General features: G+C 72.6%; 43 protein-coding genes (2 of these 43 cut by a window edge). 14 read left to right on the top strand and 29 right to left on the bottom strand.

Annotated features, from left to right (window positions below; all coding sequences use genetic code 11):
- A protein-coding gene (locus ACIBIW_RS11505; RefSeq protein WP_399334562.1) for a TerD family protein crosses the window boundary here: on the bottom strand, positions 1 to 1,162 show its 5' portion. 782 nt of this gene lie to the left of the window's left edge; the window shows 1,162 of its 1,944 coding nt (coding positions 1–1,162); the start codon lies at positions 1,160 to 1,162; its stop codon lies beyond the left edge, outside the window.
- A 574-nt stretch (positions 1,163 to 1,736) separates the two neighbouring features.
- Here ACIBIW_RS11505 and ACIBIW_RS11500 point away from each other — a divergent pair.
- Both ACIBIW_RS11500 and ACIBIW_RS11495 read left to right on the top strand, forming a co-directional pair.
- Entirely contained in the window at positions 1,737 to 4,103 is a 2,367-nt protein-coding gene (locus ACIBIW_RS11500) for a hypothetical protein (RefSeq protein ID WP_399334560.1), read from the top strand.
- A gap of 454 nt (positions 4,104 to 4,557) precedes the next feature.
- Positions 4,558 to 10,368, top strand: a complete 5,811-nt coding sequence (locus ACIBIW_RS11495) for a hypothetical protein (RefSeq protein WP_399334558.1) — start codon at positions 4,558 to 4,560, stop codon at positions 10,366 to 10,368.
- Positions 10,369 to 10,555: 187 nt separating this feature from the next.
- Here ACIBIW_RS11495 and ACIBIW_RS11490 read toward each other — a convergent pair whose 3' ends face one another.
- The gene (locus ACIBIW_RS11490; RefSeq protein WP_399334556.1) at positions 10,556 to 11,254 is read right to left on the bottom strand and encodes an SDR family oxidoreductase; all 699 of its coding nucleotides are present in this window, start codon (positions 11,252 to 11,254) and stop codon (positions 10,556 to 10,558) included.
- Positions 11,255 to 11,295: 41 nt separating this feature from the next.
- On the bottom strand, positions 11,296 to 12,186 hold the full coding sequence (locus ACIBIW_RS11485; protein ID WP_399334554.1) for an NAD(P)H-binding protein: 891 nt from the start codon (positions 12,184 to 12,186) through the stop codon (positions 11,296 to 11,298).
- Positions 12,187 to 12,255: 69 nt separating this feature from the next.
- Between ACIBIW_RS11485 and ACIBIW_RS11480 the strand changes: the two genes are divergently transcribed.
- Positions 12,256 to 13,092, top strand: coding sequence for a LysR family transcriptional regulator (locus ACIBIW_RS11480; protein ID WP_399334552.1), 837 nt, complete (start codon positions 12,256 to 12,258; stop codon positions 13,090 to 13,092).
- A gap of 7 nt (positions 13,093 to 13,099) precedes the next feature.
- Here ACIBIW_RS11480 and ACIBIW_RS11475 read toward each other — a convergent pair whose 3' ends face one another.
- From ACIBIW_RS11475 to ACIBIW_RS11430, 10 genes are all read right to left on the bottom strand, one after another.
- A complete protein-coding gene (locus ACIBIW_RS11475; protein WP_399334550.1) occupies positions 13,100 to 14,149 on the bottom strand; it encodes an N-acetylglucosamine kinase in 1,050 nt (349 codons plus the stop codon).
- The gene (locus ACIBIW_RS11470; RefSeq protein ID WP_399334548.1) at positions 14,140 to 15,414 is read right to left on the bottom strand and encodes a 6-phospho-beta-glucosidase; all 1,275 of its coding nucleotides are present in this window, start codon (positions 15,412 to 15,414) and stop codon (positions 14,140 to 14,142) included. Before ACIBIW_RS11470 ends, ACIBIW_RS11475 begins: the two co-directional genes overlap by 10 nt.
- Before the next feature lie 5 nt (positions 15,415 to 15,419).
- On the bottom strand, positions 15,420 to 16,334 hold the full coding sequence (locus ACIBIW_RS11465; RefSeq protein ID WP_399334546.1) for a carbohydrate ABC transporter permease: 915 nt from the start codon (positions 16,332 to 16,334) through the stop codon (positions 15,420 to 15,422).
- An 18-nt stretch (positions 16,335 to 16,352) separates the two neighbouring features.
- Positions 16,353 to 17,420 (bottom strand): IS110 family transposase, encoded by a 1,068-nt coding sequence (locus ACIBIW_RS11460; protein WP_399334544.1) that lies wholly within the window; start codon positions 17,418 to 17,420, stop codon positions 16,353 to 16,355.
- A 233-nt stretch (positions 17,421 to 17,653) separates the two neighbouring features.
- On the bottom strand, positions 17,654 to 18,649 hold the full coding sequence (locus ACIBIW_RS11455; RefSeq protein WP_399334542.1) for a carbohydrate ABC transporter permease: 996 nt from the start codon (positions 18,647 to 18,649) through the stop codon (positions 17,654 to 17,656).
- 9 nt (positions 18,650 to 18,658) lie between these two features.
- A complete protein-coding gene (locus tag ACIBIW_RS11450; protein WP_399334540.1) occupies positions 18,659 to 19,999 on the bottom strand; it encodes an extracellular solute-binding protein in 1,341 nt (446 codons plus the stop codon).
- Between the two features lie 107 nt (positions 20,000 to 20,106).
- Entirely contained in the window at positions 20,107 to 21,225 is a 1,119-nt protein-coding gene (locus ACIBIW_RS11445) for an ROK family protein (RefSeq protein ID WP_399334538.1), read from the bottom strand.
- A gap of 440 nt (positions 21,226 to 21,665) precedes the next feature.
- Positions 21,666 to 22,634, bottom strand: coding sequence for an N-acetylglucosamine kinase (locus tag ACIBIW_RS11440; protein ID WP_399334536.1), 969 nt, complete (start codon positions 22,632 to 22,634; stop codon positions 21,666 to 21,668).
- Positions 22,635 to 22,707: 73 nt separating this feature from the next.
- Entirely contained in the window at positions 22,708 to 23,751 is a 1,044-nt protein-coding gene (locus ACIBIW_RS11435; protein WP_399334534.1) for a Gfo/Idh/MocA family protein, read from the bottom strand.
- Positions 23,752 to 23,830: 79 nt separating this feature from the next.
- Complete coding sequence (locus ACIBIW_RS11430; protein ID WP_399334532.1) at positions 23,831 to 24,967, bottom strand: Gfo/Idh/MocA family protein; 1,137 nt, start codon at positions 24,965 to 24,967, stop codon at positions 23,831 to 23,833.
- Positions 24,968 to 25,206: 239 nt separating this feature from the next.
- Here ACIBIW_RS11430 and ACIBIW_RS11425 point away from each other — a divergent pair, with 239 nt between their 5' ends.
- From ACIBIW_RS11425 to ACIBIW_RS11400, 6 genes are all read left to right on the top strand, one after another.
- Positions 25,207 to 26,421: an ROK family transcriptional regulator gene (locus ACIBIW_RS11425; RefSeq protein WP_399334530.1), complete on the top strand. Its 1,215-nt coding sequence runs from the start codon at positions 25,207 to 25,209 to the stop codon at positions 26,419 to 26,421.
- Between the two features lie 80 nt (positions 26,422 to 26,501).
- Positions 26,502 to 27,827 (top strand): extracellular solute-binding protein, encoded by a 1,326-nt coding sequence (locus tag ACIBIW_RS11420; RefSeq protein WP_399334528.1) that lies wholly within the window; start codon positions 26,502 to 26,504, stop codon positions 27,825 to 27,827.
- A 139-nt stretch (positions 27,828 to 27,966) separates the two neighbouring features.
- Entirely contained in the window at positions 27,967 to 28,863 is an 897-nt protein-coding gene (locus tag ACIBIW_RS11415; protein ID WP_399334870.1) for a carbohydrate ABC transporter permease, read from the top strand.
- A 7-nt stretch (positions 28,864 to 28,870) separates the two neighbouring features.
- Positions 28,871 to 29,698 carry a carbohydrate ABC transporter permease gene (locus tag ACIBIW_RS11410; RefSeq protein WP_399334526.1) on the top strand — a complete coding sequence of 276 codons (828 nt, stop codon included), beginning with the start codon at positions 28,871 to 28,873 and terminating at the stop codon, positions 29,696 to 29,698.
- Positions 29,699 to 29,730: 32 nt separating this feature from the next.
- Complete coding sequence (locus ACIBIW_RS11405; RefSeq protein ID WP_399334523.1) at positions 29,731 to 30,990, top strand: Gfo/Idh/MocA family protein; 1,260 nt, start codon at positions 29,731 to 29,733, stop codon at positions 30,988 to 30,990.
- A 77-nt stretch (positions 30,991 to 31,067) separates the two neighbouring features.
- The gene (locus ACIBIW_RS11400) at positions 31,068 to 32,114 is read left to right on the top strand and encodes an SIS domain-containing protein (RefSeq protein ID WP_399334521.1); all 1,047 of its coding nucleotides are present in this window, start codon (positions 31,068 to 31,070) and stop codon (positions 32,112 to 32,114) included.
- 3 nt (positions 32,115 to 32,117) lie between these two features.
- On the opposite strand, the gene ACIBIW_RS11395 is transcribed toward ACIBIW_RS11400, so the two are convergent.
- From ACIBIW_RS11395 to ACIBIW_RS11370, 6 genes are all read right to left on the bottom strand, one after another.
- Entirely contained in the window at positions 32,118 to 36,329 is a 4,212-nt protein-coding gene (locus tag ACIBIW_RS11395; protein WP_399334519.1) for a caspase family protein, read from the bottom strand.
- Positions 36,326 to 36,718 (bottom strand): hypothetical protein, encoded by a 393-nt coding sequence (locus ACIBIW_RS11390; protein WP_399334517.1) that lies wholly within the window; start codon positions 36,716 to 36,718, stop codon positions 36,326 to 36,328. The genes ACIBIW_RS11395 and ACIBIW_RS11390 overlap by 4 nt, the downstream gene beginning before the upstream one ends.
- 120 nt (positions 36,719 to 36,838) lie before the next feature.
- Complete coding sequence (locus ACIBIW_RS11385) at positions 36,839 to 39,673, bottom strand: NHLP bacteriocin export ABC transporter permease/ATPase subunit (protein ID WP_399334515.1); 2,835 nt, start codon at positions 39,671 to 39,673, stop codon at positions 36,839 to 36,841.
- Positions 39,673 to 41,868, bottom strand: coding sequence for an NHLP family bacteriocin export ABC transporter peptidase/permease/ATPase subunit (locus tag ACIBIW_RS11380; protein WP_399334513.1), 2,196 nt, complete (start codon positions 41,866 to 41,868; stop codon positions 39,673 to 39,675). The genes ACIBIW_RS11385 and ACIBIW_RS11380 overlap by 1 nt, the downstream gene beginning before the upstream one ends.
- Complete coding sequence (locus ACIBIW_RS11375) at positions 41,865 to 42,674, bottom strand: DUF2118 domain-containing protein (protein WP_399334511.1); 810 nt, start codon at positions 42,672 to 42,674, stop codon at positions 41,865 to 41,867. Before ACIBIW_RS11375 ends, ACIBIW_RS11380 begins: the two co-directional genes overlap by 4 nt.
- An 83-nt stretch (positions 42,675 to 42,757) precedes the next feature.
- Positions 42,758 to 42,982 (bottom strand): type A2 lantipeptide, encoded by a 225-nt coding sequence (locus ACIBIW_RS11370; protein ID WP_399334509.1) that lies wholly within the window; start codon positions 42,980 to 42,982, stop codon positions 42,758 to 42,760.
- Positions 42,983 to 43,882: 900 nt separating this feature from the next.
- Between ACIBIW_RS11370 and ACIBIW_RS11365 the strand changes: the two genes are divergently transcribed.
- The 5 genes from ACIBIW_RS11365 (at position 43,883) to ACIBIW_RS11345 (ending at position 48,057) form a co-directional block, all read left to right on the top strand.
- Complete coding sequence (locus tag ACIBIW_RS11365; RefSeq protein WP_399334507.1) at positions 43,883 to 45,586, top strand: PP2C family protein-serine/threonine phosphatase; 1,704 nt, start codon at positions 43,883 to 43,885, stop codon at positions 45,584 to 45,586.
- Entirely contained in the window at positions 45,583 to 46,722 is a 1,140-nt protein-coding gene (locus ACIBIW_RS11360) for a B12-binding domain-containing protein (RefSeq protein ID WP_399334505.1), read from the top strand. The genes ACIBIW_RS11365 and ACIBIW_RS11360 overlap by 4 nt, the downstream gene beginning before the upstream one ends.
- Positions 46,719 to 47,108, top strand: coding sequence for an STAS domain-containing protein (locus tag ACIBIW_RS11355; RefSeq protein WP_399334503.1), 390 nt, complete (start codon positions 46,719 to 46,721; stop codon positions 47,106 to 47,108). Before ACIBIW_RS11360 ends, ACIBIW_RS11355 begins: the two co-directional genes overlap by 4 nt.
- A gap of 89 nt (positions 47,109 to 47,197) precedes the next feature.
- A complete protein-coding gene (locus tag ACIBIW_RS11350) occupies positions 47,198 to 47,569 on the top strand; it encodes an STAS domain-containing protein (protein ID WP_399334501.1) in 372 nt (123 codons plus the stop codon).
- A gap of 74 nt (positions 47,570 to 47,643) precedes the next feature.
- A complete protein-coding gene (locus ACIBIW_RS11345; RefSeq protein WP_399334498.1) occupies positions 47,644 to 48,057 on the top strand; it encodes an ATP-binding protein in 414 nt (137 codons plus the stop codon).
- Between the two features lie 20 nt (positions 48,058 to 48,077).
- Here the strand turns inward: ACIBIW_RS11345 and ACIBIW_RS11340 are convergent, their stop codons facing one another.
- The 10 genes from ACIBIW_RS11340 to ACIBIW_RS11295 form a co-directional block, all read right to left on the bottom strand.
- Positions 48,078 to 48,413, bottom strand: coding sequence for an STAS domain-containing protein (locus tag ACIBIW_RS11340; RefSeq protein WP_399334496.1), 336 nt, complete (start codon positions 48,411 to 48,413; stop codon positions 48,078 to 48,080).
- Between the two features lie 80 nt (positions 48,414 to 48,493).
- Positions 48,494 to 49,327: an ABC transporter ATP-binding protein gene (locus tag ACIBIW_RS11335; RefSeq protein WP_399334494.1), complete on the bottom strand. Its 834-nt coding sequence runs from the start codon at positions 49,325 to 49,327 to the stop codon at positions 48,494 to 48,496.
- Position 49,328: 1 nt separating this feature from the next.
- Positions 49,329 to 50,387 carry a FecCD family ABC transporter permease gene (locus ACIBIW_RS11330; protein ID WP_399334492.1) on the bottom strand — a complete coding sequence of 353 codons (1,059 nt, stop codon included), beginning with the start codon at positions 50,385 to 50,387 and terminating at the stop codon, positions 49,329 to 49,331.
- Positions 50,388 to 50,390: 3 nt separating this feature from the next.
- Positions 50,391 to 51,380, bottom strand: coding sequence for a FecCD family ABC transporter permease (locus ACIBIW_RS11325; protein ID WP_399334868.1), 990 nt, complete (start codon positions 51,378 to 51,380; stop codon positions 50,391 to 50,393).
- 86 nt (positions 51,381 to 51,466) lie between these two features.
- A complete protein-coding gene (locus tag ACIBIW_RS11320; RefSeq protein WP_399334866.1) occupies positions 51,467 to 52,561 on the bottom strand; it encodes an iron-siderophore ABC transporter substrate-binding protein in 1,095 nt (364 codons plus the stop codon).
- 89 nt (positions 52,562 to 52,650) lie between these two features.
- A complete protein-coding gene (locus tag ACIBIW_RS11315; protein WP_399334490.1) occupies positions 52,651 to 54,510 on the bottom strand; it encodes an ABC transporter ATP-binding protein in 1,860 nt (619 codons plus the stop codon).
- Entirely contained in the window at positions 54,507 to 56,213 is a 1,707-nt protein-coding gene (locus ACIBIW_RS11310; RefSeq protein ID WP_399334488.1) for an ABC transporter transmembrane domain-containing protein, read from the bottom strand. Before ACIBIW_RS11310 ends, ACIBIW_RS11315 begins: the two co-directional genes overlap by 4 nt.
- Positions 56,214 to 56,310: 97 nt before the next feature.
- Positions 56,311 to 56,799, bottom strand: a complete 489-nt coding sequence (locus tag ACIBIW_RS11305) for a pyridoxamine 5'-phosphate oxidase family protein (RefSeq protein WP_399334486.1) — start codon at positions 56,797 to 56,799, stop codon at positions 56,311 to 56,313.
- A 9-nt stretch (positions 56,800 to 56,808) separates the two neighbouring features.
- The gene (locus ACIBIW_RS11300) at positions 56,809 to 57,537 is read right to left on the bottom strand and encodes a hypothetical protein (RefSeq protein ID WP_399334484.1); all 729 of its coding nucleotides are present in this window, start codon (positions 57,535 to 57,537) and stop codon (positions 56,809 to 56,811) included.
- Positions 57,534 to 57,671: the end of a carbohydrate ABC transporter permease gene (locus ACIBIW_RS11295; protein WP_399334482.1), read on the bottom strand. 678 nt of this gene lie beyond the right edge of the window; only the last 138 of its 816 coding nucleotides appear in the window; its start codon lies beyond the right edge, outside the window; its stop codon occupies positions 57,534 to 57,536. Before ACIBIW_RS11295 ends, ACIBIW_RS11300 begins: the two co-directional genes overlap by 4 nt.

Below are 57,671 nucleotides of genomic sequence, written 5' to 3'. Positions count from 1 at the left end.
CGATGCGGGCTCGCGCGGCAGCGGCGTCCTCGTGCGAGCCGCCGAGGACGAGCACCCGCAGTCCGGAGAGCGGACCGGCCGCCGACGGTGCCCCTCCGCCGTCGACCGTGCTGCCGGGACGTGGCGCCGGGACTGCGACCTCACGCGTGGAGACGGTGCCGGTCGTCGTCCGGGGCGACTGTGGGGCGTCGGTCGACTCCCCGGCCGTGCTGGTCCGGTGAGGTGTTCCGGGACGCACGTCGCCGAGCAGCCTCAGGAAGGTCTCCTCGTCGATCACCGGGACACCGTCGGCGGCGGCTCGGCGGGCCTTGGCCGAGTACGAGGACGTCTCGTTGCTGACCAGCGCGCTGGTGTACCGGCTCACCGAACCCATGACGTTCAGTCCGGCCGAGACCGACAGCGCGACCAACTCCGGCCGTGGGGTCTCGGTCTGCCCGGTGATCGCGACCTTCATCCCCTGGACGAGCGGCCCGTCCGGGCGCAGTCGCCCCGGATTGCGGTACGCACAGGCAGTCTTCGGTGCTGTCGGAACGAAGCGTGGGGCCTGCCGTGGCGGGCACGCCACCAGCGGCAGCGGCAGCCCCAGCCGGTCCGCCTCGCGCAGCGTGCCCCGGAGGACCCCGGCGAGGACCCGGGCGTCGTCCAGCGCGTCGTGCGCGCGGGTCCGCGGCACGCCGTAGTGGGCCGCAAGCGTACCGAGCGTCAAATCCGAAGTGGGCGGGCCCACCTGCCGGTTCAGCGCCAGGGTGCACAGTCGCTGCGACACGGGGAGCGGGAGCCGGGCGCGAGCGAACTCGTGGGCCAGGAAGTCGTAGTCGAAGTGCGCGTTGTGGGCCACCATGACCCGGGACTCGAGAAGTGTCCCGATGCGCCGCGCGACCTGCTCGAAAGCCGGTGCGCCGCGGAGTCGTTCGGCGGTCAGGCCGTGGATGTGCACGGGCCCGGGGTCGCAGCCCGGATTCAGCAGGGTCGAGAACTCCCCGACCGCCTGGCCGTCGCTCCCCACCAGGACCACCGCGAGCGACAGCACCCGGTCCCGGCGGGCGACGAGACCGGACGTCTCCACGTCCACGATGGCCCAGTCATGGTCATGGCCTCGCGGTCCGGGGGCGCCGCAGGACCCGGCGGCTGGGCTCGTGGCGGCGTTGGTGCGGAGGACCATGGCCGTAAGGATGATGCGACATTCACGCTTCCTTCAACCTGGATGGCTATTTGTTGAGGAAAGTCGTGTTCGACCAGACCCTCCCGGGTGCTCGTCGGTCCAGGTGACGGCCTCGCTGTGGTCCGAGCAGCCGGCGAGTACGAGCACACCCGCCGCGACAGCCGTGCCCAGGATGATTCTCCGGTACACCCTCATGACATCCCCCGTGATCCAGAGCCCGTTGGCCCGGCATCGTGCCCGTGTCAAAACCGCCACGCCCTTGGTAGCGCCAGGAGTTGCATCGTCGCCAACGGTTCGTCACGGGGGTGAGATAGCGCTCGCCCCGGCCGTCGGTCGGCCCCTGCATTGGACGGCATTGGGGTCGCTCACGAGCGCCCGACCTGAGCGTGGCGAGAGCAGGTATCAGGGAGGGGAGAGGTGGACGTGTCCCGTCGGTCCACACGTGGTCTTCGCCTCATGGTCGCCCAATCTCGGCAAAGGTGAGGAAAGTGTGGTCGAAACGTCAGGGACGGGCATAACCTGAGCCCCACCTTCCGCCGTCGAACGGCGTGAACGGTATAGCGGTGGAGGTGGCATGGGCAACGAGACACAGGAGCCAGTGGCTGGCGAGGGACTTGTGGATTCGTCCGGTGAGCAGGCCGAGGGCGTGATCCGTGCGGCGGGCAGAGGAGATGCCGCCGCGTCGGTGGCGTCACTTGCGCGCTCCCACGCCCGTCAGATTCCGGACCCGTTTGGCGAACAAGCGCTGCTGACTCCGGCCATGGCAACCGCCCCCGAGAGCGTCCCTCCCGAAGAACGCAGGCGGCTCCTGCAGTATCTGGAAGCCGTCGTCGCCACCCGACCGTCGCCCGTGCACGTCACCGTCGCCTTCAACACCGTGTATTTCGGGTATGACCTCAACGGCGACGGCTACGGTCGCAGCACCCTGCGTCTCGACGAGTTTCCCGTGGTCGCGTTCGGAGAACGGATGCCGTCCCTCCCTGTTGGAGCAATGCTGCGCGTTGCGACAGGCTCTGATCCGCTGTATGCGGAGTTGGTCTACAAGGAAGGTGCGCATCCGGCGATAGGCGCCCTGGGAGAGTTACCCGCCTGGGTGTCCGGAGCACCCGCCGGTGCCATCGGCCCGGGCGGACTGGGCACTGACGCGGTCCCGAGGCGCCGTGAACTTCTGGTGCTGGACCCCCACGCGTTCGGCGCCGGGCTCAGCCTCTCACCAGCTCAAATGCATCGCTTGCGGAGCAACCAGCGCTGGATCAACGAGGATGGCCACGTCCTCGTCGACGCCTCTCACGCGTCACGGAAGGCCACCCGACCCGATGACCTGTCCGCTTATGCGGACCATCTGTTGACCACCGCACGTGCACAACTTCTCAGTCCACTGGTGCCGGTATCGCTGGCCTCGCTCATGGGCAGCACCCGCGACGACGCCCTCCGGATCGGCCTGCTCCACCTCCTCGGCATGGTGCGGGACGTCCTTGTCTCCAGCGAACTGCTGCGCATGTGGGGGCCGTACGCTGTCGCGAGGAAGGATCTTGCTGCCCGTTGGCGGGATTCCGGGCCACTCGGTGGGGACGACCTCAGGTCGCTTGCGACCGCGCTGGAGCGTGCGGCCACTCCGTCGTCGGGGCGGCACGGTGTCTCGGGGCCGGTCACGGTTTATACGGCCATCGGGCCGCGCTTACGTGCGTTCCACGGCGCCCGGGATGTCCTCGCAGGGCTTGGTTACGCGTCGGCGGTATGTCATGCGAACATCGCGATTGCCGACGTGATCAGCGGGGACAGCGAGAGAGGACTGTTCCCCAACGGCACCCGGGTGGCCCTTGATGACTCTTTCGAAGGAGGGGCCATCTGGCGCTCTCATGCTCCCGGTGATGAGGAGGCATCGGTCGACCCCCTGTCTCCGGCCGGACGCGGGTGGGCCCGCACGATGCCGGACCGCTCCGAAGAAGACTTGGAGCCGGTCGACTCACCGGCTACCGAGGACAGCGAAACCAGGCTGCACGAGGTCGTTCTGAGCGAGGGCGGGGAGACCGTGTGGCGGACTTCGCTGCGTCTCGCCCACCTCATCGACCGCTGCCTGCCGCTTCCCCCGAGAGTCGCGCAGGGATTGGGGAGGGCACTCGGGGCGCGATGCCGGGTCCGACTTGAATTCGATCACCCCGGAGTCACCCACGGCGAAGGCGAGGTAGTGCAGAACACGCTCGCCGAGTTCGACGACCACGCCGGGCGCCTAATCGAGGTGACCTGGCCCCAGAGCTTCTTTCCCGGACTGCTACTCAACCTACGCTGGTCGCACGGCAGTCAGACTGTCCGGGCGGCCACGACCCCGCTCGGTGAAGCGGTCTGTGTCGACGGGCGCTTCATCGGACACGCTTATGACCCGCGCGTGCTCACCAGGGAGGATGCCCCGGGTTGTGACCGTAACGCTGATACGGCGATGGGTCTGGAGCCACGGCAGTTGGTTCTACGTACCGTGCGCCGCTGCGGTTTGCTCACAGTGGACGGTCACGCCTTGCTTGACCGCCAAGGGCTCCCCGTCGCCGTCTACGGCCAGTGGCCGCCGAGAAGGCAGGTCGCGGCGCTGGAGACCGCCGTCGTGCAGTTGCTGGTCGAGCACCGCCTGGAAACAGATATAGGGAGCCGCGACGGCGCGGGTCGCCCCTACTTTCCCGCACGTCAAGGTGAACAGACCATACCGCTCGTCGCCTACCGTCCAGCCACAATACGTGTGAGGCAACCCTGGGGCGTCGCACAAGCCGGTGAACCGCTGCGGCACGTGCAGTTTGTTCCAGGCCATCTGCGCCGCCTTTTGCCGGGGCGCTCAGCGAGCGCCACCCAGCGGGCAGCATTCCGTGAGCACTGTCGAAGCCTCGGCAAAGCCGATGGCTGGGAGTTGCCGGAGGGCTACACGTTCGTCACCCAGCACACCCGAGGCCACTGAGGTTCTCGTCAGACCCTGCCCGGTCACCCGATTGGAGAACGCGCACATGCAAGACCGCTACCACGTCCTTGCGGGGCCGCCGGCGTCCCCGCAAGGCGTGTCGGTCGAGGGCCTCGGGGCCCTGGCCGCAGCGCTCAACGCCTTGGAAACACCGGCCGCCGCAGCTCTGGACGACCTTGAGGTCGGCATGGTGGAACTTGCCTTCAACTCGCTGCCTCCCCGGGAGCGGCAGACGCTGCTGCGGGGCCTCGGGATTCGTATGGCAGCCCCGCGGCGTGCTGGGAGTGCTCTGTGTCGAGACATCCTTACAAGGCTTCGGCGCGGAATACGGCAGAGCGCTTGCACCTGCGATCTGAGGAGTCTCACCGGGACCGTGAGGGGCGACCTGGTGAGCGTTGTCTCGGGGAAAGGCGACTCGCTCCCCGATCCGCTCGCAAGGTGGGGCGACACACTCGTGAGACTCACCGTCTTCGCGTGGTGTAATGCCTCGGTCGTCGACGCGTTCCTTCTCGACTGGGCGATGGACCAGACTTGGTTCAGCGCGTCGATGAGCGAGCAACAGTTCGAGGCTCTGCGTCTGGTAGTTCGGCCCCTGGTCCAGGCTCATCCCGGCTTTATGTCTGATGCGCCGAAGGCCATCCCGCAGCAGCCCAAGGTCACGGCTTCGCTTGTGGACGACGTCGGCGCCGAACCGGACTCCGCCGCCACGGCCGACGCTGTCGGCAACTCCTCGATCGACGAGCCGCAGACGGATGCAGAAGACGATCCGGATCTGGAGGCGACCTGCCGAAATCTGGAAGCCGCCCTCACTTCAGCCACAGATGCCGCTCGACGGGTGACGGAAACGATTGAGGACGGTAGACCTCCCTCGACAGATGACTTGACCGAACTGAACGGCCTGAGCGCCGCTTTCGAACGGGCCAAGAGCCTCTTTGCCAAGGCGGGCATCGAAACGAAACGCTTTGGCCTTCAGGAGCTGAGCCGGACGGCGCGGGAGTACAGAGCAACGCGTGACCGAGACCGTGCCCTGCGAGAGACGCTCTCACCCCTGGTGGCCATCACCTGCCTGCCGAACAGTGCGGTGGCCCCGACCGTCGACGTGGTGCACACCCTTGTGGGAGGACTGCTTGAGACGTCCAAGTGGAGCGAGGCGGAGCGGCGGGAGGCTGTGGCGCTTGCCGCTCTTGCCAGGCTAATTGATCTCCAGGGCCGAGGAGAGACGCTGGCGGAGATCCTTGACCTGCAGCAGGAGGTGGTGCGGACCCTGCCGACTTGCGCACCGGCCGCCGTCATGGCGAGTGAACTGGTACTGCCAGCACCTTCTTACGGGCACGCCGACTCTGCGCTCACCCGACCGGGGGAAGAGGGGACGGGTAGGGCCGGTCCGACCAGCCGGTCGAAGAAGCCGGAAAACAACAGGGGAGGAGTAGATTCTTCTGTCGGCACCAGCTCAAGCACTACTGGCCATGTCGTCCCGGGGCGGCCCGACCCGGTCGCGGGCGCCGTGGGGGCCGCGGCGCCCGCGGAGACGAAGGAAGCGCGCCCTGCTGGTCCACTGTCCCCACGGTCTGCGGGTATAGCCCCCGAGCAGCGACCGGTAGACCTCCCAACCGAGATACCGGACGACGTCGATGCACCACAGCCTGCAGGCGAACCGGAGACGGCCGATCCGCAGGAGCCCGTCGAAGGTATGCCTGGCGATCGACCTGCGGTCTCCCTATCCATCGTGACACGTGCCGCCAAGACGGCTTCCACGGTCACGCGCCCCGCTGACGAGACCGCCAAGTCGCCCACTGCCGTGAACAGCGGGCTTGTCGAACAGAACGTGGGTCAGCAGGTGGACGCGGACGACACCACGGTCGAGTGCGCTCTGGCCAAGCTGATCGAACAGCGACGGTTCGGGCTTGCCCACCACGTCGCGCGGGCTGCGGGCTGCCCTGCTTCCCAGGTCAACGCACTGCGACTGGCCGGTGCGGCAAGACATCTCACCTCAGCCATCAGCCAGGATGCCCGGGTGGTCGCGAACCTGCTCACACAGCAGAGCAGTTATGCGGGCCCGGATGCGGAAGGCAGCGAACTCCTGCTCTTCCCTGCCCTATTGCGTGCCGCACTGGTCACAGGTGATCATCTCGCCGGTGCTCAGCTCAAGGCCCTGGCACAGCGCCTTCCCGTTGCGCTGGCGGAGGTGGCGACCGCCGTCGGGGACCGTGCGCTCAGCGGGGCCCTCATGCTCTCGTCTCCTCTTGCGGTCTTCGCGGACGCGTCCGAGACTGAGGAACGGCTGCGGGAGCTACGGGAACAGGGCGAGAGCCTGTTGATGCCACCGAGTCTCCGGTTCGTCAGGGCTTTCGAGATGGCCAAGCAGTGGCTGGCGCCCGAAGGCGGCCTCCTCGGTTCCATGCTCAGGGCAGTCGCTGAGGACGACCGCGCGACGCTTGAGACCGTTCGGCAGCAGGCTGAACGGCTGTCGAAGTTGTCTGAGATCAACGGTGAGATCGACCGCCTGGACCGCAGGCATCGCGGGCCCAGCGGAAAGCCGTTGCAGGGAGCCGGACGGCAGGACCTCGTCCATCTCGTCGAGCGATCAGTGAGCCTCGCCCAGGAATGGTGTCTCGCGGTCGGCGACGCCCGGCGAAACGCTCGCTCGCATGTCAACCGTGCGGACAAGGAGATCTCATCGCTACGGCAGTCGATGCTGGCTCGCCAGGGCGATGTCCTGATGGAACTGGAACGGATGGCTACACGACCCGATGCCGTGGTCGCGGCTTCCGCGTCGGCAGCCCACGCTGCTATGGGGGAACTCTTCGGTCTGTTGTCCGGTGGCGTGCGGAATGGAAGCCCGGCCGGCATGTCGGATCCCGACATCGTGCTTGACGTCGAGCTGTTGAAGGTTTGCGACGCCGTGGACGAGCAACAGCCACTCGACCGTCTGCTTTTGGCGATCGATCGCGACTGGCGGGTGGGTCTGGAAGAGCGGCTTGGCCACGATGCCCTCATCGCGGCTCGCACCATCGTCGAACTCGATGCTTGTGACGAGCTTCCGGGCCGGGCGGGGAGCGGCGGGGCCGGACTGCGGACCCTTGCCGACATCGAGGAGTGGGCGGCCGGGAGACGGGATGCGCTGAGGGCGAGGCATGGCGAACTCGTCGCGGATCTGCACGCGGCTCACGTGGATGGTGCCGTGACGGAGGACCAGGACCTGTCACTCCAGGAGTCCCTTGCCGCGGCCCGAGCCCGCCTCGACGACCCGAACCACGTCGATCTGCTGGACGTGCGGAGGGCGCTCGACAGGGTCTCCGGTCACCTGCCTGTGTACCGCAGAGAAGCGGCTGATCGTATCAGGGCCAGATTGGACGCGCTGGAGACGACGAAGGAGCAACGTTCCCAGGTACTTCGACACCTCGGCACCGGAGGTCTGGCGACGGCGGCCGACCTCGTTTACTTCCTGGAGATCGGTGAAGAGGTTCCCGAGATCGAGTCGGTCGAGTTCCATCTGACCGAGTTTTTCCCCGCCGTGCCAGTCGGCCTGCCCAAGGGCATCGATGACGAGATCATCGCGCTGATCCGCTCTGGTGGGCGTCACCCCGACGTACCGATCCTCGACTACGGACAGCTATCCAGCGACGAAGCGGCGCTCGCAGCAGACGCCCTGCATGAGTGGCGTGAGCTGGGTGCCGCCGAACCGAAGGACCGGTCCGGCGTCGACGTCGAGGTGCGGTTGCTTTCCGCGCTGAAGTTGTTGGGCTACGACGCCAAGAGCGCCCGGTCGCTTGCCGATCTGTCGCCGCAGCGGCGTGAGTATCGATTTTTCGAAGCGACCGGCGTCGAGGTCAACGGCCGAGCAATGGTGCCGGAGTTCGGATCGCAGATCGAGGAACAGGGCGGAAACCTGCGGGTGCTGGTGCTGTGGGGTCGTCCGCCGGCCAAGGTCGTTATGAGCCGCGCATCCCGAGATCCCAGTGAGACAAGTCTGCTGGTCGTCTATTTCGGCACTCTGAGCCGCGAGGCGCGGGCGGAACTCGCCGCCGGATCGCACCGGTTGCAACCGCTTCTGGTGGTGGACGACGCAGCGCTGGCATACCTTGCGGCCCGTGGGAACCGCCAAGTCAGCACAGCCACGCAGATTCTCCTGCCCTTCTCCGGGGTGAACCCGTACATCCGCGAGAAGCGGGGCAGGATTGGCGGGGAGATGTTCTACGGACGGGACGCCGAACGCGGGAGCATCATCAAGCCGGGCGGCACACAGGTCATCTTCGGCGGCCGGGGCCTGGGAAAGTCGGCCCTTCTCAGCGACGCCGGAGCACGCTTCACGCGTCAGCGGCTGGGGTACCACCTGTCGATCTACGTGAACCTCGACCAGGAGAACATCGGCAAGGGGAGTTCGCTGGGACCGGAGATCCTCTGGAGCGTCTTGAGCAATGAACTGACGTCCACTCAGGTTCTCGGGAGGCAGCAAGGAAGAAAGGCTCCCCAGGACGACTTCAAGCGTGTGCACGAAGGGGTCTGTGGTTGGCTCGAAAAGGACTCCAGACGCCGGTTGCTGATTCTGCTTGACGAGTGTGACCGGTTCTTCGAGGCGGACGCTCCCCGGTTCGACCAGACGAAGAAGCTGAAGAAACTCGGCGACGACACCATGGACCGGGCCAAGGTGGTCTTCGCGGGTCTGCACTCCGTGCAGCGCTTCTCCAAACTGGCCAGTAACGGTCCGTTCGGGCATCTCGCCCAGACACCGAAGGTGATCGGGCCGCTCGCGCCACAAGTCGCTGCCGACCTCCTCCTCAAGCCGACGGGGGCGCTCGGCTTTAAGATCGACGATGTTGATCTGGTCAACCGGGTGCTTGGCTACTGCTCGTACCAGCCGTTCCTCTTGCAGATGTTCGGTCACCGGCTGGTAGAGGTGATGCACCGCAAACGGGCACGACCTGGCGCCGAGGGCCCTCCTTACACGGTGGAACTTGACGATATTGAGGCCGTGGAGTCCGACACCGAGCTTCGGGCAGGCATCTCGGCCGCGTTCAAGGACACGCTGAGCCTGGACCACCGGTACGACGTGATCGCCAATGCTCTCGCCTATCACGCCCGTCAGCACGGCTTGGAGGTGCGGCTCACGGATGCGGAGCTGCGGGAGGAGTGCGAGAGATGGTGGCGCGAGGGATTCGAGCGTCTCGACAGCGAGGGCTTCCGGTGCTATCTGTCCGAGATGGTGGGGCTCGGCGTTCTGGCACCCAATCACGACGGCCGGGGATGGCATTTGCGTGGGCCGAACGCACTGCGCATGATCGGTACGTCTCATGAGGTCGAGGCTCGCCTGTTGAGAGCGGAGAGAGACTGCAAGCTTGAGGCGAGCATCGTAGTCGAAGGACGGCCGGAGCTCTCCGACGGGCGCCCGGCTCCGCTCACCATCACGCAACTGGACGATCTTCTCGGCAACCGCGCAAACCAGACAAGGGTGGTCCTTGGCACGGCGGCCACGGGGGTCACCGACGTGGAGGCCACCCTGCGGGCGGTCCCTGCGCGCATCTCGGACTGGAAGTTGCCCCCCGTCGGCCGGCCCTCCGTCTATAAGCAGGAACTCAAGGGCGGGCGTCCCGGTGAACGCCGGGTGGTCATCAGCGATCTCGCCCGCTACGCGACCAAGCCGCACGCATGCCGCGACGCCGTCGATCTGGCGGAGGCCTACCTACCTTCCACTCCCGGAGTGACTCGCGCGGTCGTGCTCATCACCGACCCCAGGCAACTCGACCTGTGGCGTTCCCTGCTCATGGGAGAAGAGCAGACCTCCGCGACTCCCGTGGTCCTGCGCCGTCATGACCGCCGCAGTCTGCACGACTGGGCACAACGACAGAAGGCCGAGGTGTTCAGCACAGATGAACGCCTGCGCAGGCTGTACGCGCTCACGGGCGGCTGGCCGATCCTTGTTGACCTTACTCATCAGCTATACGGTGAACTCGGCGACGCCGAGCAGGTGTTGCAACGCCTCGCTGACCTGCCCGCCGACCGTGGGAAGGTTCGTGAGTTTCTTGACGCGACCGGTATCCGAACTGATCCGGTGCTGATGACGGGTTACCAGTCGGTTGCCAGGGTATTCGGAGACGAGCTGCTCGACCCCGAGATCGCCGTGGCGGCAATCGACGAACAGATGGGGGACGAGGAAGAGGCTCGCTGGATCTTCACGTGTCTCGATGCTCTCCAGGTGTTCGACCACGAGGAGGGACAACTGCGCCTGGAGCCGCTGCTTCGCCAGTGCGTCGAACTCGTCGTGTGACGGTCCTCCCGGGTGGTGTGCCTTCCAACGCGTCTGCTGTCCCTCACGGGAGACGGCCGGGCGGAAGGCGCAGGCCCGTCGGTCTGACGGAGTGCTGCGGCCGCCGACCGCAGTACCGCGCCCTGTCCTGGCCCCGCCCTCACACTTCGCCCGGCCTGCGTCGTCGTCCTACGGGATCGACACCCGTCTACCAGGGCACCGTCTCGCCCCGGTAGTTGACATAGTGCAGCCCCGGCCTGCCGGTGTGGGCCTCGATGGTGTCCACGACGCCCGGGATGCTCTGGTCCACGGAGAGCGGCGCCTGGGAGCCGCCCAGTTCGGTGCGGACCCAGCCGGGGTCCATGAGGAGCAGTGTCCTCGGGTCGTCGGGGCGCCGGGCCGCGTAGCAGCGCATGAGCTGGTTGAGGGCGGACTTGCTGGCCCGGTACAGGTCCTGTCCGCCCCTGGTGTTCAGGGACACGCTGCCCTGGCTCGACGACATGACGCCGATGGTGCCCGACGGGGCGACGAGGGGGCCCAGGGTCTCGACCAGCCGCATGGGGCTGAGCGCGTTGGTGGTCATGACCTCCGTGAACATGTCCGTGGGCACCTCGCCGATCGGCAGGTCGCCCCGGGTGACGGCGGCGTTCACGAAGAGCAGGTCGAGGGTGCGGTCCGCGAGCCGGGCGCGCAGCGCCGCCACCTGCTCGGGCACCGTCATGTCGACGGACTCGACGCTGACGTGGTCGGGGTCGGAGTCGGCGAGGTCGTGCAGGCCCGTGCGCTGCTCGCCGCGCACGGTGCCGATGACGTCCCAGCCGCGCCGTGCGTACGCGGTGGCGAGGGCGAGTCCCAGGGTGCGGGACGCGCCGATGACGAGGGCGGTCCTGCGGGTGGCTTCCGGCATGTCGTTCCTGTTCGGGTGGGTCGGGGGGTGGGTGGGCGCCGTCAGGCCGTCGCCGCGGGCTTCAGCACACGCTCGCACCACTCACGGAAGGAGGTGGGGCTCGTGGTGTGCTCCGTGCGCGGTTCTCCGGCGTCGAGGCCGTCGTCCTTGGCATGCTTCATGTCGACGAGGCCGCGGACGAACGCCTCGCCGAGCCCGTAGCCGCGCAGTTGCGCGGCGAGTTCGTCCGGCGCCTGGCGCTCGTAGCGGACGGGGCGGCCCAGCACCTCGGCCATGGTCCCGGCCATGTCGTCGGGGGAGATGTCCTCGGGTCCGAGCACCGGGACACTGCCCGTGCCGGTCCACGACCGGTCGAGCAGCAGCCGCGCGGCCGCCGCGGCGAGGTCGGCGGTGGCCACCGAGGGCGCCCTGCGGTCCGCGGCCACGGTGTCGGTGAACACGCCCTCGTCGCGGATCGAGTCCAGGTCGCCCAGCAGGTTGTCCATGAAGGAGGGCGCCGTGACCGCCCGGTAGGCGACCCCGGTGCCCGCGATGAGGTCGTCCATGGCGAGCGAGGCGGTGACCAGCCCGGCGCGCCCGGCGGCGGCGGTGCCGCGGCCGAGGGCGGAGAGCCCGACGACATGGCCGACGCCGTGCCGCGCGAACGCCTCGGCCGCGGGCCTGGTGAAACCGGAGAACGCGGCTTCGAGGCTGGGCGCGGCGGTGTCCGGGGGCACGAGCCAGAAGACGGCGCCGGCTCCGGCGAAGGCGCGGTCGACGACCTCGGCGTCGCCGTGCGAGCCGGTCACCACGTCGACGCGCTCGCGCACATCGCCGGGGAGCCTCGCCGGGTCGCGGACGATCACCCGGACGTCCTCGCGCGACTCGCTCTCCAGGAGCAGACGCAGGAGCCGGCCGCCGATGTTTCCCGTGGGTGTCGTGATGACGATCATGCTTCAAGTCTCCGGGCGGCCCTGCCGCGGCGTCCAATACCCTTCGCGCCGCATTGATACCCTGAGGGTATGGATCTGGATCTGCGCAAGCTGCGCTACTTCGTGGCGGTCGCCGAGCACCGGCACTTCGGCAGGGCGGCGCGTCAACTCTTCATCGCCCAGCCGGTGCTGAGCCGTCAGATCAGGGCCCTGGAGCAGGAGTTGGGGTGCGCGCTGCTCACCAGGACGACCCGCAGCGTGGAGCTGACGTCCGCCGGGGAGCTGCTGCACGAGGAGGCGAAGGAGATCATCGCGGGGGTCGACGCGGCGCTGCGGCGGGTGCACGACGCGGCGGGCGGGGTGCAGCGGCTCGTGGTCGCGTTCTCGCCCGGTCTGCCCGCCTCGGAGGCGGTGCGCGCGTACTCGGCGAGGTACCCGCGGATCGAGATCGACCTGCTGCCGGTGCGCTGGTGGGAGCAGGACATGCCGCTGCGCGACGGCCGCGCCCATGTCGGCTTCCTCAGGCGGCCGTTCGACGACACGGGTCTTCGCACCGTGCCCATCGGGCACGAGCGCAAGGTGGCGTGCGTGCCGGTGACCCACCCGCTGGCGGGCCGGGCGACGCTCGGCATGGCCGACCTCGAAGGCGAGCAGATCCTCGACGTGCCGACGCGGCGCACCTCGTCGGTGGAGGAGAAGTTCGAGCACATCGCCGCGGGGCACGGCATCGCGCTCGTCCCCACCGGCGTCGCGCGCTCCTACTCCCGCCCCGACCTCGTCTATCTGCCGGTCGGGGACCTGCCGCCCGTCGAGACCTGTCTCGCGGTGGTACGGGGCAGGCGCGAGCGGCGGCTGCTCGACTTCCTGCGCATCGCCACCGAGGCCCTGCGCGAGCCGGCCGGGCGGACCGCCGCGCCCGGCGCCTGACGTCCCCTCAACAGGCGTTCGTACGAACCCGGTTGCCGGTACCGTCCGGCTCCGCGTAGTGCCGCCTGGCCCGTGCGTGCGCGCTCGGCGGCAGCCCGAGGTGGTCGAGCCCGAGCAGGGCGGCGCCGAGCACCGGGCGCGCGGTGACCACCCGCGGCAGCGCCCGCGGCGCCCGCTCGGCCAGCCGCCCGGCCACCCCCTCGTTCAGCCGGGGGTGCCGGGCCGCGAGCACACCCCCGCCGAGCAGTACGGGCACCGGCTCCCCGAGCAGCCCCAGGCGGCGCAGCGCCACCACCGACATGGTCACCACCTCGTCGGCCATCCGGTCCACCAGGCCCCCCGCGACCGTGTCGCCCGCCGCGGCCGCCGCGAACAGCACCGGGGTCAGCTCGTGCCGCCGTGCCCAGTCGAGGTCCCCCAGGTGGAACGCCTCGATCAGCGCGTACATGGAGCCGAGCCCGAAGTGCGCGGGCAGCGCGTGCGCCAGCGCCGTCGCGCCGCCCCTGCCGTCCTCGGCGCGCGCCGCGCACCAGATCGCCTCCTCGGCGAGGCCGCCACCGCCGCCCCAGTCCCCGGAGAGCCGCCCGATGGCGGGGAAGCGCGCGGTGCGCCCGTCGGGCAGCATCCCCACGCAGTTGATCCCGGCGCCGCACACCACCGCCACCCCGCAGGGCTCCGCGTCCTCCACGAGCCCCGCGCGCAGCAGCGCGAAGGTGTCGTTGCGCACGGTGGTCTCCTCGCCCCACCCCCGCTTGTCGATCGCGGCGGCCAGCCGCTCCTCCTCCACCGGAAGGTCCGCGTTGGCCAGGCACGCCGACACGTGCCGCACCCGGGCCCCGGGCGGCAGCCCGGCGTCCGCGAACGCCCGCTCCACCGCCTCCCCGAGCGCGTCGACCGCGGTGTCCACCCCCACCGCGGGCGGCCGGAAGCCGCCGCCGCGCGCCGTGCCCAGCACCTCGCCGCGCCCGTCGACCACCGCCACATCGGTCTTGGTGTTGCCCGCGTCGACCGCGAGGACGGCCGGGTGTGCCGGGCCGGGGTCCGTGCTCACGCCCACGCCAGGTGCTCCCGGTTGTGCGCGATCAGCTCGTCCGTCAGCCGCTGCGCGTACTCGATCTGCCCCACCAGGGGGTGGGCGAGCAGCGCGTCGAACACCGCGCCCCTGCTGCCGTGCAGCGCCGCGCGCAGCGCCAGGTCCTCGTACGCGGTGACATGCGCGATCAGGCCCGCGAAGCGGGGGTCGACGGCGGGCACCGCGAGCGGCGCGGCGCCGTGCCGGCCCACCGCGGCCTGGGTCTCGATGACGGCGTCGTCCGGCAGGAACGGCAGGGTGCCCCGGTTGAGGGTGTTCACCACCTGGTACGGGCTGCCGCCTCCCGCAGGCCCGCCGAGCAGCGCCGCCGCCAGGTCCACCGCCGCCTCCGAGTAGTAGGCGCCGCCGCGCTTCGCCAGCAGTTCGGGCTTCTCGTCGAGCGCCGGGTCCCCGTACATCCGCAGCAGTTCCTTCTCCATCGCGGCGACCTCCGCGGCCCGCGACGGCTTCGTACGCAACTCCCGTACCACCGCGTCGTGTTGGTAGAAGTAGCGCAGATAGTACGAGGGCACCACGCCGAGCCCGGCCAGCACGGGCAGCGGCAGCCGCAGGTCCGCGGCGATCGCCTCGCCGTGGTCCGCGAGCAGCTTCGGCAGGACGTCCTCGCCCTCGGGCCCGCCGAGCCGTACCCCCGTCTCCCAGGTGAGGTGGTTGAGCCCGATGTGGTCGAGGTGCACCTCGCCGGGGGCCACCCCGAGGTGTCCCGCGAACTTCCGCTGGAAGCCGATGGCCACGTTGCACAGGCCGACCGCCCGGTGCCCGGCGGTGAGCAGCGCGCGGGTGACGATGCCGACCGGGTTGGTGAAGTCGATGATCCACGCGTCCGGATTGGCGCGGCGCACCCGCTCGGCGATGTCGAGCACCACGGGCACCGTCCGCAGCGCCTTGGCGAGGCCGCCCGCGCCGGTGGTCTCCTGCCCCACGCAGCCGCACTCCAGCGGCCAGGTCTCGTCCTGCTGTCTCGCGGCCTGCCCGCCCACCCGCAGTTGCAGCAGCACCGCGTCGGCGCCGTCCACCGCCGCGTCCAGGTCCGCGGTGGTGGTGATGGTGCCGGGGTGGCCCTGCTTGCGGAAGATGCGCCGCGCCAGGCCCCCGACCAGGTCGAGGCGGTCGGCCGCGGGGTCCACCAGGACCAGCTCCTCGACCGGCAGGGTGTCCCTGAGCCGGGCGAAGCCGTCGATGAGTTCGGGTGTGTAGGTCGAGCCTCCGCCGACCACGGTGAGCTTCAAGGTTCTCAGCCCTTTACTCCGGTGAGGGTGACGCCTTCGACGAAGGCTTTCTGTGCGAAGAAGAACACCAGGACCACGGGCGCCATCACGAGCAGGGTGGCGGCCATCGTCAGGTTCCAGTTGACGCTGTGGGCGCTCTTGAACGACTCCAGGCCGTAACTCAGCGTCCAGGCGCCGGGGTTCTGCGCGGCGTAGATCTGCGGTCCGAAGTAGTCGTTCCAGCAGTAGAAGAACTGGAAGAGGGCGACCGCGGCGATGCCCGGCTTCGCCATCGGCACCACGATCCGCAGCATGGCCCGCAGTTCACCGCAGCCGTCCACCCGCGCCGACTCGATGTACTCGCGCGGGATGGTGAGGAGGAACTGCCGCAGCAGGAAGATCGAGTAGGCGTCCCCGAACGCCATCGGGACGATCAACGGCCAGAGGGTGCCCGCGAGATGGAACTGCTGCGCCCACACCAGGTACATCGGCACCACGATCACCTGCGGCGGCAGCATCATGGTGGAGATCACCAGCAGCAGCGCGGTACGCCTGCCCCGGAAGCGGAACTTGGCGAGCGCGTACGCCACCGGCACCGAGGAGCACACCGTGAACAGGGTGCCGAGGCCCGCGTACATCAGGGAGTTCTTCCACCAGTCGAGGAAACCGGGGGTGTGGAACACGTCCGCGTAGTTGGACCAGTGCCACGACGACGGCCACAGGTCGCCGCTGAGGGCCTGCCCGTCGCTCATCACCGACGTCAGGAAGACGAACACGAACGGCAGCAGGAACAGCAGCGCGAGCGCGACCGCGAAGGCGTGCACGGCGATCCAGTGCAGCAGCGCCCCGCGGCGGCCGGCCCGCCCCGACGGCGCGGGGGAGCCGGCCCGGCGGCCCGCGGCGCGCGGGCGCCGCGCCGTGGTGACGGTGGATACGGCCATGGAAGCTCCTATAGATCGTCAAGCGGCTCGGGTGAGCTGTTCAGCAGTGATCTGAGGGTGAGGCAGGTGTCGGTAGACCTCGCGGGCGACGAACCGTTTCAGGCAGCGGACGATGTCCTTCTTGGCCATGCCTTCGGCGGTGCGTCTGGCGACGTAATCGCGGGTGCGCTGGTCGTGGCGCATGCGGACCAGCACGATGGTGTGCAGGGCCCGGTTGGCCTGGCGGTCACCTCCCCGGTTGAGCCGGTGCCGGTTCGTGCGGCCCGATGACGCCGGGATCGGGGCGGCGGCGCACAGGTGAGCGAAGGACGCTTCCGAGCGCAGGCGGTCGGGGTTGTCGCCCGCTGTGGTCAGCAGTTGGCCGGCGGTCTCGGGGCCGATGCCGGGCAGCGCGACCAGCCGTGGTGCGGCCCGGGTGACCAGCGGGCCCAGGCCGGCGTCGGCTTCCGCGATCTCCTCGCCGAGCCGCTGGTGGCGGCGGGCGAGCCTGCGCAGCGTGACCCGGGCCGCGTGGTCCGGGTCGGCGAGGTCGCCGACGGGACGGGACCGGGCCAGGGTGTCGATCAGCTCGCCGGTGGCCAGGCCCCGCAGTTTCTCCCGGACCGCGGCGGGCGCCGTCACGATGAGGTTGCGGATCTGGTTGATGGTCTGGGTGCGGGCCTTGACCGCCGAGCTGCGGGCCACCCGCAGGGTGCGGATGGCTTCCACGATCCCGTCACGGGACTTCGGCGTGCCCGAGGCCCGGCCGGACAGGACGGCAGTAGCGGCGGCGTAGGCGTCGGCCGGATCGGACTTGCCGTTGTCCCGGCGGGCCTTGCGGTCGGGGCGGTCGACCTCGACGACGGTGACGCTGTTGGCGGTCAGGAAGCGGGCGACCTCGGCGCCGTAGGCGCCGGTGCCTTCCAGGCCCACCGCGAGCAGTTCGCCGTGCGAGCGCAGCCAGTCCAGCAACTGCTGGTAGCCGTCCGGGGTGGTGGGGAACGCCTTGGTGGCCAGGTGCCGGCCGATCGTGTCGATCACCGCGGCCTGGTGCAGGTCGGTGTGGGTGTCGATGCCACCGATGACCGCTATCTCGTCTGCTGCCATGCTGGAGCCGGGTGTCCTTCCGTCCGACGTGTGTGGGAGGGCACGTGCCGGTCGGGCAGACGGACAAGACAGTGATGGGACCTTTGGCCGGGCTCCTATGAAGTCACAGATGCCCGACCGGCCACGCGCGCGGTGGCCCCGCCCGGACGGCCGACGAATCCACGGAAGGACAGCCGAAGCGCCAGTCAGTCCTGGGGTCAGACCGCCGAGCGGAGCCACAGCAATCATCACTGTCAGTCCTCCGCGGTGAGCAGGCCGCTGCTTCTGCGCATCAGCAGCACGGTGACGGCCATGGCGATGGCGAACAGCACGAGCGAGAGCACGCACGCCGCCCCGGTGTTGAAGTTCTGGAAGCCCATCGAGTAGACGAGCTGGGGCACGGTCAGCGTCGAGTGGTCCGGGTAGCCGGGCTGGATCACGGAGCCGGGGCCGACGGAGACACCGGAGGCGAGCTTCCCCGCCACCAGCGCCTGTGTGTAGTACTGCATGGTCTGCACGACCCCGGTGACCACCGCGAACAGCACCACGGGCGTGATGGCGGGCCAGGTGACGTAGCGGAACCTGCCCCAGGCGCCCGCGCCGTCCAGCTCGGCGGCCTCGTACTGTTCCCCGGGCACGTCGAGCAGCGCCGCCATGAAGATCACCATCAGGTCCCCGATGCCCCACAGGGAGAGCAGCACGAGCGACGGCTTCGCCCAGTGCGGGTCGTTGAACCAGTTGGGTCCGCTGATCCCGAGGTGGCCGAGGATCTCGTTGACGGGGCCCGTGGCCGGGTTCAGCAGGAACACGAAGGCGACGGTGGCGGCCACCGGTGGCGCCAGGTACGGCAGGTAGAACACGGTACGGAAGAGGCCGGCGCCGCGCCTGACGCGGGTCACCAGCATCCCGATGCCGATCCCGAACACCACCCGCAGCGCCACCATCACCACGACGAGCCACACCGTGTTCCACAGCGCGGGCCCGAACAGCGGCATCTGGCCGAGCACGTACTTCCAGTTCCGCAGGCCCACGAAGGTGGGTGCCTTGATCTGGTTGTAGTGCATGAACGAGAAGTAGACGGTGGCCACGAGCGGATAGCCGAAGAACACCGAGAAGCCCACGAGCCAGGGCGACAGGAAGCCGAGCACCCGCAGCCGCTCCCGGCCCCGCCGGGACAGGCGGGGCGCACGCGGTCCTTCGGTGTCCTTCGGGCGGGCGGCGGAGCCCGCCGGGGTCAGGGGCAGTGCCATGGCGGTACCTCAGTTCTCCGACTGGAGGTTGTCGGCGTCTATCTGGTGGTCGAGCCGCTTCAGCGCCCCCGGCAGGTCGCGCACCCCGCCCGACTCGACGTCGTAGGAGAAGTCCTGGAACGACACGATGTACTGGCCGCCGTTGTCCGAGGGCGGTATGGCCTGGCTGTACGGGTTCTGCGCGATCCTGATGAACTGCCGGAAGGACGGATCGGCGTCCAGCTTCGGCGACTTGAGGGCGGCGAACGTGGACGGGACGTTGTGGATGGCGTTGGCGAACGCGACCACCTGGTCGGTGTCCACGGTCAGGAACCGCAGCAGTTCGAACGCCGCGTTCTGGTGCTTGCTGCTGTGCGCGATCCCGGTGACGGTGCCGGTGAGGTAGCCGCGGCCGTAGGTCTTCGCCTGGTCGTCGGGGACCGGCAGCGGTGCGACGCCCCAGTGGAACTTCGCCTTGGCCGCGTCCAGCATGAGGCCGCGCCACTCGCCGTCGAGGTGCATGGCGAGCTTGCCGGTGAGGAAGCCGTTCTGCGCGGACATCTCGTCGCCGAGGGTGGTGCGCAGCCGCTCCAGCTTCCCGTAGCCGCCCTCGGCGTCCGACACCGACTTCATCGCGGCGAAGAACCGCCCGGTCTTCGGCTCGTCGGCGAGCGCGGCCTTGCCGTCGCCGTCGAAGTAGCGCGGGCCCCACTGCGCGAACATCCGGTCGGGACTGTTCTGGTACAGGCGGAAGTCGGGCATGAACCCGGCCCGCTTCAGGGTGCCGTCGCCGTTCTTCTCGGTGAGCTTCTTCGCGTCGGTGGTCAGCTCCGACATGGTGCGGGGCGGGTGTGCGATGCCGGCCTCGGCGAACGCGTCCTTGTTGTAGTACATCCCGAAGGCGTCCGCGAGCAGCGGCAGCGCGCACTGGGTGCCCTGGTAACGCGTGTAGTCGAGAAGGGTCTTGGGGAACACCTTGGCCTTCTCGATGCCGTTCTTGCGCAGGAACGGGTCGAGGTCGGCCCACATCCCGGACGAGCAGTACTGGCCGACGTTGTTGGTGGTGAACGACGTCACCACGTCCGGTGCGTCGGAACCGCCCGCGCGCAGCGCCTGGTTGATGGTGGCGTCGCTGACGTTGCCGGTGGACTCCACATGGATGTTGGGGTGTTGCTTCTCGAAGCGGGCGATGCTGTCGTCGATCGCCTTCACCTCGCCCGGCTCCGACCAGCCGTGCCAGAACTTCAGCGTCACCGGCGCGTCGGGGTCGTCGTCCGCGCTTCCGGTACTGGGGTTGGCGCAGCCCGCGAGGAGGAGCCCCGCGGCGGCGAGCACCGCGACCGCGGCGGTGCGGGGGTGTCGAAGCGGCATGGGACCTCCTGGTGCGGCGGGGGAGTGTCGGGCGGTGGGAGCGGGCGGGACGAAGGGTGCGGGGCGGGTGCGGAAGCGGTGGGGCCTGTGGGGGGGCGGGGCGTGGGTCAGGAGGTGTCGAAGACGGTGTCGCGGGCGCGGTCGAGGGCGGTCCTGAGCGCCCCGGTGAGGATGGGGTCGCCGGTGAGGCCGCCGAGCCGCAGCAGGGGGCGGGGCAGCGCGAGCCCGGTCAGTTCGGCCTCGACCCGGCGCCGCAGCTCCTCGCCGCCCGCCGCGGCCACCTGCCCCGACAGCACGACGAGTTCGGGGTCGACGACGGCGACGACGGAGGCGATGCCGGTGGCGAGGCGGCGCGCGGTCTCGTCGAGGACCGCCGTGTCCCGCAGCGCCTCTTCGAGGGGGCGGCCGCCGCCGAGCGCCCGGACGGCCGAGCAGGAGACCAGGCTCTGCAATCCGCCGCCGCCGTCGTCCCCCGCGGTGGCGGACTCGCCGCCGTGCGCGAGCGGCGCCCCCGGCACCGGCATGTAGCCGATCTCGCCCGCGCCGCCCGTGACGCCCTGGAGCAGGGTGCCGCCGAGGACGATCGCGGCGCCCACCCCGCGGTCGGCCCACACCAGGACGTAGTGGTCGTGGCCGCGCGCCGAGCCCTCGTACCGCTCGGCGACGGCGACGAGGTTGACGTCGTTCTCGATGGCGACCGGGGCGCCGAGCGCTTCGGCGAGGTCGCCGAGCAGGGTGCGGGACTGCCAGCCGGGCAGATGGGGCGCGTAGCGCAGGGTGCCGGTGCGCGGGTCGAAGGCGCCCGGGGTGCCGATGACGGCCTGGCGCAGCCGCTCCGGGGCGAGCCCCGCCTCGTCGAGCGCGGCGGTCACCGCCTCGCGGACCAGTGCGGGGGTGCGCCTGCGCACCTCGTCGTCGAGGGCGTCGGCCACCACCCGGGAGCGGCCGACGGCGGTGCCGCCGAGGTCGGCGACGACCGCGCTGATGCCGGTGTGCCCCACGGACAGCGCGGCCACGTGCGCGGCGGCCGGCTCGATCTCGTAGAGCACGGCCCGCGGTCCCGGACGGCCGCTCTGGCTGCCGGTGGCGCGCACCAGGCCCGCCGATTCGAGGCGGGTCAGGAGCTGGGAGGTGGTGGGCTTGGAGAGCCCGGTGAGTTCGCCGAGCCTGGTCCTGGTGAGGGGGCCGTGCGCCACCAGCAGATCGAGCGCGGTGCGGTCGTTCATCGCCCGCAGCACGCGCGGTGTGCCCGGAGTCGACCCGCTGCCGCCCATCGCCCGCCCACCCTCTTTCGTGACGCCTCCCGGAACCGGAACTCCCCGAGGGCCGGGGGCCCTTCGCACGGCTTCCGGGCTTCCCCCGCGGCCCGAGACGGCGGCCGCGTGATTGATAGGAAGCTTTGCTAACAGTTGCCGGGAACATAGAGGCGCCCGGGAGAGGGTGTCAAGGGGTGTGACGTCAGGAGCCGGTGATCCTGGCGGCCCCGGCCTCCGGGCGGCGACGATCCGCGATGTTCGCGGTGGCCCTCGCGGCGCGCGGGTGGTGTGCGCGGGCGCCCGCGGCGGGGCCCGCGACGGTCGGCCGGAGCCGCCGCCGCTGATACCCCTGCGGACGGGGATGGACCGCGACATGACGAGCCGTCAGCGTTGCTGCGCGGGCCCGCAGTTCACCCCTCGTCGAGTGCGGCCCGTGCGAGCCGTACCGCTCCGGCGACCGGTTCGCCGCCGTAGACGGTGAGGCGGGGCACGCCCAGGGGGCGCAGGGCCGTGCTGACGGCCGCGGCGAGGGCGGGCTGGGCGGCGATCACGGAGCCGCCCGCCACCACCCGGCCGACCCTGGCGCCGCGTGCCACCAGGTCGCCCACGAGCCCGGCGAGCGCGGTGGCGCCCCCGTCGACGGCGGCGCGCGCGGCGGGGGAGCCCGCGGCGGCCGCGGCGTACACGTCGGGCGCCCAGCGGGCCCACACCCGGGCGGGCTCGCGCTGCATGAACCCCGCCACCTCGCGCAGCGAGCGCGCCCCCGAGCGCCGCAGGAGCGGCGCGAGCAGCGGATCGTCACCGCCGCCACCGCGGTCCTGCGCCGCGGCCAGCAACCGCACCGCCTCCCGTACGGTGCCCCAGCCCGAGGCGGGATCGCCGAGCAGCCACCCCCAGCCGCCCGCGTACAGCGAGCGCCCCGCGCCGTCCCTGGCCACCGCGATGGAGCCGGTGCCCACCACGAGGCAGCCGCAGGGCTCGGGACCCGGCACCGCGGCCTCCAGCAGGAAGGCGTCGTTGACCACCCGTACCGGGGCGGGGACCAGCGATGCGAGCGCGGCGCGCAACTGCTCGCACTCGTCGTCGGAGTCGCAGCCGTGCGCGCCGACGCCGATCGCCGCGGGTGTGCCGTCGGCGGTCCGCGCCAGATGGCCGGCGATCAGCCGCGCCTTGCCCTCGGCGTCCAGGTCGGTCCAGTCGCCCGCGGGGTGGGCGGCGTCGGCGAGCACCGCGCCGCCCGGTGCCGCGAACCGCAGCCGCGTCCTGGTGCCGCCCGCGTCCACGCCCACCACGTACCGCCCGTGCGGGCGGGCCGCGGTGGCCCCGGTGTCCAGGCCGCCCGTGCGGCCGGTGTGCTGGGTGTTGGTCTTCTCGTTCACGTGTAGCCCGCGTCGCTCTCTTCTGCCGCCCCGACCGCCGGGACGCCGCCGCCCCGGCGGCGCCCTTCGCGCCTCAGCGCCCGGCACCCGCCGCGGCGTAGAAGTCGAGGCAGAGCGCGAGGGTGTCGCGCGCGGTGCGCACCGTGGACGAGGGCGCCCTGCCGTGGCGCACCGCGCCGAGCAGGGTGTCCAGGGTGTCGAAGGTGTCGTCGGGGAGCCGGGTGAACGTCCACTCGCCGCCGCCCTCCTGCACCCCGAGCAGCCCGCTCGCGGTGTCGTGCCACACCGCGCCCTCGCTGCCGACGAGATGGGCGCGGTTGGTGAAGGCGCCCCGGGGCGCCACCCAGGTGTCCTCGACGGTGACCACCTGGCCCCCGGCGAGGGTGAACACCGCGTGCCCGTAGTCCTCGACGGGCAGGCCGGGGTGCGCGATGTTCGCCACCGTGCCGGCGACGTCGACCACCGGGGAGTCGAACAGCCAGCGCATACGGTCGAGTTGGTAGACGGCGTGGTCGATCCAGCCGCCGCCCGGGGTGCGCGCGGGGTCGGTGAACCAGCCGGGCCCGTCGGTGGCGCCCGGCCAGTTGACGGGCAGGGAGCTGTTCATCGCGAAGGTGCCGGTGCGCAGTTCGCCCAGGCGCCCCGAGTGCACCAGCGCCGAGAGCCGCTCGGCGAGCGCGGAGGTGCGGCGCGACTCGCTCGGCACGAAGACCACCCCGGACTCCTCGACGGCGGTGACCACCCGGTCGGCGTCGGCGAGGTTCATGGCGACCGGCTTGACGGCCACGATGTGCTTGCCCGCGCGCGCCGCCGCCTCGCACAGCCGGGGGCTCAGGTCCACACTGGTGAAGCAGGCGACGGCCTCCACCTCCTGATCCGCTATCAGCTCTTCGAGGTCGCCCGTGGCGCGGGCGCAGCCGGTCAGCGACGCCACATGGCGGGCGCGCTCCGGGTCGGCGTCCGCGACGCCCCTGAGGTCGACCGCGGGGTCGGCGGCGGCCCTGCGCGCGAAGGGGATGCCCGCGTACCAGTGGTCGAAGCCGATGACGGCGAGCCGCAGCGGCTCGGCCGCCTCGGCGGACGCGGGTTCTGGCGTGGCGCTCGGTGGCGTGGTCATGTGGGCTCCTTTGCGTACGGGGCGGCGTACCGGCGGGGGAGGTGTGTCCTCGCCGGTGTGCGGGCGGGGCGGTGGCGCGTCAGAACGTCGTCGTCAGCTCGACCGCGCGGCCCTCGGCGGCCGACACCGTGACGCCGAGCATGATCTCCAGGGCGTGCCGGGCGTGTTCCGCGGTGAGCACCGGGGCGGCGCCGTCCAGCACCACGTCCGCGAGGTGGCCCACGAGCAGCGCCCTGCCGTACGTGGCCCTGCGGGTGTCGGTGGCGAGCGGGGCGGTGGGCTCGACCCAGCCGTCCACGCCGTCCGCGATGTCGGTGCGGTACAGCTCAAGGTCCGGCCCGTCGGGGCGCAGGATGTTGAGGACGCCGCGCCTGCCGAAGATCTCCACCTTGGGGCTGCGTGCGGCCAGCACGTTGAAGGTGCCGTCCACGACCGCGTACACCGAGTCGCCGAAGTCCAGCATGAACAGGCAGTTGTCGGGGGCCGTGACCGGCATCTCCAGGCCCTTGAAGGGGCCGCCGCGCACGGTGCGCACCGGTTCCGTGACGCCCGCGAAGGCGGTGACGCGGCGGGCCGGGCCTAGAATGCCGGTGATCTCGTGGATGCCGTACACACCCATGTCGAGCAGGGGGCCGGAGCCCTCACGGTAGAACCAGCTCGGGTCGGACGGCCAGCCCGCGGGTCCGCCGCCCGGGCCCGCGTGGGAGCTGCGCACCCGGGCGAACGCCACCCGGCCGAGGGCGCCGTCGCGCACCAGCGCCGCGGCGCGCTCGTAGGGCTCGTAGAGCAGGTCGGGCGGGGCGCACACCACGCTCAGGCTCCGCGCGGCGGCGAGTTCGATCAGCTCGTCGGCCTCGGCGAGGGTGGCGGCGAGCGGCTTCTCGCTCGCGAGGTGCTTCCCCGCCTCCAGGATGCGGCGCGACGTCTCGGCGTGTACGGGGATGGGGGTGAGGTTGACGACGGCGTCGAGGTCGGCGCCTTCGAGCATCGCGTCGAGGGAGCCGAAGGCGGCGGGGATGCCGAACTGCCCCGCCACGGCGCGCGCCTGGTCCTCGACCACGTCGGCGAGGGCGGTGACCGCCACCCGCGGCGCGAAGTGGTGGATGTTGGGCAGCACGCCGTACGGGGCGGTGGCGATGCCGCCGCTGCCGAGCACGCCGACGCGCAGGGTGCCACCGGAAGCGGCAGCGGCAGCGGAGGCCGTTGCGTCTGTCATCCCGCCTCATCTCCATTACTGGAAAGTTTCTTTACTAGTTGAGGATCGTAGCCTCTGGATTCGGTGTGCACCAGGGGGGTTGCGGGGGCGTGTGCTGCGGGTTCCGTCGGTAGATCGGGCGCGGATAACGAATGGATTACGCGCCGCTCGACCCCTTTCTATAAAGAAAGTTTCTGGTACGTTCCTCGGCACCGAACGAGCGAACTCGTCGGCGGACGAGCGGAACGCAGGGGAGCGACATGGCCGTCAGGGGAACACCGTCCTGGCTCGGGGACCAGAACGCCGCGATGGCGCTGCGGCTGCTGCTCGACCACGGCCCGCTCAGCCGCAACGGCCTGGGCGAACTCAGCGGCCTCTCCAAGCCCACCGCGGCGCAGATGGTGGCCCGGCTGGTGGAGAAGGGCCTCATCGAGGCGGTCGGCGAGACGTCGGCGGGCCGCGGCCCCAGCGCCACGCTCTACGACGTGCGCAACGACCTCGCCTACGGGGTGGCCGTCAACGTCGACCAGGAGGGGGTCCGCTCCACCCTGGTCGACCTGCGCGGCACCCCGTTCCCGGTCGCCGAGCGCAGCGCCTCGGGGCTCGGCGGGCGGCGCAGCGCCGCGCGGGACGTCGCGGGGGCGGTGCTCGGCGCCTGCGAGTCGGCCGAGGTGCCGCTCGCCGATGTGCGCCAGGTGTGCGTGGGGGTGCCGAGCAGCGTCGACCCGCGCTCCGACGAGCTGAGTTCGGTGCAGGCCATGCCCGGCTGGTCGCGCAAGAGCATCCGCCACCAACTGGAGGAGGCGCTCGGCTGCGCGGTGCGGGTCGACAACGACGTGAACCTGGCGGCGGTCGCCGAGCGCGGCACTGGTGCCATCGGCGCGGAGGCCACCTTCGCGCTGCTCTGGGTCGGCTACGGCATCGGTCTCGCGGTCGACGTGGCGGGCACCGTGCTGCGCGGTGCCTCGGGCGGTGCGGGTGAGATCGGCAACCTGCCGGTGCCCAGGGGAGTGCTCGGGCCCGATGTGGCGGCGGTGGACCTGGAGGACCTGCTCGGCGCCGCCGCACTCGACCGCATCGGCCGGGACACCGGTGCCTCCCCGCACACCTTCGAGGACGTGCTCGGCGGCGCCCCGCTGCCCGACGCGGTCCTCGACGTCTTCGCGCCCCGGCTCGCCCAGGGCGTGATACCGGTACTCGGCGTGGTCGACCCCGAACTCGTCGTCTTCGGCGGCCCGGTGGGCCGCGCGGGCGGTGAACGGCTCGCCGCGCGCACCCGTGCCGCCATCCGCGACCACACCCGCTGGGACCCCCGCGTCGAGACCACCGGCGTGACGGGGGACGCGGTGCTGCACGGCGCCAGGTCCGTGCTGCACGAGCGGCTGCGCGCCGACGTCACCCGGCGGGCCGGGGCCGCGGTGAGCGAGGAGGACCGCTCCCGGATCATCCGGACCAATCTGCGCGGCATCAACTGACGCCGCGCGCCCGGCACCCGTACCGCCACGAGGCGGCCGGGCCCCGGCACCCGTACGCCGATCGGCAGGAGGTTTCAGCGGTGGGAGCGAGAAGGACGGCGGCCCTGGCGTGCGCGCTGGCCGCGGTGGCGGCGCTCGGCCTTTCCGGCTGCGGCACCGGCGGCGACGACCCGGTCGCCGCCACACCCCCGAAGCACCTGTCCGGCACGATCCAGCTCTGGCACCACTACTCGGACCGCGAGGCTTCCGTCATCCAGGACGCCGTGCACGGCTTCGAGAAGCTGCACCCGGACGTCCACGTCGACGTGCACAGCGGCCAGCAGGACACCAAGATAACCCAGGTGGTGGCCTCGGGCGGCGACGTCGACGTGCTGCTGACCAACCTCAACGCCACCCTCGGCACCGCCTGCAAGACCATGTCCGACCTCGCCCCCTACATGAAGCGCGACGGCGTCAGCACCTCCCAGTTCCAGGACATCTTCGCCCGCGCCACCGCCTTCGACGGCCGCAGGTGCAGCCTGCCGACCACCTCGGACGTGTACGGCCTCTACTACAACAAGACCCTGCTGGCCAGGGCGGGCATGACACAGCCGCCCCGCACCCTGGACCAACTGGAGTCCATGGCGCTGAAGTTGACCACGTACAAGAAGGACGGCTCGATCAAAACACTGGGCTTCGACCCGCTGGTCGGCTTCCAGCAGAACACCTCGGGCACCCTCAGCGCCGCCGCCGGGGTCACCTGGACGAAGAACGGCGACTCCGCCATCGCCACCTCCGAGCCCTGGCACCGACTCCTCGCCTGGCAGCGGGACTTCGTCCACAAGATCGGCTACGACAAGCTCAAGACGTTCAGCGCGGGACTCGGCGACGAGTGGTCCGCCGACAACGCCTTCCAGACCGGCCGCATCGCCATGGCGCTCGACGGCGAGTGGCGCGTCGCGTTCATCCAGGACCAGGCCCCCCACCTCAAGTACGGCACCGCGCCGTTCCCGGTGCTCGACGGCGGCGGCCGGCGCTACGGCGGCGGCTTCGTCTCCGCGGCCGACGTCGGCGTCAACAAGCGCTCGAACCACAAGGAGGCCGCGTGGGCCCTGGTGAAGTACCTCACCACCGACACCGGTGCCGCCGTGCGCATCGCCAACGGCATCAAGAACATCCCCACCCTGAAGGCCGCGGCCGAGTCGCCAGGACTCCAGGCCCCCGCCCCCTACCGCACCTTCATCCGCGCCTCCGCGGACCCCGCGTCGAGCACCAGCCCGATCACCGAGATCGGCGCCACCCTCACCGCCACCCTCGACAACTACTGGACCTCCTTCCAGCAGGGCTCGGGCAAGGGGCTCGCGGACGGCCTGCGGAAGGTCGACACCGACATCAACAACGCGCTCAGCCTGCGACGGGCGAAGTGATCGCATGACACACCCCAAGGCGGCCACCGCCGCACCCACCGCGGCCCGCCCACGGCGCCCGCACCCCGCCTCCCGCGGCAGGCGCGGCGCGCTCGCCCGCCGCTTCCCCAGGATCGCCCGGCGGCTGCCGCTGTGGACGATGCTCGCACCCGGCCTCGTCGGCCTCCTCGTCTTCTTCCTCTATCCGCTGCTGGCGAACCTGTACTACTCGTTCACCAACTACGACCTCGCCGGCCCCCCGCACTGGATCGGGCTGCGCAACTACCAGTACCTCTTCACCCAGGACCCCCGGGTGGGCCACGCCGCCCTCAACACCCTCTGGTTCGTGCTGATCCTGGTCCCGGTGCGCATCCTGTGCTCCCTCGGCATCGCCACCCTGCTCACCCGCCGCAAGCGGGCCGCCGGACTCTGGCGCACCCTGTTCTACGTGCCCGCGCTCGTGCCGCCCGTGGCGTCCGTGGTCGGCTTCGTCTTCCTCTTCAACCCCGGTACGGGGCCCGTCAACACGGTGCTGCGCCACCTCGGGATCAAGGGCCCGCTCTGGTTCAACGACCCGTCGCTGTCGAAGCCCTCGCTGCTGCTGCTCGGCATCTGGATGATGGGCGACATCATGGTCATCTTCCTGGCCGCGCTGCTCGACGTGCCCCGCGACCAGTACGAGGCCGGCTCCCTTGACGGCGTCAACGGATGGCAGCGGTTCCGCTACATCACCCTGCCGAACATCTCCCCCGTGGTGCTCTTCTCCGCGGTCACCGGCGCCATCGCCGCCCTCCAGTACTTCACCGAGGCCGCGGTGGCCTCCAGCGTCGCCAACGGCAAGACCGGCATCGACGCGGGACCCGACGTGCTCCTCGGCTATCCCGACGACTCCCTGCTGACCTTCACCCAGTGGATGTACGTGCAGGGCTTCAGCAGCTTCCAACTCGGCTACGCGGCCGCCATGGCCGTGGTGCTCTTCGTGGTGGCCGCGGCGGTCATGGCCGTACTGCTGCGGCGCGCCGGGACCTTCAGGCGCGGCAACACGGAACAGGGGTGAGCTGACCATGACGCTGAAGAGAGGTCTCACCTTCGTCGGCGAGCACGCCCTGCTGACCGCGCTCGCCGTCATCTTCCTCATACCGGTCGTCTTCGTCGCCCTCACCTCCTTCATGGGCGGCCACCAGACCCTCACGGGCGCCCTCTGGCCGCACCCCTGGGAGTGGGCCAACTACAGCAAGGCGTTCCACACCGCGCCGCTCGGCCGCTGGTTCGCCAACTCCCTGCTGTACGCGGGCCTTTCGACCGCCTTCATGCTCGTCTCCTCGGTACCCATGGCGTATGTGCTCGCCAAGGTCCGCTTCCGCGGCGCCAACCTGGTGTTCTTCGCGGTGATCGTCGCCATGCTGCTGCCGCCGCAGGTCACCCAGGTGCCCATCTACGTGATGTGGGCCCAACTGCGCGTCGTCGGCACCCTGGTGCCGCTGATCCTGCCGCACCTCTTCGGCAACGCGTTCTCCGTGTTCCTGCTGCGGCAGTTCTTCCTCACCATCCCCAAGGAGTACGCCGACGCCGCCCGGATGGACGGCACGGGGGAGTGGGGCGTGCTGCTGCGCGTCATGGTGCCGATGGCGCGGCCCGGCATCGCGGCGGCCAGCATCTTCATGTTCTTCCAGTGCTGGAATGACTACTACGGGCCGTTGCTGTACACCTCCGAGAACCCCGCCCACTGGCCCATCGCCTACGGCCTCGCCAGCTTCCACGGCTCCCACTCCACCGACTGGGGAGTGATCATGGCCGTCACCACCCTGGCCACCCTGCCCGTGGTGGTCGTCTTCTTCTTCGCCCAGCGGGCGTTCGTCGAGGGCATCACACTCACCGGCGTCAAGGGCTGACCACCCGCACACCCTCACCCCAGGGAACCACCATGAACCGCAAGACCCTCGGAATCGGCATCGTCGGCGCCGGGTTCATCGCCCGCTTCCATGTGCGGTCCTGGACCGCGGTCCGCGGCTCCGACATCGTCGCCACCTCCTCGCGCACCCTCGACCACGCCCGCGAACTCGCCGCGTACGCGGAGGAGTTGGAGGTCGGCAGCGATGTCGCCGCCTACGACGACGTGGCGGCCCTCGTCCAGGACGAACGCGTCGACGCCGTCTGGGTGCTGACGCCCAACCACACCCGCGTCGACGTCGTGCGGGCCATCTGCGCCGAGGTCACCTCGGGCCGCGCCGCCCTCACCGCCATCGCCGTCGAGAAGCCGCTTGGCCGCAACCTCGCCGAGGCCCGCCAGGTCGCCGCCACGGTGCGCGAGGCCGGGCTCCTGCACGGCTACCTGGAGAACCAGGTGTACGCGCCCCGCCTCACCCGCGCCAAGGACCTCATGTGGTCCCGCGGCGCCGACCGCTCCGGCACCCCCTACCTCGCCCGCTGCACCGAGGAGCACTCGGGGCCGCACGCCCGCTGGTTCTGGGACGGCGAGGCCCAGGGCGGCGGCGTCCTCAACGACCTGATGTGCCACTCCCTTGAGGCAGGACGCTTCCTCCTCACCCCGCCGGGCAGGCAGCCCTCCGAGTGGCTGACCCCGGTCTCGGTCACCGCCACCATCGCCTCCCTGCGCTGGGGCCGCGCGCGGTACGCCGCCGAACTCGCCGACTCCTACCCGGGCGGCCAGGACTACCGGCACACCCCGTCCGAGGACTACGCGAACGCCACCTTCACCTTCGTCAACGGCGACGGGGAGCCCGTCATCGTCGAGGCCATGACCTCCTGGGGCTTCATCGGCGCCGGTATGCGGCTCTCCTTCGAACTCCTCGGCCCCGAGTACTCCATGAGCGCCAACTCCCTCACCGGCGACGCCCAGGTCTTCTTCTCCCGCGCCCTGGAACAGGCCGCGGGCGAGGACATGCTGGAGAAGCAGAACGCGGAACAGGGCCTGATGCCGGTCATCGCCGACGAACCGGCCGCGTACGGCTACACCGCCGAGAACACCCACCTCACGCGCGCGTTCGCGGCGGGCCGCCAGCCCCTGGAGTCCCTGGACAGCGGCGTCGACGTCACCGAACTCCTGATGGCCGCCTACTACGCCGCCGAGACCGGCACCGTCGTGCGCTGGCCCGAGGTGCGCACCGCCCTCGACGACTACATCCCCGCGGTGGCCCGCCGCGCGTGGCGGCCACGGGGCTGAGACGGCGGCGCCCGCCGCCCTCGACCCGCTCGGAGAGAGCTTCGCCGGAGAGCTTCCGCAGGAGAGAGCTTCGCACCATGAACGAGATCACTTACGGCCCCCAGCCCACCGGGGACATCGGCTTCGACGAGGGCCTGTCCGCCGAACTCACGGCCCTCAGGGAGGTGGTGACCGACCTCCCCGGCCGCCTCACGGGCGTATGGCGCCCGCAGTGGCGGCACGTCCTGCTCGCCGGGATCGGCGCGAGCTGCGCCGCCCTCGCCACCCCGCAGTACGTGCTGCGCTCCTGCGGCCTCGCCGCGTTCCGTACCGACTGCTCCGACTTCCCGAGCGCGGAGGGCACCTCGCCCGATGTGGTGCTCGCCCTCTCCCAGAGCGGCCGCAGCCGCGAGACGGCCGAACTGATGACGGCGTTCCGCGACCGGGGTGTGCCCACCCTCGCCCTCACCAACGCCGACACCAGCCCGCTCGGCGAGGCCGTGGACACCGCCGTCACCCTCGGCGGCCACCCCGACAGCCGGGTCTCCACGGTCGGCTTCGTGGTGACGTTCGCGGCGCTGTCCATGCTCACCGACGCGGCCACCACGGGCTCCGTGGACGGGGGCTGGGTACGGCTGCCCGACCTGATCACGGAGGCGTTGGCCGCGGCGGCGCCCGCCCTGGACGCGTTCGCGTCGGGCCCGTTGGCCACGGGCCCCGTCGACGTGGTCGCCGCCGCCCCCCAGCTCACCACCGCGGAGGCGGTCGCCCTCCTCTTCCGCGAGGGCCCCCTCGTGCCCTCGGCGGGCCACGGCACCCGTACCTACCTCCACGGCTACATGGACAGCGCGGGCCCCCGCACCGGCCACATCCTCATCGGCGCCGACCGCGAGGCCCGCCTGGCCCGCCAGCTCGTCGAACGCGGAGCGGGGGTGCTGGCGGTCGCGGAAGCGGCGACGGAGTTCCCGCCCGGGGTGCACCGCGTGTCCGTACCACCCGGCCTGACCGCGCCCCAGCGGGCGCTGGTCGAGGTGTGCGTGTTGCAGCGACTGGTCGCCGCGGTGGCCGGGGTGCGGGGGAATCCGGTCGATGAGGTGGCGTTCAGGCGGGAGGACACGAAGATCGACGCACTGCGGGAGCTTTGAGGGTCACCGCCCGGCGGGGGCGGGGGCGGGGGCTTCGGGGACGAGGGTGATGCGGTCGGGGAGGTGGTAGCCGAGTTGGTGCAGGCGGAGGGTGATGCCGCGGAAGGTGCGTTCGGTGGCCCAGGAGACTTGGAGGATATGGACCGGGTCGACCGGTTCTTCGGGGGCGAGCCAGGGCGAGTGGCCGTCGACTTCCTGGCTGAGGATGACACGGTCGTCCGGCTCCAGGGCCGGTACGGGGTCACGGCTGATGAAACCGAATTGTCCGAGGCGGGCGATGATGTTCTCGGTGGACTGCTTGGTCCGAATCGCCCGGTACACGATGTCGCCGGTGCTGACCGGGGTGTCGGTGTGGGGCGGGCTCGCTGCCCCGAGTCGCGGGTTCATCTGCCCGATGAGGCCCCAGCCGAGTTCGAACTCGATGTCCCTGAGGCTGGCGAACTCCCCGTCCCACTCGGCCGCGCGCGGCGGGGCCACGGTCCAGCCGAGCTGGTGCAGCCGACGGCTGATCTCCTCGACGGAACGCCCTGTCCTTTCGGAGGCGCGCTCGACATAGTCGGCTCTGATGGGGGTGTCGGGACTGTGCCATGGCGACAGCCCGTCAGGACCGACACTCAGGATGGACAGGTCGTCCGGCTCGGGCCACGGCGCACCGGTGTCGGCCACCCGATAGCCGAGTTCGGTCAGACGGCTCACGACATGGTCGACGCTCTGGCCGACGGTGTCCGCGGCGCGGGTGACGTGCGCGGGATTCACCGCTGCGCCGGGATCGACCCAGGGAGCGCTTCCCCTGGCGTCCTCACTGATGAGACGCAGGTCGTCGGCGTCGAGCCGGGAAGGGGGGACGGACGTCGCGGGGAGGGTGAAGCCGAGTTGCCGCAAGCGGGCGCCGACCTCCTCGGCGGGCCTTCCGGTCACCCGGACGGCTTCCGCGATCACTCCCAGGCTGACCGCGGGGTAGTGGCGGAAGGCCGTTCTGTCCAGCACGAAGCCGCCGTACGACGCGTGCCACTGGGGTACGAGGAGGCGGATGTCCGACGGTATGGGCGGGGAGGCCGTGGGGGGTTGCGTGACGGCGAGTTCCGGGAAGAGTCCGGCGTGGGTCAGGGGATGCGTTCTGAAATTCCGCACGGTCTCGTATCTGGCGCCCCTGAACGGTCGGCGCGCGTCTGCGGGCGGTCCATAGATCTCCTCGTCGGGAGCGAAGAACCCGCACTTGGTGATGTCCACTTCCCGGCCCCCGATCCGCCAGGGCGCGAACCGGACGCGTACCGCCTCGGCGAAGACCTCGTCGGCGAGCCGCGCGTTCTCTTCCAGGACGCTGGCCAGCCAGCCGTGCCGCAGAACGGTGTCCCCAGCCGCGACCAGACTCGGGATCTCCCGCCGCAGCAGCCCTTCCACCCGGTCCGCGTCCACAGCGACGATCCGCCCACGGTTCACCGTCAGCCGGGGGGTATGCGCGCCCGACAGGTTCACCACGGCCCCGAAGAGGTCGGTGCCCGCCCACAGGCCATCGGCCAGCACCGCCCCGCCGGTGTTGCACCACCACACCGCGGGCGTGGAACTGCCGATCGCGACGGCACCCTCGTCCCGGACGAAGTCCCGCCGGCGGCGGCCGCCCTCCCGCAGCGGGGCCGCGTCACTGAGCACGTCGGCCCGCCAGACCTGCTCGTCCCCGCGGTCGTCGCGCGCGGTGACAGCGAACTCGGAAATCCACAGGACGCTGCGCAGCACCTCCACGCACGAGGCGGTGCCGGGTGACCGCAGCCTGAGCCGGATGCTGGTGTACGCCTCGTGGCACGGGTCGAGGCGCTGGATACGGAAGAGCGAACCCGGCCCCGCGATCTCCACCCGCAGATGCTCACCGGGCAGCCCCTCGGGGGTGAAGCGGCAGGTGGTGACCGTGATGTCGTCCGCCAGCATGAAGTAGCTGAGGACCCCCACCCCGAACTGGCTGTTCGGGTAAAGGGAGATCCCGTGCTTCTTCCACTTCGCCTGCTCCTCGGCGTACTCCGGCAGATCCGTGAAGCGCATCCCGGCGTGGGCGAAGACATCACGCAGTTCCGCCTCGCCCATGCCGACGCCGTTGTCACGGCACTCCAGATATGGGCCCTCCTCGTCGACGCCCTGGGTGAAGGCGATCTCTCCCTCGTACGAGACGGTGGGGGAGCCGGTGGCGCGCAGGTACGCGGTGCGGGCCCGCCGGTAGCGGCAGGCGTCCAGCGCGTTCTGGTACAGCTCGCGGACGGCCAGGGCGGGGTCGCCGTACAGCTCCACGCCCATGAGGAGTTCCTGCACCCGATCGTCCGCGAGGCGGAACCGCAGCTCGGTGGGCTCATAGGCGGGGCGGCCGTGCTCGTCGTGCGCGGGGGTCACCCGGTCCGCGGTGACATGCAGGGGCAGATTCCGCAGCAGCGCGGGCCGTTCGCCCCCGCTGCCGGTCTCCAGCCTGGCCAGGACGGTGTCCAGGGCGGCGGTGTGCTGGCGCAGGCCCAGTTCGACCGCGAGATGGCGGCAGGCGGCGCTGAGCACCCGGGTGCGCCCGTGCGGCTGCCATCTGAGCCCGGCCAGGGTGTCGTGCAGCGCGGGGAGGTCCACCGCGTAGCCGACGCCGATGTGCTGGACGAGCACGTCGGGCAGGGCGACCGGGTCGACGGAGAAGAGATGGGCGACGCGCAGCAACTGCGAGAGCTGGTCCTCCCGCACCAGTTGCGCCGTCTCCGCCGCTCCCACGCCCAGGGGCCGCGAGGCGGTGTCCCGAGGGGGCCGTGACAGATGGGGCGCCCGCAGCAGCCGGGAGATCAACGACGGTTCGAGGACGTCCCCGACCAGCCGCTTCTCCCGCGGGGACCGGGTGCCGGGCGGCACCGCAAGGTCGTCGAGCAGGGCCGCCACGAAGGACGGCTCGTAGGGCCGCGGCTGCCGTGCGAGCCAGCGGTGGAACAGCCACCAGCCGATCGCGTCCGCCGCCGCGGGGTCCGCGCCGCCCCGCGCTCTGCGCACGAGCCTCGGCTGCCCCCGCAGGAAGACCTCGTAGCTGCCGCGGGCGGTGGACGTGCTCTGGGTCTCGGTGAGGTCGGTGGGATCGATGTGGGCGTAGCGGGCGGCGGTGTGCCGCCGGAACGCGGCGTGCAGATAGGGGTGGGTGACGAGCAGGAACACCTCCGCTGCGGACAGTTCAAGATCGTCGGGGCGCAGGCTGCTGTCGAGCAGCAGGCTGTCCGTCCACTCGGCCAGCCGGTCGACGAAGGACGCCGAGGTCCAGGGGTCGTCCGCGAGCGCCGCATGGTCACGTGCCGTCGCGGCGGCGGCCCTCGCGGCCAGCGCGGTGGCGGTGTCCCGCAGCAGGGAGAGGCCGCGCGGGTCCGTGACGTAGTTCCACAGCGGATGGTCGCGTGTGGCCGTGACCCACTCGTGGTCCTCGGGCTCCTGGGCGGCCTCGGGGTCCGGCGCGCCCGCGTACGCGCGGTTGCGTGCCAGCACGATCTGATGGCCGAGGTCACGGGTGCTCATCCTGGGCTGGGGCACCGGACGCCCCTCCACGGTGCGGTCGCGCAGCCTGCCGTTCAGGGCGCCGAAGACATCGGTCATGGTGAGGTCGGGAAGGTGCTCGCCCCTGCGCCCGCCGGGCAGTTCACCGCTCAGGCCCTCGGTGAGCAGCCGGGTCAGCTCCAGGGTGAAGACGCTGCCCTCGGGCAGGCAGAGCGAGCGCTGGGTCTCGGCGGCCGAGGTCAGCACGCAGGCGCCGCTGATCTCGGTGTCGAGGGCGGTCGGCACCTGCTCGTCGGACATCGGCAGCGCCCGGCCGCTGAAGCAGCAGTCGACGATGACGACCTTCCGCGCGGCCGGGGAGCCCTGGACGAGGTCGCGGATCTCGTCGTACTTCACCGAGTGGTACGGGCGCTCAGGACTGGACTCCCGGGTGGCGAGCCGGAACGAGCCGCCCCCGCCGAAATGGCCGTGCCCCGCGTAGTAGACCAACAGCAGGTCGGTCGCCTCGCGGGCGGCGTCGTGCAGGTCGTCGAGCATCCGTTGCTGCGACCCGTCGTGCGGCACGACGGTGCAATCCTCAGCGGCGAGACCGCCGACGTCCTCGCTCGTCAACAGGGCCCGCAGCGCCGGTACGTTGAGCCTGACCCCGTCGAGCGCGGCCATGTCCCGGAACTCGTGCACCCCGAACAGTACGGCCCTCGACCGGCCGGGCTCCGCGGTCATGCCGCGCCGTCCTCCCCGCCGCCCGCGGTGTCGCCCTCGCCGTCCAGCCCCCGCAGCAGCTCCGCCAGTTCATCCGCCGACAGATGGCCGATGTCCACGGTGGCGCCCCCGTGGACCAGTTGAAGGGCGCCCGTGCCGCCGGACGGCGGAGACGGCCGGGACGAGCGCCATGTCACGTACGCGAGGGCGAAGTTGGCCACCTCGACCGCGCTGCCGAGTACCACGTCAAGCGCGTCGAGCGCGCCCATCGTGCGGGCCCCGCTCTCGCCCCCGGCCCCGCCCCCGACCGCGGCGACCGGCACCCGCGCGGTGCCGGGGTCCTCCGACAGCCACGTCCGAAGCTCGCCGAGCGCTTCCTCGTCGCCGTCCGCCAGAATGCGAACCCTCATCCCCCACCGCTTCCGGACATCCGAAGTGCCAACAGTCCCCGCGAGCTTAGCCAGCACGGGCCCCGGTGTGCCCGTTTCGCGCCAACTTCGGCCGACGCGGCGCAAAGGCGGCCTCGCCGCCTACGCCTGCTGACGGCGTACCAGATCGTGGAACCGGCTCGACGGGTCGGCCGCCAGTTCCGCGGGCCGGCCCGACTCCACGATCCGGCCCCCGTCCATCACCAGGACCCGGTCGGCGTCCATCACCGTGGAGAGGCGGTGTGCGATCACGATCCGGGTCGCCGACAGGTTCCTCGTGCTGTCCATCACCACCCGCTGCGCGTCGTTGTCGAGGGCGCTGGTCGCCTCGTCGAAGAAGAGCAGCCGGGGGCGGCGCACCAGGGTGCCCGCGATCATCAGGCGCTGGCGCTGGCCGCCGGAGAGGGCGTCGCCGCCGGAGACCACGGTGTGCAGGCCCATCGGCATCTGGCGCACGTCCTCGGCGAGCCCCGCCAGCTCAAGCGCCTCCCACACCTCCTCCTGGGTGAACGACTCGGCGCCCCGTACGCAGTCCAGGATGGAGCCGGTCAGCGGCTGGGCGTGCTGGAGGACGACCCCGCACTGGCGGCGCACCGCGGCGCGGTCGAGCGCGGCCAGGTCCTGGCCGTCGTAGAGGACGGCCCCCGACAGGGGCTGCTCGAAGCCGATGAGGAGGCGCAGCAGGGTGGACTTGCCGCAGCCGCTCGGGCCGACGACGGCGACGAACTCCCCCGCGGCCACCTCCACGTCCACCTCGTCGAGCACCAGAGGACCGTCGTCGCCGTAGCGGAACGACACCTTGCGCGCGGCGAGCGCGCCACCGAGGACGCCCGGTTTGACGCTGCTGCCGCGGACCTCGGGGCGCTCCTTGAACACCGGCCTGATCTGCTCGAACATCGGCAGCACCGCCGCCACCGACACCAGCGCGCCGGTGAGCTGGGTGACCGAGGTCAGCAGCATCGTCATCGAGGTGTTGAAGGTGAGGAAGGCGTCCGCGGACATCGAGCCGCGTGCCGGGCCCGCAAGCAGCATGAACATCAGCAGCGAGCAGGCCGGCAGGTACACCGCGCCGAAGACCGCGTTGAGGTTCTTCACGAACCCGGCGCGCTGCTGGAGCCGCCGGGACGCCGCGAACTCCCGTGCCCACGCCGCGTAGGCGAAGCTCTCGGCGGCGGCGACGCGCAGCTTCGGCAGGCCGCGCAGGGTCTGGTAGGCGCGGTTGTTCAGCTTGTTGCCGAGCACCACGATGCGCCGCTGCCAGCGCACCTCCCAGAGCCCGAGCAGCAGGAACAGCGCGCCGACGACGACCAGCACCCCGATGGCGGCCAGCGCGAGCGGCCTGCTGAACCAGAGCAGCAGCGCGAAGTTGACCGCGCCCACCGTCGTGGACTGCAACACCACGGGGCCCACCCCCGACAGGGTGCGGCGCACCACGCTCACCCCCAGCGCGGCGCTGGCGAGTTCGCCGGTGGAGCGGCGGGTGAAGAACTCGGTGGGCAGCCTCAACAGCCGGTCCCAGACGGCGGGTTGGAGAGTGCCTTCGGCACGGCCCTCGATGCGCAGCACCGCCAGGTTCTGCAACAGGCCGAACGCCGCGGCGACCACACCGCTGACCATCAGCGCCACCGCCACCCCGGTGATGAGCCCGGTCTCGCCGCGTGGCACGAACACCCCGAGCACCTTGCCCGTGGCGATCGGCACGAGCCCGCCGAGCGCGATCGACACCAGGCTCGCCAGCGTCAGCAGCCGTACGTCGGGGCGGGCGCCGCGCAGGCTGAACCGCAGCAGCCGCAGCGGGGACAGCGGCCGTTCGGGCAGCGGGCGGTAGAACATCACGGCACGGGGCTCGAAGTCACCGGCGGTGCGGTCGGTGATGCGGGTCCTGGTGCCGGTGAGCGGGTTCAGCGCGACATAGCCGCCGCGCCGCGGCAGCAGCGCCACCGGGGAGCCCGACCTGGCGCGGGCGCCGACCAGCGGGCCCGCGTCGGCCCGCCACCAGGCGCCTTCGAGGCGCACCGCGCGGCAGCGCACCCCCGCGTGGGCGGCGATGCGCTCCACGGGCCCGACGCGTCCCGCGGGCGCCGCGCTCCTTGGCGGCCCGTCGAGGGCGATGCCGGTGGCGGAGGCGACCAGGCGGCAGACCGCGAACAGGGCGTCGTCGTCCCGGTCGTCGCGGGGGCGGGCCGCGGTGGGGCGGCGGTCGCCGATGGACGCGACGAGCGCCTGGTCGGCGCGGGCCTCCACATGCTCGCCCGCGCGTATCCCGGCGGCGGTGCGGTCCGCGTGCGCCTGTTCGAGCCGCTCGATCCAGTGGTCGACGGCGGACAGCAGCCGGTACTGCTGGTCCACGATCCGCTCCCAGAGCCGCGGGTCGACCAGCAGGTCCCCCGCGGCCTGCGGGCTGACGTGGCCGCCGGGCACCACCGCGCCGGGCCACACCGCGAGCCAGGGCAGGTCCGCGTCCGAGACCGCCGCGTCCACGGCCGGGGTGCGGCTGCCGAACGGGGCGTGGAAGAGGACGCCGAGGCCGCGGCTGACACCGAGCGCGCACGCCTGCTCCAGCGCGGCGAGATCGGGCGCCGCGCCCTCGGGGAGGGGCGCGGACAGCTCGCGCAGCGGTATCCGGCGCAGCGCGCAGCCGCCGGCCGGTCTGGCGAGCAGGGTGTGCCGGGGGCCGCGCACCGGGCCGAGGAGCAGGGCGCCCGCCTCCACCCGGCCGAGGAAGTGCCAGGGGCCCTCGTCGGCGGTGTCCACCGCGAACAGGTCGAGCGCGCCGCCCGCCACCAGCCACAGCACCTCGGGCCCCGCGAGGTGCACACCGGCCGCGGCCGCGTCCACCGCGGCGCCGAGCCCCGACAGTTCGGCCACCACCGGGTCGTGGGAGGCGGCGGCCGGCACCTGTGCGGTGGCCGCCTGCTGCGGGTCGACCCGGTCCATCAGTGCTTCCCGACGAGGGACGCGTAGGCGCCGCCCGCCGCGATGAGGGCGTCGTGCCGGCCGCGTTCGACGACCTCGCCGCGGTCGAGCACGAGGATCTCGTCGCTGTCGCGGACGGTGCTCAGCCGGTGGGCGATGACGACACACGCACACCCCCTGCGGCGCAGGTTGGCGATGACGGTCTGCTCGGTCTGCGCGTCCAGCGCGCTGGTGACCTCGTCGAGCACGAGCACGCTGGGATCGCGTACCAACGCCCTTGCTATCTCCAGGCGTTGGCGTTGCCCGCCGGAGAAGTTGCGGCCGTCCTGCTCCACCCGGGAGTGCACACCCTCGGGGCGGCGCGCGATGACGTCGTCGTAGAGCGCGGCGTCCCGCAGCGCGGCGACGACCGCCTCGTCGGTGACGGAGGGGTCCCACAGCGCCACGTTGTCGCGCACGGTGCCCTCGAAGAGGAACACGTCCTGGTCGACGAAGGAGACGGAGGCGGCGAGCACCGGCCTCGGGATCTCCTCCAGGGGCCGCTCGTCGATGTGGATGGTGCCCTCCCAGGGGCGGTAGAGGCCGGCGAGCAGCCGGGACACGGTCGATTTTCCGCTGCCGGAGGCGCCCACCAGGGCCACCTGGCGGCCCGGCGCGACCGTCAGCGAGAAGTCCTTGAGCAGCGGCGCGTCCAGGGGGCTGTAGCCGAAGGTGACACCGCTGACCCTGACGTGCCCGCCGAGGCGGCGGGCGGCGGCGTCCCGGCCGCCGCGCGCGTACAGCTCGTCGGCGGGGAAGTCCTCGACGTCCTTGAGCCGCACCACGTCGGCGGTGAAGTCCTGGAGCCGCCCCACCACCCCGTTCAGCCGGGTGATGGGCGCGGTGAAGCGGGTCACCAGCGCCTGGAAGGCGACGAGCAGGCCGATGGAGATGTGTCCGTCGACGGCGCGCATGCCGCCGATCCACAGGATCAGCGCGCTGTTGACGGTGGCGAGCAGCGGTGCCACCACGGCGAGCGCCGCGGTGGGCTCCCCGAGCCGCTGCTGCTCTTCGAGGACGGTGGCGTGCTGGCCGGCCCAGCGCCGGAAGTAGCCGTCCTCGCCGCCGGTCGCCTTCAGCGTCTCGATGAGCTGGAGCCCGGTGTACGAGGTGTTGGTGAGCCGGGCGTTGTCGGCGCGCAGCTTCTGGGTATGGGTGGCGCGCAGCCGCACCACGATCCGCATGGCGACCACGTTCAGCAGGGCGATGCCCACGCCGACCGCGGTCAGTTGGGGGTCGTACGTCCACAGCAGCAGCGCGTACAGCACCACCACGACCCCGTCGACGCCCGCCGACGCCAGGTCCCTTGCCAGGGTCTCGGCGACGGCGTCGTTGGACTGGAGGCGCTGCACCAGGTCGGCGGGGCCGCGCTGGGCGAAGAACGTCACCGGCAGCCGCATCAGGTGCCGCATGAAGCGCGCGCTGCCGAGGGTGGACGCGATGATCCGGCCGCGCAGCAGGTTGGACTGCTGGAGCCCGGTCAGCACGGCGGTCAGCACCACCATCGCGGCCATCGCCGCGAACAGCGGCCCGAGCAGCGAGGAGGCGCCGCCGATCAGGAAGGTGTCGATGTACGTGCGGCTGAGCGCGGGCACCGCGGCGCCCACCGCCACCAGCAGCAGGCTCGCGAGCAGCGCCGCCAGCAGGGTGCCCGTGGTGCCGCGCAGCCGGGCGGGGAGCATCCGCAGCAGCCCGGGGCGCTGCCCGCCCCTGGTGAAGGCGTCGGTGGGCTCGAAGACGAGGGCCACCCCGGTGAACGCGGTGTCGAAGTCCTCGGCGGGCACGAACCGGCGCCCGGTGGCGGGGTCGTTGACGCGCACCCCGGGGCGGCGCGGGCCGCGCCTCGTGCCCTCGTAGACGACGTAGTGGTTGAACTCCCAGAAGAGGACGGCCGGGGCGCGCACGGTGGCGAGGGCGGCGGTGTCCATCTGCATGCCTCGCGCGTCGAGCCCGTAACTGCGCGCCGCCTTCAGGAGGTTGCTCGCCCGGGAGCCGTCGCGTGACACCCCGCAGGCGATGCGCAGCTCCTCCAGGGGGACATGGCGGCCGTGGTGGGCGAGCACCATCGCGAGGCAGGCGGCGCCGCACTCCACGGCCTCCATCTGGAGCACGGTGGGGGTGCGCACCGCGCGGGGGCGGCGGTCGGTGGCGGCGCTGTGTCCCGCGGCCCCGGTCATGGCAGCAGCCAGGCGTAGGGGTGCTGTCGCGCGGTGCGCACGGAGCCGTCGACCGATGTCATGGAGGCGAGCGCGAAGGGCGGTCCCGAGGGGGAGGACCAGGCGTAGCCGGAGTGGGTGCGGGAGGAGGGGGTGAGGGTGACGAGCACGGTGAGGGAGCCGCCGTGGCCGGTCAGCCGCGCCGCCAGGTCCTCGTCGCCGAGGGCGGTGGTGAGCTGCTCCTTGGTGCGCGCGGTGCGGTCCACGGTGCGCACGGTGCCGCGCAGCACCCCGTACCGCTGCTCGGGGGCGGTGGCGGCGGTGAGGTCGACCCGCTGCCCCGGGGCGATGCCCGCGGCGGAGGTCGGGGAGAGGTACAGCTCGGCGACCAGCGGGTCGTGGGCTCCCTTGGAGCGTTCGACGGTGGCCACGTCGGAGCCGGTGGTGACGACGGAGCCGACGGCGGTGTGCAGCGCGGTGACGAGCCCCGGGCGCACCGCACGCAGCACGGTGGTGTGTCCGGAGGCCGGTTTCACCTCGGCGAGCGCCTGCCCGGTGCTGACGCGCTGCCCCTCACGTGCCTTCACGTCGGTGACCTGTCCCGTCACCGTGGACTGCACCACATAGCTGCCCTGTCCGTAGGTGAGGAGCCCGGGGGCGTCCACGGTGGAGGTGACGGTGCCGGTCACCGCCCAGTACCCGGCCGCCGCCATCGCGGCGACGGTCACGGCGAGGACGAGGCGCCCGCGCGCACGCGCGAGCCGCACCGGGAGGTCGAGTGCCTCCGGCGCCTCAAGTCTTGCCAGTGCCTGTCGGCGGAATTGCACGCGCTGTTCCTCGGCTTCTGCGGCAGACGCGGAAGGGTGCCCCGGGGCGCCGCGAGGACGTCACCGGGGCACCCGCCCGTGTGTCAGAGGGAGTTGAGCGTGCCCGAGACACCGGACGTGTCGACGTTGACCACGGGGGCGACGGTGCTCGTCACGGTCGCCACGACGCCGCTGACCGGGGCGACGGCGTCCACGGTGGACACGACGCTGCCCACGGTGTTGCCCAGGCCGCCCAGCACACCGCCGGAGACGTTGTCGAGGTCGGCGTCGGAGATCTCGTGGGTCTCGATACCGGGGGTGGAGTTCATCTGTGAGGGTTTCCCTTCGTGTGCTTTCCGGGCACGGGCCTGCCCTGTGGGCGCGCCGTACCCGGCTTCCATGGGCCTCGCGTACACCGCTGACGGTGGGCCCTCGTTGGTGAGAACGGTGGGGGAGAGACCCGGCGGGCTCACCGCGGTGACCGCGAGGTGGTGGCGATCTAAGCACGCACCAGGACGTCCTCACACCCGAACGCGCGTTCATTGCGTAGTCCGGAAGAGATATCGCGTGGGGGCCGGGCGCACAGGGCACGGAGTCTCCTTTTTCGCTTCACAAGCGACGGGGGCGCGCGTTTCGGTTGTGAACGCCGGGCGACCTCAGCTCTTAGGGGGTCTGACCTGAATGCTCCCCGGGGCCATCGCGGGGGAAGTGCGCTTATGGGACTTGAGTCTGTAGAGATTGGGTGACCGAGTGGACAAATGGGGGAGAGGGGCTGGACGGAGGCATGTGAGCGGCAGGGGAGCGGGTGAGAGCAGGGGCGCGAGAACAGGCGGAGGCGGCGGGAAAAGGGGCGCTCGAATTTTTCGCGCGCCCCCTGGAAGTCGGGAAGTGCCGAGCAAATACACCTGTTCGAAAGAGGTCGGCCGCGCCATGGCCGCCGACAACCGGATTTGTCTTTGTGAAGATCCCCATGGGCTCCCGGCGCGGCTTTCCGCGGCCCGCGCGTGAGAAGGTCGCGCCCCGGCGGACGAGGGCGCCCCGACCGCCGGGTGCCGCCCCGGATACGGAAGCGCGCTCCGCGGCCCGAAGTCCCGTGTTCCCGCGGTCACACGGGGCGAAGGCCGACGGGGACGGGTTGATGCCGCGAGCGCCGTACGGGAAGGTGGGCGGGGTCCGAGGCATGTGTCCAGTGGGAAGGCGATCGAATCCGCTCGGCGGGTTCCGGGAACATGACTACTTTCGAAGGCCCAGTGCGTTCGGCCGCGGGCCTCGTCGCCACCGCGGGCGACTCGTGGCTGCGCGCGCCCCTGCCGGCCCTTCTCGTCGACCCCGGCGGAAGAGTCGTCGAGATGAACGCCGCGGCGCTCGCGGTCTTTCCCGAGGCGCGCTGCGGCGCGCCGCTGCGCGGCACGCTGCCCGACTGGCTCGCCGACGCGCACGGGCGCCTCGTCGAGGAGGCGGAGGAACCGGCGGCGGAGGAACCGGCGGATTCAGGGGAGGCACGCGAGAGCGCGGGGCCGCTCCCTCGCGGCTCCCACAAGGGCCTGTCCTTCGAGGCGCACCCGACGCGTACCAGCGCGGGCGACGTGGTCTGGTGGCTCGTGGACGAGACGGACCGGCTGCTCGCCGAGACGGCGCTGAGCGGCGAGCGGGAGCGCACGGCGATTTTGGCCGAGGTGTCCACCCGGCTGCTCGCCTCGCTGAACGCGGAGCGCTGCCGCGAGGCCACGGTCGAACTCGCCGCGCGGCACCTCGCCGACGCCGCCGTGCTGGTGGCCCCGCGCACCGGCAGGCGCCACCCCCTCGCCCTCGCCGTCCACGGCGGCCGGGTCGGGCAGCGCCTCATGAGCCTCGACCCCGCGGACGTGCCTGGACTCGGGGAGGCGCTCCAGGGGTTCCCGCCGGTGCCGTCCCGCTGGATCGACCCCGGCGCGCTGCCCGCGTGGGCCGTGCCCGAGGGGTTCCAGGGCCCCGTGGGGTCCGTCGTGGTGACACCGCTGCCCGGCTACGGCGTTCCCGCCGGAGCGCTGATCCTGCTGCGGCGCGGGGAGGAAGCCGCGTTCGACGCCTCCGAGGAGGTCTTCGCGCGGGTGTTCGCCGCCCGGGCGGGCGCCGCGCTCTCCGCCGCGCGCCTGTACACCGAGCAGGCCAAGGTCACCGACACGCTCATGGCCGAGCTGCTGCCCCCGACGCTCCGGCACGTCGACGGCGTCGACTTCGCCGGTGGCTACCGGGCCTCGAAGGACACCGAGCGCGTCGGCGGCGACTTCTACGACATCCACCCGGGCGCGGAGCCGGACAGCGAGACGTTCGCCGTGCTCGGCGACGTCAGCGGCAAGGGCCTTGACGCGGCCGTCCTGACCGGCAAGATCCGCAACACCCTCCAGGCGCTGCTGCCGATGGCCGACGACCACGCGAGGACGCTGGGCCTGCTCAACGGCGCCCTGCTGAACGGCAGGCACACCCGCTTCGCGTCCATGGTCCTGGTCTCCGTGCGCCGCGAGGACCGCCGCGCCCGGCTGCGGTTGTCCAGCGCGGGCCATCCCAGGCCCCTCGTCGTGCGCAGCTCGGGAGCGGTCGAGGAGGTGGCCACGTCGGGCACCGTCATCGGCGCCCTGCCGGACATCAGGGTCACCACCGCCCACGTCGACCTCGAACCCGGCGAGACCTGCCTGCTGTTCACCGACGGCATCACCGAGGCCAGGGGCGGCCCGCTCGGCGACGTCTTCTTCGGCGAGGAGCGGCTGCGCGCCGCGCTCGCGGACTGCGCGGGCATGCCGGCGGAAGCCGTCGTCGAGCACGTCCAGATGCTCGCCACCCAGTGGATCGGCGAGAACCCGCACGACGACATGGCGCTGATGGCCGTCACGGCCCCGCGCACCGCTCATCTGGCAGTCGTGGAAGGCCGCACCCGGGGTAGGTACACCCCATGATCGAAGCCTTCGCACCCGGCACCGGCACGGAACGGACCGCGCGGACCGGGGCCCCAGGACCGCTGGCACGTTCCCGCGCCGCGCTGTGGCAGGCCATAGCGGACCGTGACGAGTACGCGGCCGGGGCGGCCGTCTTCGCCGCGCTCGACTCGGGCGTGAGCCCCGAGGACGCGCTTCTGGAGATCATCGCCCCGGTGCAGCGCACGGTCGGCGAGGAGTGGGCCGCCAACCGCATCACGGTGGCCCAGGAGCACGCCGCGACGGCGATCCACGACCGGGTCATCGCCGCGATGGCCCACCGCGTCCCGGTGGACCGGCCGCCCGCGGCCCGCCGGGCCGCCGTCACCGTGGCCTGCGTGGACGGCGAGTGGCACGCGCTGCCCGCGAGAATCCTCGCCGAGGTGCTGCGCTACCGCGGCCACCGCGTCGACTTCCTCGGCGCCCAGGTGCCCACCCCGCACCTCATCGCGCATCTGCACCAGACCGGCCCCGACGCCGTCGCGCTCTCGTCCTCGATCCCGACCAGGCTCCCGGTGGCCCACGCGGCGATCACCGCCGTACAGGCCGTCGGTATACCGGTGATCGCGGGCGGCGCCGCCTTCGGGGCGGACGGCAGCCGCGCCCGCCTGCTGGGGGCCGACGCCTGGGCGCCCGACGCCCGCGCCGCCGCCCACGTACTGGAACGCGGCCTCAGGAGCCTGGTGCCGGGGGACGCCCGGCAGATCGTCGACGACCTGCCGCACCTGAGCGACCAGGAGTACACGATGGTCTCCCGGGGCAGACGGCAACTCGTGAAGAACACGCTCGCCGGACTTGAGGAGCGGGTCCCGGCGATGCGCGCCTACACCGCCGCGCAGCACGAGCGCACGGCCGAGGACGTCGCCCACATCGTCGACTTCCTGGCGGTCGCCCTCTACACCGACGACGTCGACGCGTTCGCCGACTTCACCGCATGGACCGGCGACATCCTCGCGGCCCGTGGGGTGCCCGCCCATGCCCTCGACCCCGCCCTGGCCCTCCTCCAGGGCGAGTTGAAGGACTTCCCGCGCGCCCTGACCCTGCTCGACGCGGGCCGTGCGGCCCTCGGCGGGCGCGCGCACCGACCACCGTCTCCCGCCCCGGGCAGCGCCGTATGACCACACTCCCCGACGACGGTTTCCACGTCGAGACCACCTTCGACGGCGACGGCGACGCCTGCCTCCTACTTGAGGGCGACCTCGACTGGGACACGGCCGACGACCTTACCCGGGCGGCCCTCGACTGCCTCGACACCACCCCGCCCCCGCCGAGGCTGCGCCTCGACCTCGCCGGGCTCCGGATGTGCGACTCGATGGGGCTTGCCGCGCTGCTGACGATCAGACGCCGCACCGGGGAGACCGGCACCGCGCTCCGCCTGGACAACCGGCCGGCGTTCCTCGAACGCCTCCTGGAGGTGACGGGCACCTTGAACCACCTCGTCGGGCCCGTACGGGAGACCCGCGGCGGACCGCTGTCCCGGCGTGCGGGCGAGGACGGGGCCTGACGGCCGCACGCGACGGGGGCGGTGGTGCTGCGCCGCCCACGGGCGGGGGCTCGGAGCGGCCACGCGCGGCCGCTTGCCACAATGCCCGGATGATGACCGAACCCCATGTCCATGTGTCCGTGCAGGACGGAGTGCGAATCGTGCGTCTCAGCGGAGAGTTCGACGCGGACGCCGCCGAGCTGCTGGAGCGGAACGTCGGCGCCCCCGAGCCCGGCTCGGTGCTCGGTGTCGTCGTGGACCTGTCCGACGTGTCCTTCGCCGACTCCTCGTTCCTGCACGTACTCCTCGGCGCGCGAAGACTCCACGACGCCCTGGGCGTCCCTTTCGTGCTGACCGCGCCGTCGGACGCGCCGCAGCGCCTGCTGGAGATGACCGACACCGCCCGTGCCTTCACCATCGCCCCGGGTCTTGACGCCGCGTCGGACCTCGCGCGGGCCCGGCATGGGGAAGCCGCGGGATGAGCGGCGTGCGAGAGGACCCCGGGGACGCTCGGCGGGGTGCCGACGCGGGGATCACGAGCGGGAGGGGAGCCGAGGTGGCCGACACGCAGGGCGCCGAGCGTGTCCCGGAGCCGAAGTTCAACGCGGCGGTGGCCCGCGGCAGGGTGCGCCGACTGCTCGGCTCGGGACCGTTCCCACCGCCGCCCGAGCACATCGTGGCCGATGTCCTGCTCGTCGTCACCGAGTTGGTGTCGAACGCCGAGCGGCACGGCGGCGGCCTCACGTCGTTCGAGGCCACGGTGTGCGACGGCGAGATCCTGGTCGACGTCGGCGACAGATCACCACGGCCGCCCCACACCACGTCACGCGGGTCCGCGGCGCCCGGCGGGTTCGGCTGGCCCCTCGTACGGCGCCTGAGCCGCCGCGTCCGGGTGCAGACGGCCGGGCACGGCAAGGTCATCCGGGTCGCGCTGGCGCTCGAAGCGCCCCCGGGACCCGGGCGGGTGTGACCGGGGCGCGGTGACCCGGGTCACGGGGTGTGCGGCTCGGTCAGCGGCAGGTGACCGGCGGTCCCGGTCACCTCGAAGAGGCGTCTGACGGCCGGGGTGAAGGGCCCGGCGATGGTCAGCGCTCTCGCCTCCTTCCGGTGGCGTCGCCACAGGCCGAGCAGCAGGTTCAGCAGCGTGGAGTCGGCGAAGACGAGCCCCGCCAGCTCGACCCGGGTCTCGTCGGTGGGCGAGCGCCAGGCCCGGGACAGCGCCTCCTCCACCTCGGGCCCGCTGTCGACGTCCACCTCACCCTCCAGCCTGACCACGCACACCCGCCCGCTCACCGTCACCGACGCCACCCGCCCAGTCCCAGACATGCCCCCACTCTGCCATCCCCCGCGAGGCAGCGGCCCTCGTCTCCCCGCGCGGGGGCCCGGGGCGGGGCCGGGCGCGTCCGTCACGCGGTCGCGTCCTCGACCGGCACCGCCCCGTGGTGGCGGCCGCGCGGGATGACGAGCGGGGTCGCGCTTACCGGGTCCGCGGTCACCTCGCAGGAGAGGCCGAAGATCTCCGCGACCGAGGCGGCGGTGACGACCTCGGAGGGCGCGCCCTCGGCCACCACCGCGCCGTCCTTGAGGGCGACGAGGTGGTCCGCGTACCGGCACGCCTGGTTGAGGTCGTGCAGCACCATCACCACGGTGCGGCCCTCCTCGCGGTTGAGGTCGACGACGAGGTCGAGGACGTCGATCTGGTGGGCCAGGTCCAGATACGTGGTGGGCTCGTCGAGCAGCAGCACCGGGGTGCCCTGCGCCACCGCCATCGCGATCCAGGCGCGCTGCCGCTGCCCCCCTGACAGCTCGTCCACGGGGCGCTCCGCGAGGTGTTCCGTGCCGGTGGCGGCCAGCGCCGCGCCCACCGCCTCCTCGTCGGCCGCCGACCACTGCCGCCACCACGTCTGGTGCGGCGCCCTGCCCCGGGTGACCAGGTCGCGCACCGTCAGACCCTCGGGCGCCACCGGCGACTGCGGCAGGATGCCGAGCCGCCGCGCCAACTCCCTGGTGGGCAGCGACCGTATCTCCGCGCCGTCCAGCGTGACCCCGCCCTCCCGCGGCGCCAGCAGCCGGGCCAGGGCCCGCAACAGGGTGGACTTGCCGCAGGCGTTGGGCCCCACGACGGCGGTGATACGGCCAGGCGGCACCGCGAGGTCGATGCCCCGCACCACGGTCCTGTCCTCGTAGGCGAGGTGGAGTCCGTGGGCGCGCAGCCCCCGCGCGGGTGAGTGCGTCGACATGTCAGCCTCCAGAGCCCGTCCGGTTGGTGCGGACGAGCAGCCGGAGCAGGACGGGCGCTCCGAGCACTCCGGTGACGATACCGACAGGCAGTTCCGTGTCGGGCAGCACGGTGCGGGCCGCCACGTCGGACACCAGCACCATCAGGGCGCCGGTGAGCCCCGCGGCCAGCGGCGGCGGCGCCGAGGTGCGTGCGAGCCGCAGCGCGATCTGCGGCGCCGCCAGCGCCACGAACGCCACGGGGCCCGCGGCAGCCGTGGCGAACGCGACGAGACCGACGCCGGTCAGCAGGATCGCGCCGCGCACGGTCTGCACCCGGGTGCCGAGGCCCGCGGCGACCTCGTCGCCGAGGTGCAGCACCCGCATCTGCCGCCCGAGCAGCAGCGCGGCGGGCAGCAGCACCGCGAGCGCGACGGCGAGCGGACCCGCCTGCTGCCAGTCGCGGCCGTTGAGGTTGCCGACGAGCCAGCCGGTGGCGGACTGCGCCTGGTGGGCGCTGCCGCGCGCCAGCAGGTAGTCGGTGGCGCTGGTGCACACCCACGACACACCGATGCCGACGAGGATGACGCGGTAGCCGGTGGTGCCGCGCCGCCAGGACAGCGCGTACACCAGCAGGGCGCTCACCAACGCGCCCACGAGCGCGAGCAGTTGGGGCCCCGTGTCGAGGGAGAACACCGCGCCCGCGGCGACCGCGGTGCCCGCGCCCTGGGTCAGGCCGATCATGTCGGGACTGGCGAGCGGATTGCGGGTCATGGTCTGGAACAGGGCGCCCGACACCCCGAGTGCGGCGCCCGCGAGCAGGCCCGCCATGGCCCGCGGCAGCCTGAGTTCGGTGACGACGAGCCGGGTGCCGGGGTCGCCGCCGCCCAGCAGCGCCCTGGCCACGTCGGGCAGCGGCACCGTGAACTCGCCCACGGCGATGTGCCAGCACAGCGCGGCGCAGGTGGCCACGGTCAGCAGCGCCACCACCAGCACGAGGCGCGGGCGCAGCACCCCCGAGAGCGGCGGTACGGCGAGACGGAAGGTGCGCGGGGCGAGCGCGGCGGCGTCGCGTGCGGCCATCGCTCACACCTCCGCGAGCCGGCGCCGGCGTACCAGCGCGACGAAGAACGGGCCGCCGAGGAACGCGACCACCACGCCCGCCTGGATCTCGGTGGGGCGTGCCACGGTGCGCCCCACCAGGTCGGCGGCGAGCAGCAGACAGCCCGCGAGCACCGCGCACAGCGGCAGCATCCTGCGGTGGTCGGGCCCGTGCCCGGCCCAGGTGGACAGGGCCCTTGCGGCGTGCGGCACCACGAGGCCGAGGAACACCACGGGCCCGATCGCGGCGACCGAGGCGCCGGTGAGCAGGGTGACGGCGGCGGCGCACTGCAACCGCAGCATGCCGAGCCTGCGGCCGAGCGAGGCGGCCACGTCGTCGCCGAGCGCGAGGCTGTTGAGCGCGGGCGCGGCGGCCAGCGCCAGCACCGCGCCCACCGCGAGGAACGGCAGCAGCCGCACCACCGCGGGCCCGTCCTGCTCCGCGAGCGAGCCCGCCGACCAGAACCGGTACCGGTCGAGCGCGTCCGGGTCCGTCACCACCACCGCGCTGGTGAGGGAGGAGAGCACCGAGGTGACGGCGACCCCCGCGAGCGCCAGCTTGACCGGGGTCGCCCCCGAGGCGCCGAGCCGCCCCAGCAGGTACACCGTGACCGACGCGGCGAGCGCGCCCGCGAACGCGAACCACACGGAGACGAGCACCGACCCCACCCCGGCCACGCCCACCGCGAGCACCACCGCGAAGGAGGCGCCCGCACTGACCCCCAGGATGCCCGGGTCGGCGAGCGGGTTGCGGGTGAGCGCCTGCATCAGACAGCCGGAGACGCCGAGCGCGGCGCCCGCGAGCAGCGCCATGCCGGTGCGCGGCAGCCGTACGTCGAAGACCACCTGCCGCACCCTGGCGGGCTCGTCGCGCCCGGCGAGCGCGCCGAGCACCCGGCCGGGCGGGATGTCGAGGGCGCCCAGCGCGAGGGACAGCACGAACAGCGCGAGGAGCAGCACCACCAGGGACGCCAGCAGCAGCGCGGGCCGCGGCCCGCCGCGCCCCTTGCGGGCGCCGCCGGGCGCGCCGCGCGTGTCGGCCGCCGCGGTGTCCTGCGCGGTCACCGGCCCGAGTCGGCGGCCGGGACCTTGGTCGACGGCTTGCCGTCCACCGCCGCCGCCAACTGCGGCACCATGCGCTCCAGGGTGTAGGGCAGCGACAGCACGCTCACGAACGACACCGCGCTGCCGTACTCGCTGCTGTCCTTCACGAAGACCTCGCGGCCCTCCTTGACCACGCGCCGGTCGCCGTAGAGCCCGTTGCCGTGCAGCTTCGCCGTGTCCTTCGCGGGGTCCGTCACGATCCACACGGTGGCGTCGTTGTCGAGCAGGTCGGTGCGCTCCTTGCTGATGTTCGCGCCGAAGTCGTCGGGGCCCACCGCCTTCGCGAGCCCGGCGGGCTGGCGGAAGCCGAGGTCGTGCAGCAGCCGGGTGCGGTTGTCCTGCGGCCCGTACACGTACAGGCCCTGGTACGGGGTGGCCACGACCGCGCTCGCGCCCTGGAACTCGGGGTGCTCGGCGGCGGCGTCGGAGAATCGCTTCTCCACGTCGGCCACCAGCTTCTTCGCCGCGGCGGGCCGCCCGAGGGCCCGCCCGACGGTCTCGGTCTGCTCCTGCCAGGAGATCCCGTAGTCGGCCATGCCGGACGGCTGCGCCACCACCGGCGCGATCTTGGAGAGGGTGCGGTACTGGTCCTTGGTCAGGCCCGCGTACAGCGCCAGGATCAGGTCGGGCCTGAGCGCGGCTATCCGCTCCGCCTGCGGCCCGGTGCCCGGGTCCTTCAGCACGGTGGGCGGCTTCGCCGAGCCCAGCGCCTTCTTCGCCCAGGGGCCGATGGCGCCGGGGAAGTTGCCGAGCCACTCGGTGGTGGCCACCGGCACGGTGCCGAGCGCGAGGGCGGGGTCCTGGTCGGAGAGGCCGACGGTGACGACACGGCGCGGCGCCGAGGTGATCTTCGTGCTGCCGAACTTGTGCCGGATGGTGACGGGGAACGCGCCCTTCTCGACGGGCGCCTCGGCGGCGGACCCCGCGGAGCCCGACCCGTTGCCGGAGCTGTCGGAGCTGTCGGAGCCGCCGCAGGCGGCGACGGCGCCCAGGAGCAGGGCGAGGCAGCCGGCGGCGAGGGCGCGCCGGGTGCGGCTGAGGAGCGGGAGCATGTGCGGGTCCTTCTGATCGGTGGGTGCCGGGTGCGGCGCGGGCGGGGCGGCCCGGTGGGGGCGGGCCGCGTGGTCGTGGGCGGGTGCGGTCACGGGTGTCCGTGCGGGTCGGGGAGCGGCCGCGCGCGGTCGCCCGACCAGGCGGCCCAGAGCCGGGCGTACGGGCCGTCGGCGCGCGCCAGTTCGCGGTGCGGCCCCTCCTGGACGACCCGGCCGGCGTCGAGCACCACGACCCGGTCGGCGGCGAAGGACTGGGTGAGCCGGTGCGCGACGACCAGCGCGGTACGGCCCCGCAGGGCGCGCCCCGCGCAGCGTTCGAGCACCCGGGCGCCCGCGCTGCCCGCCTCGGCCGTCGCCTCGTCCAGCACGGCGACCGCGGGGTCGGCCAGCACCAGCCGGGCCAGGGCGAGTTGCTGCGCCCTGGCGGCGTCGAGCTGATGGCCGCCGTCGCCGACGACGGTGTCGAGTCCTTCCGGCAGGCCGAGCGCCCACTCCAGGGCCTCGACCTCGTCGAGCGCCGCGCGCAGCCGGGCGTCGTCGGCGCCGGGCGCGGCGAGCCTGAGGTCGTCGGCCAGGGTGCCCGCGAACACGTGTGGCTCCTGGGACACCAGGACGGCGGCAGGGGCGCCGGGCCGCCGGGGCTCGGGCAGCGTGACCTCGCCCGAGGTGGGCGGCTGCACCCCGGCGACGATGCGCGCGAGGGTGCTCTTGCCCGCCCCGCTCGCGCCGACCAGGGCCACCTGCTCGCCCTCCCGCAGCACTAGGTCCACCCCGTGCAGCACCGGCTCCCCGGTGCCGTACGCGTGCCGTATCGACCGTGCGCGCACGGCCTCGGGGCTCTCGGCGGTCCGCGCGGGAGCCGCCGCCGCGCCGGGGCGGGGCGCGGTGTCCGCGAGGTCGGTGACGCCGACGAGCCTGGCGAGGCCCGCCGTGGCGGTCTGGGCGTCGTCGAGCAGCACGAGCGCCGCGTTGACGGGCCCGAACAGGCTGTGGAAGTAGAGCGCGGCGGCGGTCGCGGTGCCCAGCGACACGTCGTGGCCGCGCACCAGCCAGAACCCGGCGCCCAGCACGGCCACCAGGCCGATGTACTCGGCGACGTGCAGCCTGCCGTAGAAGCCGAGCACGAGCCGCACCCCGCGCAGCGACACGCCCACCGCCGCCAGGGAGCGCCGCGCCACCCGCACCGTGTGGTCGTCCTCCAGCAGATGGGCGCGCACGGTGTCGGCGCCGCCCACGGTCTCCAGCAACTGCTGCTGCCTGGCGCCTGAGACCACGCGCTGGCGCGCGTACAGCGGCACGGCCCGGCGCACGTACCAGCGCGCGGTGAGTATCTGGACGGGCGCCGCGAGCAGGGCGGCGAGCAGGAAGCGCCAGTCCAGCACGGCGAGCGCGACGAAGGTGAGCGCGATCGTCAGGGCCGAGGAGACGAGTTCCGGCAGCGCGGAGCGCACCGCTTCCGAGACCCGGGCCACGTCGTCGGTGACCCGGGAGGTGAGGTCGCCCGCCCCGGCACGCTCAAGGCGGTCGGCGGGCAGCGCGAGCGCGCGGTCCACGAACCGCTCCCGCAGCCGGGCGAGCAGGGCTTCGCCGACCCGGGCGACCGCGCCCCTGCCCAGCGCCGTCGCCACCCCCTGGGCGAGCGCGACGGCGGCGAGCAGCACGGCGGGCAGGGTGAGCGCCCCCGCGGGGCGGCCGTCCGCCACCAGGTCCACGACCCGCCCCAGCAGCGGCTGGGTGAGCAGTCCCACGCCGGTCGCGGCGATCAGCAGCAGACCGGCCAGGGCGGCGCGGCGCCGGTCGGGGCGCAGCAGTCCGAGGGCGGCGGCGCGGGCCCGCGCCCCGGTCGCGACGGGCAGCCGCCCCTCCGCCGCACCCGGGGGGCCGGGCGCGGCCCCGGCGGCGGGGGAGTCGGGGCGGGGTTCCTCGACGAGGTGCGCGGGAGCGCTCATGTCAGCACCGCCGCGCGGTAACGGGCGTTGCGGCGTACGAGTTCCGGGTGCGGGGCGCTGTCGGCGAGCCGTCCGCCGTCCACGAGGACGACCCGGTCGGCGACCGCGAGCAGCGCGGGGCTGCTGGTGACGAGGAGCGTGGTGCGGCCGCGTCTGAGGTCGCGCAGCCCGGCCGCGATCCTCGCCTCGGTCGCCGCGTCCACGGCCGTCGTCGGATCGTGCAGCACGAGGACGTCGCGGTCCGCGGCGAGCGCGCGGGCCAGCGCGACCCGCTGCCGCTGGCCGCCGGAGAGCGCGCGGCCCCGCTCGCCCACGGGCGCCGCGAGCCCGCCCGCGAGCCCCGCCGCGACCTCGTCGGCGCGGGAAGCGGCGAGCGCGGCGCGCACCGCGGCCGCGTCGGCGCCGCCGCCGCTCGCCGCGACGTTGGCCCGCAGCGAGCCGGTGAACAGGCGCGCGTCGTGCTCCGCGACCAGCAGGGTGGCGCGCAGCGCGCGCGGGTCGAGCGCGGACAGCGGGGTGCCGCCGAGTTCCACGCCGCCCTCCTCGGGGTCGGCGCGCCGCGCGAGGCACCGCAGGAGCGCCGCGGCGTGGGCCGGTTCCGTCATGACGACCCCGAGCAGTTCGCCGGGCGCCGCCTCCAGGTCGAGCCCGTCGAGCCCGCCGTGCGTGAGGCCGCGCACCCGCAGCGCCCCCGAGGCCGGTACGGGGGCCCCAGGCGCGGCGGCCGCGGCGGGCGCGGTGTCGCCTGGCGCGTCGAGCACGTCGGCGATGCGGGCGGCGGAGGCGCGGGCGCGCGCGAACTCGGCCGTGACCCAGGCGGTCATCCCGAGCGGCCCCGGCAGGAACAGCGCGAGGCCCACGGCGGCCACCAGCGCGCCGAGCCCGATCGCGCCGTCCAGCACGAGCCGCCCGCCGACGAGCGCGACCGCGGCGATGAAGAGACCCGTCAGCGTCTGGAGGAGCCCGGCCTGCCACGACTCGGCGCGCGCCGCCCGCACGGTGGCGTCGAGCGCCGCGCGGCTGGTGGCCCGGTAGCGGGCCGCGGCCGCGCCGCGCGCCCGCAGGCCCTGGAGGACGCGGACCCCGGCGACCAGGTCGGCGGCGACGGCCGAGGCGTGCGCGGCGTGCTCCTGCTCGGTACGGCTGCGCTGTTCGAGCGGCCTGGCCAGCAGATGGCCGAGCGCCATCAGGACCGGAGTGCCGAGCAGGACGAGCAGCCCGAGCGGTACGGAGGTGCGCAGCAGCAGGACGGCGCCCGCGGCGACCCCGCAGACGGCGGCGAAGCCGTGCGGCAGCGCCATGAGGACCGCCGCCACCCGGCGGGTGTCCTCGGTGGCGAGGGTGGTCAGCGCCCCGGGCGGGCGGCCGGCCGCGGCGCCGGTGCCCGGCGCGAGCACCCGGGCGAGCAGGTCCATCCGCAGCCGGTGCCCGCTCAGCTCCGCGGCCCGCTCCCCGACCCGGGCGCCGATCCTGAAGCCGCCGGACAGCAGCACGTACCCGGCGGCCAGGACGAGCGCCCAGCGCAGCAGCGCCATGGCGTCGTGACCGGCGAGCGCGTCCTGCACGGTGAACCCGATCAGCACCGGTACGAACGCCTCGCCGATCTGGTGGCAGGCACCGCCGAGGCACCCCACCGCGAGGTCACGCCGCCGCTCGGCGAGCACCCCGCGCAGCACACGGCGCCCGCCGCCCGCCTCCCCCATGGCCTTCCCTCCACCCGGCGTAAGAATCAGGTAAGGCTAACCTAATGGCCGCTGGGCAGGGCAAGGAGCCTCCCTGCCCCCGGGGAGGCCCGGGGGTTCAGGCGAGCCAGGCCCCGTCCCGCATGACGACCCGCCCCCGCAGTTCGGCCTCGCCGCGCCAGGCGCGCACGGTCGAGGGGGTGACGCGCAGGTACGCGAAGGAGCCCTGCTCCGTGCGCGGGTCCCAGCCGAGCTTCGCGGCGAAGTCGTCCGCCCCCTCGCGCGGGGCCTCGGCGGGCGTGAAGTGCTCCGCGCCGCCCTGGAGCAGCACGACGTCCCACGCGTCGGGCAGCGCCAGCCGCACCCGGGGCTCCGCGCGGACGTTGCGGGCCGTGGCGGAGCCCGCGCCGGTGCACATCCACACCGCCCCGCCGCTCCAGCAGAACCACAGGGGCACCTGGTGCGGCCCGTGCTCGGGGTGGCTTGTCGACACCCAGATGTCCCGCTCGGCGGCGAGCCGCCGCAGGGTGTCGCTCCGGCGCTCGGCGGTGCCGCGCGGGGCGCGGCCCGCCGCGGCGCCGCTCGTCCCGGTCTCTCCCGTTGTCATGGCCAGAGGCTAACCGCGGCCCCCGGCCCCGCTGCCACCAGGCTTCCCGTGCCGGGCTCCGGCCGCCGCGGGCGCGACCCCGGCGGCCGTCGTCCACACCGCCGCGCCCGCCACCAGGGCCGCGGGGCCCACCGCGAGGGGCAGCAGCGAGGCCGTCCAGGTGACGCAGGACCAGAGGCCGAGGGCCGCGAGGGCCGGGGCGGCGAGGAAGCGGACGGGGGCCCGGCTGACGAGGTGCAGGGCCGTGGTCCACAGGGCCGTGCCGCGCAGCCCGGGCCGCGCGGTGCCAAGCGGCAGCACCACCGGCAGCGCGGGCAGCGCGACGGCGGTGAGGGCGCAACTGGTGGCCAGCGACGGCACCACCCAGGCGGCGCCCGTCTGCTGCCTGATCTGGAGGCAGACGAGCAGGACGGCGGCGGGCGCCGCGGCCACCAGGGCCTGCCGCGCGCCGAAGGCGCCGGACCGCCGCAGCGCCGCGGCCCACTGGCGCACGGTGGCCTCGCCCTCGAAGGTGATCCCGTTGACCGTCGCCGCGAGCGCCGCCGCGAACGGGCCCACCAGCAGGGCCGCGAGCGGGGGAGCGAGCGGGCTCGGCCCCGGGGTGAGGACGAGGACGGCGGCCGCGGCGGCGCAGACGGCGGCGGTGGCCACCGCGAGCGCGGGCAGGCTCGGCCACGCCCCGCGCAACGTCCGTACCAGCGCCTCGTGTTCCGCACGCGCGGCGGCCCCGGCGCTCATCCGCGCAGCCCCGCGGAGGCGATGCTCGCCGCGAAGCTCCGCTGGAACAGCAGGAACACCAGCAGCACCGGCACCACGACGGCGGTGATCGCGGCGAGCACCACCACCGCGGAGCCGGTCTGCCCGGTCTGGAG

The sequence above is a fragment of the Streptomyces sp. NPDC050560 genome, from assembly GCF_044457285.1.
GTDB lineage: Bacteria > Actinomycetota > Actinomycetes > Streptomycetales > Streptomycetaceae > Streptomyces.
This window is presented reverse-complemented; position numbering and strand designations above follow the sequence as displayed.

Coding starts and splice junctions, on each gene's coding strand:
- ACIBIW_RS11450 (WP_399334540.1), bottom strand. CDS start 19,999: ATGCCGCTTCGACACCCCCGCACCGCCGCGGTCGCGGTGCTCGCCGCC.
- ACIBIW_RS11300 (WP_399334484.1), bottom strand. CDS start 57,537: ATGAGCGCCGGGGCCGCCGCGCGTGCGGAACACGAGGCGCTGGTACGG.
- ACIBIW_RS11380 (WP_399334513.1), bottom strand. CDS start 41,868: ATGACCGGGGCCGCGGGACACAGCGCCGCCACCGACCGCCGCCCCCGC.
- ACIBIW_RS11460 (WP_399334544.1), bottom strand. CDS start 17,420: ATGGCAGCAGACGAGATAGCGGTCATCGGTGGCATCGACACCCACACC.
- ACIBIW_RS11435 (WP_399334534.1), bottom strand. CDS start 23,751: ATGACCACGCCACCGAGCGCCACGCCAGAACCCGCGTCCGCCGAGGCG.
- ACIBIW_RS11395 (WP_399334519.1), bottom strand. CDS start 36,329: ATGACCGCGGAGCCCGGCCGGTCGAGGGCCGTACTGTTCGGGGTGCAC.
- ACIBIW_RS11370 (WP_399334509.1), bottom strand. CDS start 42,982: ATGAACTCCACCCCCGGTATCGAGACCCACGAGATCTCCGACGCCGAC.
- ACIBIW_RS11410 (WP_399334526.1), top strand. CDS start 28,871: ATGACGCTGAAGAGAGGTCTCACCTTCGTCGGCGAGCACGCCCTGCTG.
- ACIBIW_RS11360 (WP_399334505.1), top strand. CDS start 45,583: ATGATCGAAGCCTTCGCACCCGGCACCGGCACGGAACGGACCGCGCGG.
- ACIBIW_RS11455 (WP_399334542.1), bottom strand. CDS start 18,649: ATGGCACTGCCCCTGACCCCGGCGGGCTCCGCCGCCCGCCCGAAGGAC.
- ACIBIW_RS11405 (WP_399334523.1), top strand. CDS start 29,731: ATGAACCGCAAGACCCTCGGAATCGGCATCGTCGGCGCCGGGTTCATC.
- ACIBIW_RS11500 (WP_399334560.1), top strand. CDS start 1,737: ATGGGCAACGAGACACAGGAGCCAGTGGCTGGCGAGGGACTTGTGGAT.
- ACIBIW_RS11335 (WP_399334494.1), bottom strand. CDS start 49,327: ATGTCGACGCACTCACCCGCGCGGGGGCTGCGCGCCCACGGACTCCAC.
- ACIBIW_RS11355 (WP_399334503.1), top strand. CDS start 46,719: ATGACCACACTCCCCGACGACGGTTTCCACGTCGAGACCACCTTCGAC.
- ACIBIW_RS11485 (WP_399334554.1), bottom strand. CDS start 12,186: ATGATCGTCATCACGACACCCACGGGAAACATCGGCGGCCGGCTCCTG.
- ACIBIW_RS11430 (WP_399334532.1), bottom strand. CDS start 24,967: ATGACAGACGCAACGGCCTCCGCTGCCGCTGCCGCTTCCGGTGGCACC.
- ACIBIW_RS11445 (WP_399334538.1), bottom strand. CDS start 21,225: ATGAACGACCGCACCGCGCTCGATCTGCTGGTGGCGCACGGCCCCCTC.
- ACIBIW_RS11385 (WP_399334515.1), bottom strand. CDS start 39,673: ATGGACCGGGTCGACCCGCAGCAGGCGGCCACCGCACAGGTGCCGGCC.
- ACIBIW_RS11330 (WP_399334492.1), bottom strand. CDS start 50,387: ATGGCCGCACGCGACGCCGCCGCGCTCGCCCCGCGCACCTTCCGTCTC.
- ACIBIW_RS11305 (WP_399334486.1), bottom strand. CDS start 56,799: ATGACAACGGGAGAGACCGGGACGAGCGGCGCCGCGGCGGGCCGCGCC.
- ACIBIW_RS11310 (WP_399334488.1), bottom strand. CDS start 56,213: ATGGGGGAGGCGGGCGGCGGGCGCCGTGTGCTGCGCGGGGTGCTCGCC.
- ACIBIW_RS11415 (WP_399334870.1), top strand. CDS start 27,967: ATGCTCGCACCCGGCCTCGTCGGCCTCCTCGTCTTCTTCCTCTATCCG.
- ACIBIW_RS11490 (WP_399334556.1), bottom strand. CDS start 11,254: ATGCCGGAAGCCACCCGCAGGACCGCCCTCGTCATCGGCGCGTCCCGC.
- ACIBIW_RS11340 (WP_399334496.1), bottom strand. CDS start 48,413: ATGTCTGGGACTGGGCGGGTGGCGTCGGTGACGGTGAGCGGGCGGGTG.
- ACIBIW_RS11465 (WP_399334546.1), bottom strand. CDS start 16,334: ATGGCCGTATCCACCGTCACCACGGCGCGGCGCCCGCGCGCCGCGGGC.
- ACIBIW_RS11390 (WP_399334517.1), bottom strand. CDS start 36,718: ATGAGGGTTCGCATTCTGGCGGACGGCGACGAGGAAGCGCTCGGCGAG.
- ACIBIW_RS11400 (WP_399334521.1), top strand. CDS start 31,068: ATGAACGAGATCACTTACGGCCCCCAGCCCACCGGGGACATCGGCTTC.
- ACIBIW_RS11425 (WP_399334530.1), top strand. CDS start 25,207: ATGGCCGTCAGGGGAACACCGTCCTGGCTCGGGGACCAGAACGCCGCG.
- ACIBIW_RS11480 (WP_399334552.1), top strand. CDS start 12,256: ATGGATCTGGATCTGCGCAAGCTGCGCTACTTCGTGGCGGTCGCCGAG.
- ACIBIW_RS11350 (WP_399334501.1), top strand. CDS start 47,198: ATGATGACCGAACCCCATGTCCATGTGTCCGTGCAGGACGGAGTGCGA.
- ACIBIW_RS11365 (WP_399334507.1), top strand. CDS start 43,883: ATGACTACTTTCGAAGGCCCAGTGCGTTCGGCCGCGGGCCTCGTCGCC.
- ACIBIW_RS11315 (WP_399334490.1), bottom strand. CDS start 54,510: ATGAGCGCTCCCGCGCACCTCGTCGAGGAACCCCGCCCCGACTCCCCC.
- ACIBIW_RS11320 (WP_399334866.1), bottom strand. CDS start 52,561: ATGCTCCCGCTCCTCAGCCGCACCCGGCGCGCCCTCGCCGCCGGCTGC.